We start from the raw sequence: 56588 nt of genomic DNA on the forward strand, positions 1-56588 counted from the left end.
GCAGGCGCGGCGGAAGACCGAAAACACCGCCTTCTCCCGCCCGAAGTCCATGGCGTAGTCGCGCCATTCGCCCTCGGCCACCCGGGCGCCGTAGAAGCCCAGGATGGTCTGCAGTTCCCTGCGGTCAAAGGCGACGCGCTCGGGCGGTTTCTGCGGGTTTTGCTGGCGCGGTGGCGCCTGTCCGGCCGGGGCATTCGCTCCCCAGGGCCGGAGCGGAATGATGTCGTCCGTCTTGTCCAACTGGGTGATCCCGCTGCTCGTGACAGGCTGATGACGACCGGGAGGATGAACCCGTTCCGCCGCCTTGGCAAGCGTTGAGCAGAAATCATGTTTTGGCCGCATTGCGGGCAAGCTGCCGCCCATGTCGGGGACCATAAATCCATCGTTGCCTCTAGCGGCCCGGCTGGTGTTGAGCTTCGGAAACTCAGCCCCCCCCAGCCCCCCGGATCTCGCAAAGCCAGCCGGGCCACCCCAAGTTTCAGGTGTGTTCGAGGCGTAATCTCGAGAGAGTCCAGAAGGCCGGAGCACCCCCCGCTTCGGCCTTTTGTCTTTTGTTTTGGCCCTCTTGACCAGCGGGCAGCGGCATCCGATATCCACCGGCATCAATCAGACACAGGCTCTTGAAGAGGCTGACATGGCCAGTGACACCGCGACCGGCAGCGCCACCGCGACTTCCCATCAGTTCCAGGCGGAGGTGGCGAAGCTCCTCCATCTCATGGTGCATTCGGTCTATTCCGACCGGGACGTGTTCCTGCGCGAACTGATTTCGAATGCCGCCGACGCGCTGGACAAGCTGCGCTACGAGGCGATTGCCCAGCCGGAGCTGCTGGAGGGCCAGCCCGGCCTCACCATCACCATCACGCCGGACAAGGAGGGAAGGACCCTCACCATCGCCGACTCCGGAATCGGCATGAGCGGGCAGGAGCTGATCGACAATCTCGGCACCATCGCCAAGTCCGGCACCCAGGCCTTCGTCGAGCAGGTGAAGGCGAAGCAGGGCGACGTGCCCCTCATCGGCCAGTTCGGCATCGGCTTCTATTCGGCCTTCATCGTCGCCGGGACGGTGGACGTCATCTCGCGCCGCGCGGGCTCGGAGGAGGCCTACCGGTGGTCGTCCGGCGGCGCGGGCAGCTTCACCGTCACGCCGGCCGAAAGCGCGCCGCGCGGCGCCTCCATCATCCTGCACCTGCGCGACGATGCGCTGGAGTTCCTCGAGGACTGGAAGATCGAGAGCGTGGTGCGCACCTATTCGGACCACATCGCGCACCCCATCATGCTGGCGGTGGGCAACGGGACGGCGAAGCAGATCAACTCCGCCAGCGCCATCTGGACACGGCCGAAATCCGACATCACGCCGGAGCAGCACAAGGAATTTTTCGGCCACATCTCCGGCAGCTATTCCGATCCGGCGCTGACGCTGCATTACCGCGCGGAGGGCCGCAACGAGTATACCGTGCTGCTCTATGTGCCGGGCGAGCGCCCCTTCGACCTTTATGATCCGGAGCGCCGCGGCCGCCAGAAGCTTTATGTGAAGCGCGTCTACATCGCCGATGACGTGGAGCTGCTGCCCGCCTACCTGCGCTTCGTGCGCGGCGTCATCGATTCGGAGGACATGCCGCTCAACATCTCGCGCGAGATGCTGCAGAACAATCCGCAGGTGGCGGCGATCCGCAAGGCCGTGACCGGCAAGGTGCTCTCGGAGCTGAGGAAGCTCAGCGAGACGGATGATGCGGCCTACGCCAGGCTGTGGGAGATCTACGGCCCGGTGCTCAAGGAAGGACTCTATGAGGATATGGAGCGCCGCGACCAGCTCCATGAGCTTGTCCGCTTCAGATCGACCAGGAGCGACTGGGTGAGCCTCAAGGATTACATCGCTGGCCTCCAGGAGAACCAGACGGCAATTTACTATCTCACCGCCGAGGACATCACCAGGGCCAAGGCCTCGCCGCAGCTCGAGGGCTACAAGGCGCGCGGCGTGGAGGTGCTGCTGCTCACCGATCCGGTCGACAGTTTCTGGGTGCGCACCGCGCTGGGCTATGACGGCAAGCCCTTCAAGCCGGTGACGCAGGGCTCCGCCGATCTCGATCTCATCAAGCTGAAGGACGGGGCGAAAGCGGATGCGGCGGATGATGCGGCCACCGCCGTGCTCAACGCCGCGCTGAAACAGGCGCTGGGCGACAAGGTGAAGGACGTTCGTGCATCGACGCGCCTTACGACAAGCGCCGTCTGCATCGTCAACGACAGCATGATGGACCGCACGCTGGAGAAGCTGCTGTCGCGCCAGAAGGACTCCGGCATCTCGGTGTCGGCCCCGGTCCTTGAGGTGAACCCCGGCCACCCGCTGATCAAGGCGCTGGCCGCGCTGGTGAAGGCCAGGGGTGCGGGCGCGGTGGAGGATGCCGCGCAACTGCTGCTCGACCAGGCCTTCATCATCGAAGGCGAGCAGGTGCCGGACCCCACAGGCTTCGCGAAGCGCCTGACGGATGTGATGACGAAGGCGCTTGGGTGATATGACTTGATGCCGTCACCCCGGCGCCCTTCATTCCACTCACCTTGCCCCGGCTTGACCGGGGCATCCTTTTTCGCGGCCACCAAAAAGGATCGCCCGGTCAAGCCGGGCGAAGGTGAGATGTTGGTGGTGGTGTCAAACGAGAATGCCCGGGTCAAGCCCGGCCACAAGCCTCAGTCCTTCGCGCGCTCCACATAGGCGCCGTCTTCCGTCTGCACCACGATGCGGGTGCCCGAGACGATGTGCGGCGGCACCATGGTGCGCACGCCGTTGGAGAGGACCGCGGGCTTGAAGGAGGAAGACGCCGTCTGGTTCTTGATGGCGGGCTCGGTCTCGACGATCTCCAGCGTCACGCGCTGCGGCAGTTCGATGGAAATGGGCGCCCCGTTGAACAGGGCGATCTGGCACTCCATGCCTTCCTGCAGGAAGGGGGCCTGCCCGCCCAGCATGTCGCCCGAGACCTGGATCTGCTCGTAGTTTTCGGGGTTCATGAAGATGTAACTGTCACCGTCCTGGTAGAGGTAGGAATGCGTGATGGTCTCGACGAAGGCGCGCTCGAGGGGGTCGGTCGTCTTGTAGCGCACCACCGTCTTCACGCCGTCCGAGATGCGGCGCATGTCGATGGTCGTGGTCGGCGTGCCCTTGCCGGGGTGCATGGATTCGGCCTTCAGCACGACATAGAGCTTGCCGTCCTCATGCTCGATGACATTGCCCTTGCGGACACCGCTTGCGATTACCTTGACCACGTTGTTTCCCGTTTCTCTCGAATTGCCGGAATTGGTTGCGGGGGGTATTAGCAGCGGCCATTCCGGAAGCCAACCCCCCAGGAGGCCAGGCCCTTGGCCACCCCGTCCCGCTGGTTCGACCCTTCCCGCCATGCCGACCGCCGCCCCTTCCTCATGGCCCGGAACCGCATCGTGGCGGCGATGCGCCAGTGGTTCGCCGAACGCGATTTCGTGGAGGTGGATTGCGCGGCACTTGCCGTTTCGCCCGGAAACGAGGCCCATCTCCATGCCTTCGCCACCGGGCTGATCCGGCCCGATGGCTCGAGCGAGCCGCGCTATCTCCACACCTCGCCCGAATTTGCCTGCAAGAAGCTGCTGGCGGCAGGGGAAACCCGCATCTTCAACCTCGGCCATGTCTGGCGGAACCGGGAGCGCACGCCGACCCATTCGCCGGAGTTCACCATGCTGGAATGGTACCGGGTGCGGGAGGATTACGAGGTTATCATCGCCGACACGATTGCCCTCGTCCGCCTTGCCGCCGAGGTGGCGGGGACCGCGCGCTTCCACTGGCGGGGCCGCGAGGCCGATCCCTTCGCCGGGCCTGAGTGGCTGACGGTGAACGACGCCTTCAAGACCCACGCCGGGGTGGACCTGCTGGCCACGCTGCGGGCTGACGGAACGGCGGATGCGCAAGCGCTGGCCGCCGTCTCGCCCGTGGCCTTCGGCAAGGACGAGAGCTGGTCCGACATCTTCAGCCGCATCCTGTCGGAGATGGTGGAGCCGCAGCTGGGCAATGGCCGCATCACGGTGCTCCATGAATATCCAGCCGTCGAGGCCGCACTGGCCCGCACCGCGGCCCACGACCGCCGCGTCGCGGAGCGTTTCGAGCTTTATGCCTGCGGGGTGGAACTCGCCAACGGCTTCGGGGAGCTCACCGACCCCGGCGAACAGCGCCGCCGCTTCATGGCCGAGATGGATGTCAAGGAACAGGTCTATGGCGAGCGCTATCCGATCGACGAGGAGCTGCTGGAAGCGCTGGCGATGATGCCGCCCGCCTCGGGCGTGGCGCTGGGGCTCGACCGGCTGGTGATGCTGGCCTCGGGCGCCACGCGCATCGACCAGGTGCTGTGGACGCCGGTGGAGTGACGGACGCAAAAAGACTACCGCACCATCAGCGCCCAGTAATCGAGCTCGAGGATCACGCCGGGCTTGTCGGGTGCGCCGTCCTCCAGGGGGAACTCCGTACACGGAAGATCGCGCGTCGCCCGCGTCACGATGCGCAGCGCGCCGACATCGCCGCGCCCCGGCAGCTCCGCCGTCTCGACGATCTCCGACCAGGCGAAGACCGTGCCGCCCGCGAAGAGCGGGGCCACGTGGCGGCCGCCGTTGATGGCGGCGATGTGGAAGGCGTTGGCCAGTCCGTTGAAGCTCAGGGCGCGGGCGAGCGAGATGACGTGGCCGCCATAGATGAGCCTGCGGCCGAAGCGGCCCTGCGCTTCCGAATGCCGGTTGAAATGCACCCTGGCGGTGTTCTGGTAAAGGCGCGTGGCGAGCATGTGCTCGGCCTCCTCCACCGTCATGCCGTCGACGTGATCGATCTTCTCGCCCGCCGCATAATCCTTGAAGCGGTGGGAGGAACCGGCGAGGCCGTTATCCCACTTGCCGGTGTCGATCGCCGGGCAGGCGCGGCCGAGTTCGGCGAGGTCGACGCGCTTCGGCAGCGTGGGCGCCACGGCTTCTGGCGCAGGGGCCGCCTCATCGCGCTTGCGCACCATCACCCAGCGCACATAGGAGAGAACCTCTTCGCCCCGCTGGTTCGTTCCCACCGAGCGCACATAGACGGCGCCGGTCTTGCCGCTGGAATTCTCCCTGAGGCCGATCACCTCGGAGACGGCCGACAGCGTGTCGCCGGGATAGACGGCCTTCAGGAAGCGGCAATCGGCATAGCCGAGGTTCGCCACCGCATTGAGCGAGACATCCGGCACGGTCTTGCCGAACACCACATGGAAGGTGAGCAGGTCATCGACCGGAGCCTGCGGGTATCCCACCGCCCTGGCGAAGGCATCGGAGGACTGCACGGCGAAGCGCGGGCCGTAAAGCGCGGTATAGAGCGCCACGTCGCCAGCCGTCACCGTGCGCGGCGTGGCGTGGCGGATGGTCTGGCCCAGGCGGAAGTCCTCGAAACAGTTTCCGGGGTTGGTCTTGACGCTCACGAATTCGCCTCCGCAATGGCCGTCATGCGCCGGGCCTGCAGAGAGCGCCGGGTCTGACTCCGCACATCTGGTCTTTTCCGTCCCCTGCCGCGCCGCAGGCTAAAGCATGATCCGGAAAAGTGGAACCGGTTTTGCGACAAGATCATGCTCAGGCCGCATGACGTCCGCCCTTGTGGGAGCCTGCCGCTTTGGGCAATGTCCGCCGCCATGAAAACTTATGACGTCGTGATCGTGGGCGGCGGCGTGGTGGGCAGCGCCAGCGCCCATTACCTGCGGAAAAATGGCCACACGGGCGCCATCGCCCTGATCGAGAAGGACACCAGCTGGGCATTCGGCTGCACCGCCCGCTCGGCCGGCGGCCTGCGCCAGCAGTTCTCAACGCCGGAAAACATTCATCTTTCGAAGTTCGGCGTGACATTGGTCAAGAACCTGAAACAGGAGTTCGGGCCGGATGCCGACATCGGCTTCCGGGAACAGGGCTATCTGATCTGCTCGACGCCCGGGGGCCTGCCCATTCTTGAGGAGAATCACGCCGTCCAGACCGCCAATGGCGCGGACAATGTGCTGCTGCGCGGCGATGCGCTGGCCCAGCGCTTTCCCTGGCTGGTGACGGAGGGGATTGCAGCCGCCTGCTTCGGCCTGTCGGGCGAGGGCTGGGTCGACCCCTATATGTTCGCCGCGCTGTTCCGGAAGTCGGCCATCGCCAGGGGCGTGGAGCTGATTCAGGGAGAGGTGACGGGTGTGACGCGCGAGGACCACCGCATCACAGGCGTGAGGCTGGCATCGGGGGAGGCGGTCTCCTGCGGCGCCCTGGTCAATGCGGCGGGCACGGGTGCGGGCAAGCTCGCGGGCCTTGCGGGCATCGACCTGCCGGTCGGCCCGCGCAAGCGCTATGTCTATGTGCTCGATTGCCCGGCTGCGACGGACGCGCTGCGCAAGGCGCCGCTCACCGTCATTCCCGGCGGCGTCTATTTCCGCCCCGAAGGCCGCAACTTCATCGCCGGCCTCTCGCCGGAAGAACATCAGGAGCCGGACACCTTCGACTGGGAGGTGGATTACAACTGGTTCGAGGAAATGATCTGGCCGGCACTCGCCGGCCGCGTGCCGCTGTTCGAGGCGGTCAAGGTCATCGGCGCCTGGGCGGGGCATTACGATTACAATGCGCTGGACCAGAATGCGGTGATCGGCCCGCACCCGGAGATAAGGAATTTTTTCTTTGCCAATGGCTTCTCCGGCCATGGGCTGCAGCAGGGGCCTGCCGCGGGCAACGCGATTTCGGAGCTGATCATCGATGGCCGCTACAAGACCATCGATCTTGCGCGTTTCGGCTTCGAGCGCATCCGCGGCAACCAGCCGCTGTTCGAGAGGAACGTGATCTGATGAAGGTGCTGAGCATCTCCAGCCAGGTCGTCTGGGGCCCCGTCGGCAATTCCGCCGCCGTTCCGGCCCTGCAGGCGAAGGGGCACGAGGTGCTGGCGCTGCCCACCGTCATGCTGTCGAACCACCCGGGCCATGGCGCGCCCGCGGGCTTGCGCGTGCAGGCGGAGGACATGGCGCGCATGTTCGCGGCTCTCGAGGCCCTGGGCGCGCTGTCCGGACTCGACGCCCTGCTCACCGGCTATTTTGCAAGCGTGGGGCAGGTTGAAGAGGTGGCGCGCCTGCTCGACCGCATCCCCGTTCCCTTCCTGCTGGCCGATCCGGTGATGGGCGATCATGGCAGGCTCTACGTCCCGCGGGATGTGGCGGAGGCGATCCGCCGCCATCTGCTGCCGCGCGCCAACTGCCTCACGCCCAATGCCTTCGAACTCGCATGGCTCTCTGGCAATGAGGTGACGGACGAGGCGAGCGCCATCGCCGCCGCGCGTTCTCTGTCGTTGCCGGAAGTGCTCGCCACCTCCGTTCCCGCGCATGACGGCCTCGCCACCTTGCTGGTGACACCCGACGGGGTGCACCGCATCACCGCGCCGAAGCTCGTGAAGGTGCCGAACGGCACGGGTGACTTCCTCAGCGGACTTTATCTTGCCGCGCGCCTCGAACAGGCGCCGCGGCAGGCTTTCGCGTCAGCGATGCGGACACTGGCCCGCGCCATCGCGCTCAGTTCCGGCACAACGGTGCTGAACGTGGCGGGCGCGCTGCACGGATCATGACACCCGTCATCGGCGTCGATGGCTGCCCCGGCGGCTGGATCGCCGTGCGCTGGGCGGAGGCCGTCTCGCATCATCTCTGCCGCGGCTTTGCCGAGGTGCTGGCGATGGATGCGGCGGTGATCGCGGTGGACATGCCGATCGGCTTTCCGCAGGGCTCCGGCCGTGCGGCCGAGCGCGAGGCGCGGGCGAGGCTCGGTGATCGGCAGTCGAGCGTCTTCTCCGTGCCCTCGCGCGCTGCCGTGATGTGCGCCGACTATCGGGAGGCCTGTGCCGCCAACCTCGCGGCCTCCGATCCGCCGAAAAAAGTGTCGAAGCAGATCTTCCACATCTTCCCCAAGATGCGCGAGATCGACGCGCTGATCACGCCGGCCTTGCAGTCAGGCCTCGCCGAGGTTCATCCGGAGCTCGCCTTCTGGGCGATGAACGGTGAGGCTCCCCTGCCGCTGCCCAAGAAGCTGAAGGGCCAGCCGCACGCGCCCGGCCTCGATCTGCGCAAGAGGCTGCTCGCCAGGGCGGGGTTCCCGATCATCGATCTTCCGCCCTCCGCCTATCGCCGCGCCGATGTGGGTGCGGATGACCTGATCGACGCCTGCGCCTGCGCCTGGAGCGCCAGGCGGATTCTCGAAGGCCGGGCCGTCACCTTTCCCGCCGATCCGCCGCTGGATGCGAGGGGCTTGCGCATGGCGATCTCGGCGTGACAAAGAAACGCTCAACCGAGGACAACAACCGCCGATGACCGCCCACACCGCGTCCCGCCCGACGATCACGCGTGACGCCATTACCCGCGCAGCCGCCCGCATTGCGGGCCATGTGCGGCGCACGCCGGTCATCGACGTGAGGGTTGACGGCGTGGCGCTTCCCGTCACGCTGAAGCTCGAACTCCTCCAGCATGCGGGAAGCTTCAAGTCCCGCGGCGCCTTCAACACGCTCTTGCAGGCGAGCGTGGGGCCGGGCGGGGTGGCCACCGCCTCGGGCGGCAATCATGGGGCGGCGGTTGCCTATGCCGCGCGCCAGCTCGGCCACCGCGCGCGCATCTTCGTGCCGGAGATCTCCTCGCCCGCCAAGGTCGCGCGCATCGCTTCCTACGGGGCGGAGGTCGTGCAGCAGGGCGAGAACTACAATGCGGCACTGGCCCTCTGCGATGCCTATCTCGCGGTCAGCGGGGCGGCGGGCGTCCACGCCTATGACGCGGTCCCCACCCTCGAAGGCCAGGGCACGCTGGCGCGTGAACTCGAGGAACAGGCCCCCGGCATCGATACGCTGCTCGTGGCCGTGGGTGGCGGCGGGCTGATTGGCGGCATCGCGGCCTGGTACCAGTCGCGGGTCAAGGTGGTGGGTGTCGAGCCCGTCACCTGCAACACGCTGCACGCAGCCCTTGCGGCGGGAGAGCGCGTGCCGGTGAAGGCCTCGGGCCTCGCCACGGATTCGCTTGGCGCCACCACGGTCGGAAAGCTGATGTTCGACATCGCCCGCGACCACGTCAGCAGTGTGGCGCTGGTCACGGATGACGACATCCGCAACGCCCAGCGCCATCTCTGGCGCGAGACGCAGCTTGTCACCGAACCCGGCGGGGCCGCCGCCTTCGCCGCCCTCCTGTCGGGCGCCTACAAGCCGGAGAAGGACGAGCGCGTCGGCGTCGTCATCTGCGGCGCCAACACGCCGATGGACGTGTTCGGCCAGCTGATCGGATGAGCCCCGGCAAGGCGCAAGGCATGCAAGGCGCGAGGCATGGAAGTGCGCCGGGCCAAATTGACCACGCTGCTGCGCCGCCGCGGCAGATCAGCGCGTGAACCGGGCCACGACCTCGACGTGGGATGAGTATTTGAACTGGTCCACCGCCGTCACCTGCTTCAGCGAAAAGCCTCCGCCGATGAGAATCTCCGCATCGCGCGCGAAGGTGACGGGATCGCAGGAGACGGCCACCGCCGTCTTCACCTTGCTCCGCGCCAGCTGCCGCGCCTGCGCCTCTGCCCCCGCGCGCGGCGGGTCGAAGACGACCGCATCCAATCCCTCCATCTCGCCCGGCGCCAAAGGCTCGCGGAACAGGTCGCGCACGGCGGCCGTCATCGGCTTGAGGCCGGAGGTGGCCTTTATCGCGGCGTTGAGCGCCGCGATGGCCGGCCTGTCATTGTCATAGGCCGCGACACGGGCGCGCTCGGCAATGCGGAACGCAAAGGGGCCGATGCCGCAGAACAGGTCAGCGGCATTCCTCGCCTTGCCGAGCGCATCGACGACAAGCCGCGCCAGCGTCTCCTCGCCTTGTGCTGTCGCCTGCAGGAAGCCGCCGGGCGGAAGAGCGACGGTGGCCTTGCCGAGTTGAACCCGCGGCGCCGCCGCCGAGGCGATCACCTCGCCATTGACCGAGAGCCGCGCGAGTTTCAGCGCGTTGACGAAGCTTGCGAGACTGCCGTGCTCGCGCGCCAGAACGTCACGCCCGGCCTTCACGCTCACGTCGGGGCCGGCGCGCGTTGCCGTCACGCCGACGTCGCAATCGCCAAGCGTCGCGCCCAGCGCGCGGGCGATGTCGAAAGCCCGCTCCAGCGCGGGTTCGAGGACCGGGCAGTGGCCGATGTCAAGCAGCGTGTGGCTGCGCGCCGCCATGTAGCCCGCCGTCACCACGCCGTTGCGCTTGCGCACATGCAGCGCCACGCGGCGCCGCCCCGCGCCATGGGCATCGATGCAGTCAGCAACGGCGGCTTCAAAGCTACGCGCCTTCAGCGCCCCGCTGACGAGCGAGGCCTTCCAGCTGCGATAGGGCTGCTCACGCCAGTGCTGCAGCTGGCAGCCGCCGCAACGGCCGTAATGGCGGCAGAAGGGCGCCACGCGGTCGGGCGATGCGGTGACGACGGCGGTCAGCGACAGCCGCTCGCCCGCGCCTTCCGCCGTCACCTCTTCATCGGGCAGCGTGTAAGGCACAAACACCGTGCGTCCCCCGGTGCGCGCCACGCCCTCTCCGCGCCGTCCGACACCTTCGATCGCCAGCGCCACGTCAGCCATCGATGTGCTGCGGCGGATAAGCGATGGCCACGCCATGGCCCTCGACAAGTCGGATCGCCACAGGCCCCAGCGCGACGTTGGAGAGCGTAAGGGTCGATCCCACCGGCACGTCGCGCTTGCTCAGCGGCCATTTCACGCCCTCGAGATCGAGGCCGAGAAGATCCGTGAACGGAATGATGCTGAGGCGCGTCTCCGGCGGCAGGTCCACGACCATGCGGCCGCCGATCAGCGGCCAGGCCTCCTCCGTGCCGCTGGTCAGCATGCAGGCGACGCCCCGCCGCGCGATGGCGACGCTCTGGCCGAGGAGGCCTGCCGTGTGGTCCGTCTGGCCGCCCAGGCCGCCGAGCAGCATGATCTGGCTGGCGCCGCGGCGGATCGCCTCTTCCACCGCGATGGCGCCGTCGGTCGCGTCCTTCTCCGCGGGAAAGGTCTCGCGCGGCACGTCGCGGTACTGCATGGTGAGTTCGGAGCCTGCGGAATCGAAATCCCCCACCCAGAGTTCCGGCACCACGCCCAGCGTTGACGCATGCATCATGCCGCTGTCGGCGGCAATCACGCGGGCCCCCCTGATCTGGCCCTTCAGCCGCGGCGTCGCCGTCAGGTCGCCGCCCAGCAAGATTGCAAATCGTGTCATGCGCCGCTTGTAGCAAAAGCCGCTTGCCAGCGCACGCGGGAAGCCTTAGTTCTGATTTCGCTCTCAACGGGGTGCCGCGCCCAAGCGGCTGAGACGGGGCTTATGCCCCAAACCCGCTGAACCTGATCCGGATCATGCCGGCGGAGGGATTGCGAGCGGGCGTTCTCACCCAATGCCCAATCCTCCATCCAACGGCCAATGGAGGTATTATGAAGAAGACACTCACAGCTCTGTTCGCGCTCCTCACGCTCACCGCCCCCGCGATGGCGAAGGACACGCTCACCGTCTACACCTATGACAGTTTCGTCGCCGAATGGGGCCCCGGCCCCAAGGTGAAGGAAGCCTTCGAGAAGACCTGCGACTGCACCGTCGAATGGGTCGCCCCCGGCGACGGCGTGGCACTCCTCAACCGCCTGAAGCTCGAAGGCAAGAACACCAAGGCCGACGTGGTGCTGGGCCTCGACACCAACCTGACGGCTGAGGCCGCCAAGACCGGCCTCTTCGGCAAGCACGGCATGGACGTGAAGGAGGCGAAGACACCCCTTCCGTGGACGGATGAATATTTCATGCCCTTCGACTACGGCTATTTCGCCGTGGTCTATGACAGTGAGACCATGAAGGACCCGCCGAAGTCGCTGGACGAACTGGTCAACGGCGACCCCAGGCAGAAGATCGTGCTGCAGGACCCGCGCTCCTCCACCCCGGGTCTCGGCTTCCTTCTCTGGATGAAGCAGGTCTATGGCGGCAGGGCGGCCGAGGCCTGGAGGAAGCTCGAGCCGCGCATCCTCACCGTGGCGCCCGGCTGGTCCGAGGCCTATGCGCTGTTCACCAAGGGCGAGGCGCCGATGGTGCTGTCCTACACCACCTCGCCCGCCTATCACATGATCGCCGAGAACACCGACCGCTACAAGGCGGCCTCCTTCGCCGAGGGCCACTACCTGCAGGTCGAGGTCGGCGGCATCATCGAGGGCAGCAAGCACAAGGAGCTGGCGCAGAAGTTCCTCGCCTTCATGATGCAGCCGGGCTTCCAGGACCAGATCCCCACCAACAACTGGATGTTCCCGGCGGGCGCCACCTCGGCGCCATTGCCGCCGGCCTTCGACCGGCTGGTGAAGCCCGCAAAGACGCTGCTCTATTCGCCCGACGAGGTGGACCAGAACCGCCGCGCCTGGATCGACGAGTGGCTGAACGCCACGGCGAAGTAACGCGCGCGGGGTGATCGCCTACCGACCATCGCGGGCGCCGGGTTATGCGGCGCTCGCCCTTCTGGCCCTCGCACTCGCGGCGGGCTTCCTGCCGGTGCTGCGCATGGGGCTGGAGCAGGGCTTCTCCGGCCTCGATCCTTATGTGTTCCGTGTGCTGCGCTTCACGCTCCTTCAGGCGGGGCTGTCCACCGTTCTCTCGCTCGCCCTCGGCCTGCCGCTGGCCCGGGCCCTCGCGCGGCAATCCTCTTTCCCCGGGCGGGCGCTGCTGCTCAGGCTCCTCAATCTGCCGCTGGCGCTGCCGGCCATCGTGGTCGTCATCGGCATCATCGAAGTCTATGGCGCCGGGGGCTGGCTCGGCGGGGTGTTCGACATTTACGGCCTGCAAGGCATCCTGCTGGCGCATGTGTTCTTCAACGCGCCGCTCGCCGCGCGGCTGATCCTTGCTGATCTCGAGCGCATCCCGGCGGAGAGCTGGAAGCTCGCCGCGCAGCTGGGCCTCCAGCCCACCGCCATCTGGCGGCTCGTCGAATGGCCCGCGGTGAGGAGCGGCGTCGCGGGCGCCGCACTTCTCATCTTCCTGCTCTGCGCGTCGAGCTTTGCCGTGGTGCTCACGCTTGGCGGCGGCCCGCGCGCCACCACGCTGGAGGTGGCGATCTACCAGTCGCTGCGCGCCGACTTCGACCCGCAGCGCGCTTCCATGCTGGCTTTGGTGCAGCTCGCCCTGTGCGCGACGCTGGCCCTGACCGCCCAGGCCTGGGGCGGCCTCGCCGTCGGCTGGCCCATGCTGCGGCTGCAGCCCAGGCGCCATGATGGCCGTTCGGCAAGCGCCCGCCTGTTCGATGGCGGGGTGGTGGTGCTCGCCCTTCTGTTGCTCGTGCCGCCGCTGATGGCGCTCGTCGCGGCGGGGCTCCTCCACATCCGTCCCTCGGCCCTCCTTGCGCGCGCGCTTGCGACGAGCCTCGGCCTCGGCGCCGCGAGCGCCGCGCTGGCCTTCGCCGTGGTCTGGCCGCTCGCCGTGCTGGCTGTGCGCAGTGATGCGTGGCGGAAGGCCGCCGCCATTGCGGTGCTCGCCTCGTGGATCGTTCCGCCGGCGGCGCTCGCCACCGGCTGGTTCGTCAGCCTCATCGCCCATGCCGGCATGACGGGGCTTGCGGCTTTCCTCGTGATCGCCATGAATGCGCTGATGTCGCTGCCCTTCGCCGCCCGCGTGCTGACGCCCGCCCTCGCGCAGTCCGCGGAGGCGCATGACCGGCTGTGCATGAGCCTCGGCCTCTCCGGCTGGAGCCGTTTCCGGCTGGTGGAGCTGCCCGTGATGAAGCGCGCCATCGGCCTCTCCCTTGTCATGGCGCTCATCCTGTCCCTGGGCGACCTCACCGCCATCTCGCTCTTCGGCACGCAGGACTTCGTGACGCTTCCCGCCCTCATCCACCGCCAGATGGGCAGCTACCGCTTTGACGAGGCCATCGGCACGGCGCTGGTGCTGGGCGCGCTCGTGCTCGCCTTCTCCTCGCTCGCGGAACGCTGGAGCGGCCAGCGATGATCCGTCTCGATGACGTAACATTCCGCCACGAAGACATGCGGATGCGCTTCGATGCGGAGTTCCCCGCCGCCTCCCTCACCGCGGTGATCGGCCCCTCGGGCGGCGGCAAGTCGACGCTCCTCAACCTCATCGCCGGCTTCGAGATGCCGGAGAGTGGCCGTGTGCTCATCGGCGGGCGGGACGTCACGGCGCTGCCGCCGGACCAGCGCCCGGTCAGCATGATCTTCCAGGACAACAACGTCTTCGCCCATCTCGACCTGTGGCAGAACGTGGCGCTGGGCATTTCGCCCTCGCTGAAGCCCGATGCGGAGCAGAGGTCGCGCGTCGATGCCGCGCTGACCGAAGTCGGCCTCGGCGCGCTGATGCACAGGAAGCCCGGCGAGGTTTCCGGTGGCGAGCGCCAGCGCGTCGCGGTGGCCCGCGCCCTGGTGCGCGACAGGCCGGCGCTGCTGCTGGACGAGCCCTTCGCAGCACTCGGCCCCGCCATGCGCAAGGACATGCTGGAGCTGGTGAAGACCATGCAGCGGTCGCGGAAACTCACCGTGGTGATGGTCACGCACCAGCCGGAAGACGCACTTACCGCCGCCACGCACACGGCCTATCTCGAAAGCGGTCGCGTCCTCGCGCTGCGCCCCACGGCGGAGCTCTTCGCGGCTCGGGACCTGCCCGGGCTCCGCGCCTATCTGGGAGACTGGAGAAGCTCCGGGCTTTAGGCTACAGCCTTGGGCCTGATGAGCAGGATTCTCCTTCACCTCCGCGGCATCGGCCTCACCTTTGGCGGACGTCCCATCCTCGGGAATGCCGAGCTCGCGGTGGCCGAGGGCGAGCGCGTGGCGCTTGTCGGGCGCAACGGCTCGGGCAAGTCGACGCTGTTGAAGATCGCCGCCGGCATGGTCGAGGCCGACATGGTCGAGGCCGACATGGTCGAGGCCGACAAGGGCGAGCGCTGGGTGCAGCCCGGCGTCACGATCCGCTATTTGCCGCAGGAGCCTGACCTCTCTGCCCATGCGACCGTTCTGGACTATGTCGCGGCGGGGCTTGGCCCGGCCGATGATCCGCACCGCTGCACCTATCTGCTGCGCGAACTGGGCCTCACCGGCGATGAAAATCCGCAGCGCCTGTCGGGCGGCGAAATCCGCCGGGCCGCCATCGCCCGCACGCTGGCGCCGCAGCCGGACGTGCTGCTGCTCGACGAGCCGACGAACCACCTGGACCTATCCGCCATCGAATGGCTGGAAGCGGAGCTCAAGTCGCTGCGCTCAGCCTTCGTGCTGATCAGCCATGACCGGCGCTTCCTGCAATCGCTCACCAACCGCACGGTCTGGCTCGACCGCGGCGCCTCGCGACGCCTCGACCGCGGCTTCGCCGATTTCGAAACCTGGCGCGACGAGGTGCTGGCGAAGGAAGAGGCCGAGCAGGCGCTGCTCGCCAGGCGCATCGAGGCGGAGGAGCACTGGATGCGCTATGGCGTCACCGCGCGAAGGAAGCGCAACATGCGCCGCGTCGGCCTGCTGGCGTCGCTCCGCAAGGAGCGCAGGGAACATGTGGGCCAGCAGGGTGCGGTGCGCATGGCCGCCACCTCGGGCGACATGTCCGGCAAGCTGGTGGCGCAAGCCAAGGCCGTGTCGAAGACCTTCGGCGAAAGGCCGATCGTCGCGGACCTCGATCTCCTCGTCATGCGCGGCGACAGGCTGGGCATCGCCGGCCCCAATGGCGCGGGCAAGACGACGCTCATCAAGCTGCTGACCGGCGCGCTGGACCCCGACAGCGGCACGATCCGCCTCGGCGCCAATCTTCAGACCGTGACGCTGGACCAGAGCCGCCAGAGCCTTGATCCCGGTGCGACTCTGGCGGACGTCATCACCGATGGCCGCGGCAATTCGGTCACGGTCAATGGCGAGACCAGGCATGTGGTCAGCTACATGAAGGACTTCCTCTTCCCGCCGGACAAGGCGCGCACACCCGTGCGTGTCCTTTCGGGCGGCGAGCGCGGCCGGCTGATCCTGGCGCGCGAACTCGCCAAGCCCTCGAACCTCCTGATCCTCGACGAGCCCACCAATGACCTCGACCTCGAAACGCTCGACATGCTGCAGGAGATGCTGGCGGACTATGCCGGCACCATTCTTCTGGTGAGCCACGACCGCGACTTCCTCGACCGCGTGGCCACCTCGGTGCTGATGGCCGAGGGCGATGGCAGGTGGACCGAATATGCCGGCGGCTATTCGGACATGGTGGCCCAGCGCGGGGCCGGCGTGGAAGCAGGCAAGTTCAAGGCGGAGGCCGCCAGGCCATCATCCTCATCCGCGCCGAAGACCGAGGCCCCGCAGGCGCGGCGCAAGCTCTCCTTCAAGGAGAAACACGCGCTGGAAACATTGCCCGCGACGATGAAGAAGCTGGAGAACGAGATCGGCACACTCGAAGCGAAGCTCGCCGATGCGGCGCTGTTCGCACGCGACGCGAAGGCCTTCGATCAGGCCGCGTCACGCCTCACGGCGGCGCGCGGGGATTTGGCCAGGGCGGAAGAGCAGTGGCTCGAACTCGAAATGAAACGCGAGATGCTGGAGGGGTGACGCCTTCGCCGTGCCCGCCCAACCTTCACCTTGCCCGGGCCAGACCCGGGCATCCTTTTCCCGGCCGCCAAAAAGGATACGCGGGTCAAGCCCGCGCAAGGTGAATTGGGAGACGTGAGGTGGATGGAAGGCGCCGAGGCCGCGCGCGAGGCCGCGGCCAGTGGCGGCGCCGGCGCTCAAGATGGTTCGGCCGTGAAGAAGGAGCGGATGACGTGGAGCGAGCTGCGCGATTTTAGGCAGATCATCCACTCCTCCATCTCCGTCGTCCAGTCCGGAATGGCGAGCGCCGCCAGCCGCCCGTCGGGCACGAGTTCGCCTTGCGACATGATGGCAAGCCCCAGCCCCTGTGCCGCGGCCTCGCGCGCGGCCTCGCGGCTTTCGATCTCGATCGCGCCGGACAGCGCCAGCCCGCGCCTGCGCGCCTCCTCCAGCAGCAGGCTGCGCGTCATGGAGCCTTCCTCGCGCAGGATGAGCGGCAGCTTCACAAGCTGCGCGAAGGGCATCTCCCTCAGCTTCGCCAGCCGCGAGGAACGCTGCACCACCGCCACCAGCCGGTCGCTCCTGAGTTTCTTCGCCAGGAACCCCGGTTCCGCCGGCCGCCCGGCGGTGATGGCGATGTCGATGGAAAAATCCTCGAGCCGCCTGACCAGCTGCGCGGAGTTTCCCGTCACCAGCCGCACCGAGAGCCTGGGGTGCCTCAACCGGAAGCGGGCAAGTTCCGGCAGGATGTGCACGGCGGCATCCGCCCCGATGGTCAGCTGGCCTTCCTCCAGGGTCTTGCCGCGGGAGAGGAGTTCGAGCGCCTGCGCCTCCGCCTCGAACTGGCGCTCGGCGATGGCGAAGAGCTTGCGCCCCATGCCGGTCAGCGCCACGCCGGAGGGCGCGCGGGTGAAGAGCTGCACGCCATAGGTCTCCTCCAGCTTTCGCACATGGTCGGACACGGCCGGCTGGGTGAGGCCCAGGGCCTCCGCCGCGCGGGAAAATCCGCCGTGCACGGCAACGGCGTGGAAGGCCTTCAGCTGGGCGTGTCGCATATCAGTCACACTTATGTGGCACATAAGAACATACGATTTGACTGATAGGGGTCAAGCGCCCATTTTCCGGTTCGCATCCGGGAGGTCACCGACATGGACAAGCAGCCCCACCGCTTTGCCGGCCCGCCCGGCCAGGAAGACATGCCCTATCTCCTGACGCCTGGCCCCCTCACCACCTCGCGCGGCGTGAAGGCGGCGATGCTGGCCGACTGGGGCTCGCGCGATGTCGAGTTCCGCCGCCTGGTCTCGGATATCCGCAAGGGCCTGCTCGGCCTCGCCGGCTGCAACGACTCTTATGAATGCGTCATCATGCAGGGCTCGGGCACCTTCGCCATCGAGGCTGCCCTCGGCGCCTTCTGCCCCAAAGCCGGGACGAGGACGCTGGTCGTCGCCAATGGCGCCTATGGCGACCGCGCCGCCGCCATTCTCTCGCACCTCGGCCGCCCGGTGGTGACGATCGACAAGGGCGACAGCGCCGCGCCCAGCGCCGATGAGGTGGGCGCGGCGCTCGACGCCGACGCGTCGATCAGCCACGTGTGGATCGTCCACTGCGAAACGACCTCGGGGATCGTCAACCCGATCGAGGAGATCGCGCGGGAGGCGAAGGCGCGCGGCAAGTTCTGCATGGTCGATGCCATGTCGTCCTTCGGCGCCATCGCGCTCAACATGGGCGCGGGCATGGACGTGATGGTGTCGTCCTCCAATAAGTGCATCGAGGGCGTGCCTGGCTTCTCCTATGTGCTGGCCAGGCGCGACATGCTCCAGGCCTCCAGGGGCATGAGCCATTCGGTCGTGCTCGATCTCCACGAACAGTGGAAGGGGCTGGAGACCAACGGCCAGTTCCGCTTCACGCCGCCCACCCATGCGCTCGCCGCCTTCCACCAGGCGATGAAGGAACACGCCGCCGAAGGCGGTGTTCCGGCGCGCGGCGCCCGCTACCGGAGGAATGCGCGGATTCTCATCGAGGGCATGCGCGGCATGGGATTCTCGACGCTGCTGCCCGACGACCAGGCGGGTCCCATCATCCAGACCTTCCTCACGCCCCGCGACATGAACTTCCATTTCGAGACTTTCTACGAGGAGCTCCGCCGCCGCGGCTTCGCCATCTACCCCGGCAAGCTGACAAAGCGTCCGTCCTTCCGCATCGGCACCATCGGCAAGGTGGACGAGACGGTGATGATGAATGTCCTGTCGGCGATCAAGGAGGTGCTGGCCAACATGAAGGTCACCGACCTGGCGCCGATTGAAGCGTGACTGTCTCTTGTCGTCATCCCGGCGAAAGCCGGGAACCAGCTTTCCGCTGGGACGACGCCCGAAGCTGGGCCCCGGCTTTCGCCGGGGCGACGCCAAATGAGAAAAGAAGTGGACTCGACACGCATGAAAACCGTCACCGTCAATGGCCGCAGCTACAACTGGCCCTCCGCCCCGCTCGTCGTCATCTGCTGCGACGGCTCCGAGCCCGCCTATATGGAAATCGCCATGGAACGGGGGCTGATGCCGAATCTCAGGCGCATCATCGCCAGGGGCGAGAACCGCCGCGGCCTCTCGGTGATCCCGAGCTTCACCAACCCGAACAACCTGTCCATCGTCACCGGCCGCCCGCCGGAGGTGCACGGCATCTGCGGCAACTATCTCATCGACCCGGCCACCGGCCTGGAAACGATGATGAACGACCCCAAATGGCTGCGCGCACCCACGATTTTCGAGGCCTTCCAGAAGGCCGGTGCGAAGATCGCCGTGGTGACGGCAAAGGACAAGCTGCGCCTGCTCCTCGGCAAGGGCCTCGTCTTCGACGGCACGGCCGTCGCCTTCTCCTCGGAAAAGGCCGGCGAGGCGAACCTCAGGGACAACGGCATCGAAGACGCCTGCTCCCTCGCCGGAATGGGGGTGCCCGATGTCTATTCCGCCGAGCTCTCGGAATTCGTCTTCGCCGCCGGCGTCCAGCTGCTTCGCCGAATGAAGCCGGACCTGATGTATCTCTCCACCACCGATTATGTGCAGCACAAATATGCGCCGGGCTCGGAGGGGGCGAACCGCTTCTATGCAATGATGGACAAATACCTGGGCGAACTCGATGCGGGCGGCGCCATCATCGTCATCGTCGCCGACCACGGCATGAAGGACAAGCACCTGGGCAACGGCGAGCCGGACGTGCTCTATCTTCAGGACGTGCTCGATGCGAAGTTCGGCGCCGGGATGACAAAGGTCATCCTGCCGATCACCGATCCCTATGTGGTCCACCACGGCGCGCTCGGCAGTTTCGCCACCGTCTATGCCCATGGCCCGGACGTGAGCGGGATCATGGCTGCCATCGCCCTTCAGCCCGGCATCGACGCCGTGCTCGACCGGCAAACCGCCTGCGCCCGCTTCGGGCTTCCCGAGGACCGCATGGGCGACGTCATCGTCATCTCCGGCGGCCCCACGGGCTCCAAGGTCATCGGCACGTCGCGCGGCAAGCATGATCTTTCGGGGCTGACCGAGCCGCTGCGCTCCCATGGCGGCCTCACCGAGCAGGAGATCCCCGTCATCGCCAACCGCAGGTTCAGGAATGCGCCGGAGCAGCTGCGCAATTTCGATGCCTTTGCGCTGGGCTGCAATCATCTCGTGGAGGCCTGAACATGAACATCGCCGCAGCAAAGCGCCCGGTCATCAGGGAAATGATGCGTATCGGCGGCAGACATGTCGATGCCGAGGGCGTTATTCCCGTTCATTATCCGTATACGAATGAAATCATCGGCACCGTGCCCGCGGGCACGGCCGGTCATGCCGCGAAGGCCTTCGAAATCGCCCGCAACCACAAGCCGAAGCTCACCCGCTACGAGCGCCAGCAAATCCTGTTCCGCACGGCGGAGCTCATCAGGTCGAGAGCGGACCAGCTCTCGGACCTCATCACGCTGGAACTTGGCCTTTCCAAGAAGGATTCGCTCTACGAGGTGGGCCGCGCCTGTGACGTCTATTCGCTGGCGGGTCAGCTCTGCATCCTCGACGATGGCCAGATCTTCTCCTGCGATGTCACGCCTCAGGGCAAGCCGCGCAAGATCTTCACCAAGCGCGAGCCGGTGGGCGTCATCTCCGCCATCACACCCTTCAACCATCCGCTCAACATGGTCTCCCACAAGGTGGCGCCCGCCATTGCCACCAACAATTGCGTGGTGGCCAAGCCCACGGAGCTGACGCCGCTCACCTGCATCGCGCTGGCGGACATCCTCTACGAGGCCGGCCTGCCGCCCGAGATGTTCCAGGTCGTCACGGGCTGGCCCGGCGACATCGGCGACGAGATGGTGACGAACGCCAACATCGGCATCATCACCTTCACCGGCGGGGTGCGCGTCGGCAAGATCATCGCCGCCAAGGCGGGCTACAGGCGCGCCGCGCTGGAACTCGGCGGCAACGACCCGCTGATCGTCCTCGACGATCTCTCCGATCAGGACCTCGACAGGGCGGCGGAACTCGCCGCCGCCGGCGCCACGCGCAACTCGGGCCAGCGCTGCACGGCGGTGAAGCGTATCCTGGTGCAGGAGCGCGTGGCCGACAGCTTCGTCGAGAAGGTGTTGGCCAGGGCCAGGGCCATCAAGTTCGGCGACCCGATGGACCCCGCCACCGACCTCGGCACCGTGGTGCACGAACTGGCGGCCAAGACCTTCGAGGACCGCGTCCACAAGGCCGCCGAGCAGGGGGCGAAGATCCTCTACAACCCCGGCCGCCAGGGCGCGCTGCTGCCGCCCATCACGCTCGATTTCGTGCCGCATCAGTCCGAGCTCGTCTTCGAGGAAACCTTCGGACCCATCGTGCCCATCGTGCGCGTGCCGAATGATGATGCGGAGGTGATCAGGATCTCCAACTCCACGCCATTCGGGCTCTCATCGGGTGTCTGCACCAACAGTCTTTCGCGCATCACGAAATTCGTCGACGGGCTGGACGTCGGCACGGTGAACATCTGGGAGGCGCCGGGTTACCGCATCGAGATGTCGCCCTTCGGCGGCATCAAGGACTCCGGCAACGGCGTGAAGGAAGGCGTCATGGAGGCCATGAAGTTCTTCACCAATGTGAAGACGTGGTCGCTCCCCTGGCCGCAGTGACCGCGGGCCGGAAGCGGCATGCCGCCGTCAGCCTATTGCCCCCTCGCGGCGGCCAGCCGCCCCGCCGCCCTCCGTTCATGAAGGGGAAGCCGGTGAAGCTGGTGAAGACCCGGCCTCAGGCCACTCCTTCCGCCCTCAGCACCTGGCGCACCGAGGCTGCGGTCTTCTCCACGATCTCGGCCAGTTCGGCATCCGTCGCATTGTAGGGTGGGGCGAGGATCACCACGTCGCCGTTGACGCCGTCAACGTTGCCGCCCACCGGATAGCAGATCAGCCCATTGTCGAAGGCCTGCTGGCGGATTTTCATGAACAGCCTCTTCCCGGCGTCGAAGGGCTTCCTGGTCTTGCGGTCCGCCACCAGCTCGATCGCCTGGAAAAACCCCCGCCCGCGAATGTCGCCCACCGCCTCCATGTCCTTCGTCGCGTCCGCCAGCATGGCGCGGAACTGCGGGGCCCTGGCCTTCACGCGCTCGACCAGCTTTTCGCGTTCGACGATCTTCTGCACGGCGACGCCCGCAGCACAGCAGGCGGTGTGGGCGGTGAAGGTGTGGCCGGTCATCGGTGCGCCATGGAGCCCATGGATCGCATCCGCCACCTTGTCATTGTAGATCGCGGCGCCCAGCGGCAGGTAGCCGGCGGCAAGGCCCTTGGCGACCGACATGATGTCGGGCTCCACGCCATCCTGCTCCAGCGCGCGCCAGGAACCGGTGCGGCCCGCGCCGCACATCACCTCGTCGGAGATCAGGATGACGCCGTACTTGTCGCAGATCTCGCGCACGCGCTTCGCGTAACCCCCGGGTGCCGGCACGCAGCCGCCGGCGGCGCCCACCACGGGCTCGAAGATGAAGGCGCAGACCGTGCCGGGGCCGACGCGCAGGATCTCGTCTTCAAGTTCCCTGGCGCAGGCCTCGCCCACGGTCCCGGCATCAGCACCGGCAACCGGGCGATAGGCATTGGCGGGCGAGAGATGCGAGACGTCGAGCAGCGAGCCCTCGAAGGCGCGCTTCCTCTCGAGGAAGCCCGAGACCGAAAGCGCGCCCAGCGTATTTCCGTGCCAGGAACGCTCGCGGGCGATGAAGCGGCGGCGGCTCATGTCGCCGCGCGCCGCGTGATATTGCAGTGCGAGCTTGAGGCAGGATTCGACGGCCTCGGAGCCCCCCGTGACATAGACCATGTTGTTCAGCGTGCCGCCGCAGCGGGCGCGAATGATCCCGGTCAGCTCCTCCAGCGCATCGGAGGAGAAGTTGTAACGATAGCCATGGGCGATGCGGTCGAGCTGGCTGGCGATTGCGGCATTCACCTCCTCGTTGGAGTGGCCGATGCAGTAGACGGCGGGGCCGCCGGAGCCGTCGATATATTGCTTGCCGTCCACGTCATAAACATAGGCGCCCCTGGCCCAGGCGACTTTCGGCAGGTCACCGGTGGAGTGGATATGCTTGGGGAGTGCGGAGGACATGGTGGCCAAGCCTTGCTTTGCTGTGAATGCTCGCCCAAAATCCTAGCAGCAAAACAGAGGCCTCGGCAAACCGGTGATCACCGTCTTCGACGACACGCAACGCTCCCATGCACCGCGCGAATTCATCGTCGCGGGCAAGCCCCAGCCGATACCGGAGCGTCCCCAGCGCATCGACATGCTGATGGAAGGCGTGCGCCGCCTGGGCGGACCGGTTGTGCCGCCGCCCGAAATCTCCGGCGACACCATCGCACTCGTCCATGACCGCCGCTACATCCAGTTCCTCTCCACCGTCTGGGAGCGCTGGCAGCGCCTCGCCGACGCGGCGGAAACGCCCGCCGCCAATGTGTTCGCGCTCGGCCGCCCCGGCTTGCCGCCGGCGCATTACCCGGACAGCGTGGTGGGCCAGTGCGGCTGGCACCTGGGAGACGGCTCCGCGCCCATCACGGCGCAGACCTGGGCGGCGGCGCGGGCCAGTGCGGCGACAGCCGCGCATGGCGCGAAACTGGTGCTCGAAGGCGAGCGCATCGCCTATGCGCTGTGCCGCCCGCCGGGCCACCATGCCGCAGCCGACGTGGCGGCGGGCTTCTGCTACCTCAACAACGCGGCCCTGGCCGCGGCTCTGTTTGCCGGGGCCGGCAGGCGCACGGCGGTGCTCGACATCGACGTCCACCACGGCAATGGCACGGAGGCGATATTCTATGACCGCGCCGACGTGCTCACCATATCGCTCCACGTCCACCCCGGGCGCTTCTACCCGTTCTTCTGGGGCTATGCGGAGGAGACGGGGCGCGATGCGGGCGAAGGCTTCAACCTCAACCTGCCGATGGAGCGCGGCACGACGATCAGGCCCTATCTCGCCTCGCTCGAAGCGGCCCTGCAGCGCATTGCCGGTTTCGGCGCGGAGGTCGTTGTGGTTGCCGCGGGTCTCGACATCGCGGTCGACGATCCTTTCCGGGGCTTCGCCATCCAGACGGCGGAGTTCGCCGAGATCGGCCGTCACATCGGGATGCTGCAACTCCCCATGCTGGTGGTGCAGGAGGGTGGCTATCCCTCGCCCAATCTCGGCCTCAACCTCGAACAGCTGCTGAGGGGACTCTCCGCATGAGTCTTGCCGTGCGGCCGATGCACGCGGATGAGGCGGACGCCGTGGCTGGCATGGTGCGCGGCCTCGCGGAGCACATCGGCTCGGATTTCGTGCCCGCGCTGACCGGCGAAAAGCTGCGCAAGGCGTCCGATCTCATTGACGTGGTTGTCGCCGAAGACGGCGGCCGCCTGATCGGCGCCTGCCTCGGCCTCATGACCTTCTCCACCTGGCGCGGCGCGCCGGGGCTCTATGTCGTCGATCTCTTCGTGCTGCCGGAGGCGCGCGGGCGCAATGCCGGGCTCGACCTGCTGCGCTGCTCCGCGCGGCGCTTTGCCGCGCGCGGAGCGCGTTTCGTCAAGCTTGAGGTGGACGAATCCAACAGCGGAGCCGGGCGCTTCTATGCCCGGCTCGGTTTCAACAAGAAGGCGGAAGACAGGCTCCACATTCTGGAGCAGGATAAGTTCATGGAATTTGTGGGAGGGCAGTCATGACCATCAAGCGCGTCGGCCTTATCGGCGCCGGCCTCATGGGCCACGGTATCGGCAAGAACATTCTGGAGAAGGGCTACGGGCTCACCGTGATGGCGCACCGGAACCGCGCGCCCATCGACGATCTCGTGGCCAGGGGCGCGCATGAGCGCAACAATCCCCTCGCGGTGGCGAAGGAGTCGGACCTCGTGATCCTCTGCGTCACCGGCACGCCGCAGGTGGAGCACATCGTGCATGGCGAATATGGGCTGATCAATGCCGTCCGCCCCGGCCTCGTCATCGCCGACTGCTCGACGGCGGAGCCGGAGTCGACCAAGCGCCTCGCCGCCGATGTGGAGGCCAAAGGCGGCCATTTCGTTGACACGCCGATGACGCGCACTCCGAAGGAGGCCGAGGCCGGCAAGCTGGGGCTGATGACCGGCGGCCCGCAGGAGGTTATGGCGAGGATCCGCCCGGTGCTGGACTGTTTTGCCGACACCATCGTCCATGCCGGCCCCGTGGGCTCGGCGCACCAGCTGAAACTCATCAATAATTTCCTGTCGATCTGCCATGCGGCGGTGGCGGCGGAGGCGATCACGGTTGCCGCCAAGGCGGGCGTTGACATGCAGGCGCTCAAGGACATCGTCATGTCGGGGGGCGCCAATTCGGTGATGTTCGGCCGCCTCATCAACGTGCCGCTGGCCGATGACGACAGCCATGCCAGGTTCGCCATCCGCAACGCGAGGAAGGACCTGCGCTACTACACCAACATGACGGAGGAGCTGCCCGTCGCCTCCTTCCTCGCCGAGACGGCGCACCAGATCACCGTGATGGCCGACAACATGGGCTATGGGGAGCGCTTCATCCCCCGCCTCATCGATGTGCTGATGAAGGTGAACGGTGTGAAGAAGCAGTCGGCGTCAGGGTGAGGGCGTCCTGCCCTCCAGCACTTCGGCAAACTTCGGCATGTCGATGTTGCCGCCGGAAAGGATGACGCTCACGCGCTGGCCCCTCATCCTGTCGCGCTCCTGCATCAACGCGGCGAGCGGCGCGGCGCCCGCGCCTTCGGCGATGGTGTGGCAGCAGCGGAAATAGAGCCGCACCGCTTCCGCGATCTCCTCGTCGCTCACCGTGACGATGCGGTCGGCACCCTTCTTGATGCGCGCGAAGGCCTCCCCGTTGACGACGCGCACGGCCATGCCGTCAGCGAAGGTCGAAGCCGTGTTGGTGGAGACGGGCGTGCCCGCCGCGAAGGACAGGGCCACCGCATTGGCGCCTTCCGCCACCACGCCGATCACCCGGGTCCTGAGACCCAGCATGTCGCGCGCCGCGATGGTGCCGACGATGCCGGAGCCCATGCCGATGGGAACGTAGACGGCGTCGAGTTCGCCTGCCGCGCGGAACAGCTCATGGGCATAGGTGGTCACGCCCATGACGAGCTCCTTGCCGAAGGAGGGGATGAAGTCGAGGCCGCGTTCCCTGGCGATCTCCATCGCCGTCTCGCGCGCCGCGTCGAAGTCGTGGCCGGTCTCGATCAGTTCGGCGCCGAGCGCGCGCATGGCGGCGTTCTTCTCGGGCGAGTTGCCGACGGGGCAGACGATGGTGGAGCGGATGCCGGCGCGGGCCGCGGCGAAGGGGATGGACTGGCCATGGTTGCCGCGCGTGGCGGTGATGACGCCACCGAGCTCGCCGCGGTCTTTCCGCATCATCATGTGGACGAGGCCGCCGCGCAGCTTGAAGGCGCCGGTGGGCGTGTGGTTCTCATGCTTCACCCAGGTTTCGCAGCCGGTGGCCTCCTTCAGCAGGGGCCAGGCATATTGCGGGGTGGGCGGCATGGCGGAATAAACGATCCGGCTGGCCTGTTCGAGCTCGTCGGCGGTGTACATGGGACGAGTAAGGCCGATCCGCCCGCGGCGGTCAACCTTGACTCGGACCCCGCCGCATGTTTCGTGCGCCTGAAATGCAGGAATCACCCGAGGTTTCAGGATGACAACGGCCTTCATCTTCCCCGGCCAGGGCAGCCAGGCGGTCGGCATGGGCAAGAGCCTTGCCGAAACTTTCGCCTCCGCCCGCGCCGTTTTCGGGGAGGTCGATGCGGCGCTGGGCCAGAATCTTTCGGCGCTGATGTGGGAAGGCCCGGATGCCGAGCTGACGCTGACCGAGAACGCCCAGCCGGCGCTGATGGCGGTGTCCATGGCGGCGATCCGCGTGCTTGAGTCCGAGTACGGCATCACGGTTGCGAACACAGCGAGGTTTGTGGCGGGGCATTCGCTGGGCGAATATTCCGCGCTGGCTGCCGCGGGCGCCTTCACGCTGGCTGATGCGGCGCGCCTCCTCCGGATTCGCGGCCAGGCGATGCAGAGTGCAACCCCCCTCGGCACCGGCGCCATGGCGGCGTTGCTGGATCTCGACTTCGCCACTGCCGCCGCGGCCGCAGCCGAGGCCGCGCAGGGCGACGTGTGCCAGGCGGCCAATGACAACAGCGACGGGCAGGTCGTCGTCTCCGGTTCCAGGGCCGCCGTCGAACGCTGTGCCGAGATCGCCAGGGCGAAGGGTGCCAAGCGCGCCGTGATGCTGGCCGTCTCCGCCCCCTTCCACTGCGCGCTGATGCAGCCCGCGGCGGATGTGATGGCGCAGGCATTGTCGAGCGTTGCGATGAAAGCCCCTGTTGCGCCGGTGGTGGCCAATGCCGGCGCAGCGCCGCTGACCGAGCCTGCCGCGATCCGGGAGAGTCTCGTCGCCCAGGTCACCGGAACCGTGCGCTGGCGCGAGTGCGTTGCCTACATGGTGGCCCACGGGGTCACCCGCTTCTACGAGATCGGCGCGGGCAAGGTGCTGACGGGCCTGTCGAAGAAGAACGCGCCCGAGGCCACGGCCTTCGCCGTCAACACGCCCGAAGACATCGCCGCGGCGGCGGCCCAGATCAAAGGATAAGCGCCATGTTCGATTTGACCGGAAAGACCGCCGTCGTCACCGGCGCCACGGGCGGCATCGGCGCGGCCATCGCAAGGGCGCTGCACAAGGCGGGCGCCGCCGTCGCCATCTCCGGCACGCGCGCGGCTGTGCTGGAAGAGCTGAAGGCGGAGCTCGGCGGCGGCCGCGTGGTCGTGCTGCCGTGCGACCTGTCCGATGCCGCCGCGGTGGAGAAGCTCGTGCCGGAGGCCGAAGCCGCGATGGGCCCGCTTGACATTCTCGTCAACAATGCCGGCATCACCAGGGACGGGCTTGCGATGCGCATGAAGGATGAGGACTGGTCCGCGGTGATCGACGTGAACCTTACCGCTTCCTTCCGCCTCGCCCGCGCCGCGATGCGCGGCATGATGCGGAAGCGCTGGGGCCGCATCGTCAACATCACCTCGGTGGTGGGCGTGACCGGCAATCCGGGCCAGGCCAATTACGTGGCCTCCAAGGCCGGCGTCATCGGTCTCACCAAGTCGCTGGCGCAGGAACTCGCGGCGCGCAACGTCACCGTCAATGCGGTGGCGCCGGGCTTCATCGCCACGCCGATGACGGATGTGCTGAACGACAGGCAGAAGGAAGCGATCCTCGGCCGCGTGCCGGCGGGCAGGCTGGGCACGCCGGATGACGTTGCCGCGGCGGTGCTCTATCTCGCGTCCAACGAGGCGGGCTACGTGACCGGTCAGACGCTGCACGTCAATGGCGGCATGGCGATGATCTGAGGCGTAACGTCTCCCTCCGGGCCCCCGCCAGGGCCCAAATGTCAAGTCCGATGCAAGGCAAAAACAACAATTGCGGCGTTCGGCGCATGCCTGGACGTTGTCAGGCTGTTGGCGGTGTTCCTTGCGCGTCCAGTCTGCACGGACTAGATAGGTCCGACAGCTTTCATGGAGGAACGACAATGGCTCTCGAACTGCCCGCCCTGCCCTATGCCTATGATGCACTTGGCCCCTATATGTCCAGGGAGACTCTCGAGTATCATCATGACAAGCACCACATGGCCTATGTGACCAATGGCAACAACGCGCTGAAGGACAGCCCGCTCGCCTCAAAGTCCGTCGAGGAGATCTGCAAGACCGCCTTCGCCGAGAAGAACGCCCCCCTCATCAATAATGTCGGCCAGCACTACAACCACGTCCACTTCTGGAACTGGATGAAGCCCAATGGCGGCGGCAAGAAGATTCCGGCCAGGCTGCAGGCCGCGATCGATGCGGACCTTGGCGGCTATGACAAGATGCGCACCGACTTCATCCAGGCCGGCGTGACGCAGTTCGGTTCCGGCTGGGCCTGGATCGCCAGGAAGGACGGCAAGCTCGCCATCATGAAGACGCCGAATGGCGAGAACCCGCTGATGCACGGCGCCTCGCCCATCCTCGGCGTTGACGTGTGGGAGCACAGCTACTACATCGACTATCGCAACCTCCGCCCCAAATATCTCGAGGCCTTTGTCGATAACCTCGTCAACTGGGACTATGTCGACGAGATGTTCTCCGGGGCGTGACCGCCCGCCGGACAAGAAACGCAATGAACGGCCGGGTTTTGCCCGGCTGTTTGCCTGACGGGGGATGAGATCTTGGTTGCAGTCTTCGATGGCCACAACGACGTGCTGCTCCGCCTGTGGAGCAAGAAGCAGGGCGACCCCGTCGCTGACTTTCTGAATGGCGACAATCAGGGCCATCTCGACCTGCCCCGCATGATCAGGGGCGGTTTCCAGGGCGGCTTCTTCGCCATTTTCGCGCCGAGCCCCGATGACGCGTCACTCGTCGACGACGAGGACATGAACCCGCCGCCCGCCAACCACGTGGGCCAGGCGGGCGCGCTCAACGCCACCATCGGCATGGCCTCGATCCTCCACCGCATCGAAGAACGCTCCGGGGGCCGCTTCAAGCTGTGCCGCACCGCCGCGGAGATTCGCGATGCAGTGGCCCAGGGCAAGATCGCCGCGATATTCCATATCGAGGGTGCGGAGGCGATAGACCCGGACCTGAAGTCGCTCGACGTGCTGCACATGGCAGGCCTGCGCTCTCTCGGCCTGGTGTGGAGCCGCAACAATGCCTTCGGCGAGGGCGTGCCCTTCCGCTTCCCCTCCTCGCCCGACACCGGCTCTGGCCTCACCGGGGCCGGCAAGGCGCTGGTGCGGCGCTGCAACGAACTCAAGATCATGCTCGACGTCTCGCACCTCAACGAGAAGGGTTTCTGGGACGTGGCGCGCCACTCCACCGCCCCCATCGTCGCCACCCACTCCAACGCGCACGCGCTGTGCCAATCCTCACGCAACCTGACCGACGACCAGTTGAAGATCATCGGCCAGACAGGCGGCATGGTGGGGCTGAACTTCGCCAATGGCTTCCTGCGCGCCGATGGCCGCTGGCAGAGCGAGAACGGGCTGGACACCATGCTCCGCCACCTCGACCACATGATGAAGCTGGCGGGCGAGGACCATGTGGGGCTGGGCTCCGACTTCGACGGCGCCCGCATCCCCTCCCAGATCGGCGACGTGACGGGCCTCCCCCGGCTGGTCGAAGCCATGGCCGCGCATGGTTATGGCGCGGACCTCAGCCGCAAGCTGTGCTCCGGAAACTGGATGCGGGTGCTGGAACGCAGCTGGGGCGAATAAGCCGCAGAGGGGCTTTGCACAGAACTATTAGCGGTGCTAATAGCACCCTCATGAAGCTTTCCGAGTGGCTCATTAATAGCGGTATGTCGCAATCCGAACTGGCGCGGCGGCTGGGGGTCACCCAGGGCCGGGTCTCGCAGCTCGTGGCGGGGGCGCAGCCCTCCCTTGATCTCGCCAACAAGATTGCCGCCGCCACGGGCAACAAGGTGCGCGCGCAGGATTTTGGAGACCAGACCATGCCGAACCAACACAAGCCCGACCCTGTCGAGGACGCGATCAAGGCGATTGCCGCGGGCGAGATGGTGGTCGTCATCGACGACGACGACCGCGAAAACGAGGGCGACCTGATCGCCGCGGCCGCCAAGATCACGGCTGAGCAGATGGCCTTCATGGTGCGCCACACCTCCGGCATCGTGTGCACGCCGATCACCGCCGAGGACGCCAGGCGCCTGAAGCTCGACCCCATGGTGGCGCTGAACGATGCGCCCATGGGCACCGCCTTCACCGTGACGATCGACTACAAGGAGGGCCTCACCACCGGCATCTCGGCCAGGGAACGTGCCGCGACCTGCCATGCGCTGGCCAACCGCAATGTGGTGGCGGATGATTTCGTGCGTCCCGGCCACATCTTCCCGCTGGTCGCCAAGTCCGGCGGGGTGCTGATGCGCTCGGGCCACACGGAAGCGGCCGTGGACCTCGTGAAGCTCGCCGGCCTCCACCCCGCCGGCGTCATCTGCGAGCTCGTCAATGATGACGGCTCGGTGAAGCGCGGGCAGCAGGTCATGGCCTTCGCGCGCGAGCATGGCTTCAAGATCATCTCGGTCGCCGACCTCATCGCCTATCGCCAGCGCCTGGAGCGCCTGGTCGAGCAGACCGCGCAGTTCGACGTCGAGACAGTGATCGGCAAGGCCAGGGGTTATTCCTTCGTCACCCCCTTCGACCAGGTGGCACAACTGGCGCTGGTGTTCGGCGATGTCTCGCCGGGCAAGGCGGTACCGGTGCGTCTCCACCGCGAGAACGTGCTGGAAGACGTGTTCGGCACGCGCGGCACGCTCAACAAGGTGTTCGAGGTGTTCAGGCGCGAGGGTTCGGGCATTCTGGTCTACCTGCAGGAAGGGGCCGCCGGCGTTCCGGCAGGCCAGCTGGCGGGTGCGGAGAAGACCGGCAGCGCCGCCCGGCGCCAGCAGTCGTGGCGTGACGTGGGCCTCGGCGCGCAAATCCTGCGCGACCTCAACGTCAGCTCCATCCGCCTCGTCTCCTCCTCCAACCGCCACTATGTCGGCCTTTCAGGCTTCGGCATCGTGATCGCCGAAACGATCAAGCTCGACTAAAGCCGCGCGCCCGGCCTAAACTGGACTCATGCGGACGGCGCGAACCAGACAGCCGGGGGACGGCCAGCCGGTGATCATCGGCTGGCGCGAAAAGGTCAGCCTGCCGCAGCTGGGTGTGGGCGCCTTCTCCGCCAAGATCGACACCGGGGCGCGCCTGGCCGCGCTGCACGCCACCAACATCGAGCGCGACGACCATCACGTGAACTTCGTGCTGCCGCTGCCAAAGCGCCGCCACCGCTGCCGCCTGCCGCTCAAGGGCATGCGGCGCGTCAAAAGCTCCAACGGCCAGACCGAGACGCGCGCCGTGGTCGAGACCGATGTGAAGATCGGCAAGATCATGCTGCGCATCGACGTGACGCTGACTGACCGCACCGACATGGGCGTCGCCATGCTGCTGGGCCGCGGCTCCATCGGTCATGACTTCCTCGTGCACCCGGCGAAGACCAACCTGCTTTCGGCGAAGAAACGCAAGACGCCATGAAGATCGCGCTGCTGACAAGAAACCAGAAACTCTATTCCCACCGGCGCCTGATCGAGACGGCGGCCAGGCGCGGACACGAGATGGTGCCGGTCGACTATCTCAAATGCTATATGAACATCACGTCCAGGAAGCCGGAGCTGCGCTTTCAGGGCGAGAAGCTCGAGGGCTTCGACGCGGTGATCCCGCGCATCGGCGCGTCGCACACCTTCTATGGCATGGCCGTGCTGCGCCAGTTCGAGATGATGGGCGTCTATCCGCTGAATGAATCGGTGGCCATCGGCCGCTCGCGCGACAAGCTGCGCTCGCTGCAATTGCTGGCGCGTGACGGCGTGGGGCTTCCCGTCACCGCCTTCGCGCATGACTCCAAGCGCACCGATGACCTGCTGGACATCGTCGGCGGCGCCCCCGTCGTCATCAAGCTGCTGGAGGGCACGCAGGGCATCGGCGTGGTGCTGAGCGAAACGCACAAGTCGGCAAAGTCGGTGGTTGAGGCCTTCCACGGCGCCAATGTGGCCATCCTTGTGCAGGAATTCATCAAGGAGGCGGAGGGCAGCGACATCCGCGCCTTCATCGTGGGCCGCTCGCTGGTGGCGGCCATGGAGCGCAAGGGCGCGAAGGGCGACTTCCGCTCCAACCTGCACCGCGGCGGCACCGCCAGCATGATCGAACTCACGCCGCTGGAGAAAGCCACGGCGCTGAAGGCGGCGCGCTCGATGGGCCTCAACGTGGCGGGCGTCGACATGCTGCGCTCTTCGCATGGGCCGGTGGTGATCGAGGTCAATTCCTCGCCCGGCCTCGAGGGCATCGAGACGGCGACGGGCGTGGACGTGGCCAGCACCATCATCCGTTTCGTCGAGCGCCATGCCAAACCCGGCCACACGCGCACGCGGGGCAAGGGATGAGCAGCTTTATCCTTGGCGAGGCCAGCGTCGGGCCGGGCCAGCGCGCCACGGTGAACCTGCCGGTCAGCACGCTGTCGAACCACACCCACGTGATGCTGCCCGTCCACGTGGTGCATGGCGAGGAGCCGGGGCCCGCCATGTTCCTCTCGGGCGCCATCCACGGCGACGAGATCCAGGGTGTGGAGATCATCCGCCGCATCCTGAACCATCCCGCGCTGCAAGGCCTCCGCGGCACGCTGCTGGCCGTGCCGATCGTCAACAGCTTCGGCTTCCTCAACCACACCCGCTACATGCCGGACCGGCGCGACCTGAACCGCTGCTTTCCCGGCACCGACCGCGGCTCGCTGGCGAGTCTCGTGGCCGACATCTTCTTCCGCGAAGTGGTGCTGAAGAGCCAGTATGGCGTCGATTTCCACACCGCGGCGTTGCACCGCTCCAACCTGCCGCAGGTGCGCCTCGCACCCGACGAGCCAGAACTGCTGAGACTGGCGCAGGCCTTCGCGCCGCCGGTGATCCTGATCTCCAGGCTGCGCGAGGGCTCGCTTCGCCTGTCCGCCCGCGGGGCCGGCGTGAAGGTGCTGCTCTATGAAGGCGGCGAGGCGTTGCGCTTCGACGAGCCCGCCATCGACGCCGCGGTGCGCGGCACGCTGCGCGTGATGGCGCATCTCGGCATGGTGGAGCCACACCCGCGGCCGGTGGGCCAAACAGTGTTGTCGGATGCAAGTTCGTGGGTGCGCGCGCCCGAAAGCGGCATCCTGCACACCACGCGGCGCACCGGCGACCGCGTGGGCAAGGGCGAGGTGGTGGGCGTGGTGGCGGATCCATGGGGCCAGTCATCCCTGCCGCTGTTCGCCGAATGGGACGGCATCATCGTGGGCCGCACCAACCTGCCGCTGGTGAACCGCGGCGACGCCGTGTTCCACATCGCCAGGGCCACGCCGCTGGCGGCAATTCGTCAGCACCCGGATGAAGCGGCGGCGCTGGCGGACGAGGATGAGATCATCTGAGGGGAAGGACTGCCCCTGACCGCCGTCACGTCCGCACCGCGCCACATCTCACCTTCGCCGGGCATGACCCGGCGAGGTGAACGTGTGGGTGAAGCGGACTCACCATTTCTTCAAACTGCCCAGAATCCCCCGAATCAGCATGTTGCCGATCTGGCGGCCGGCGGTGCCCGCCATGTTCTTGACGAAACGGTCGGTGGCGGTTTCGCGCCCGCTCGTGCGGGACTGGACCTTCGCCTGCTGGTCCGCTTCCTTCTGCGCGGCCTTGTTGGCCTTCTCCTGCTCGCTCGCGGCACTGCGCTCGCTGGCCCGCTTGGTCAGTATCTCGTAGGCGGACTCGCGGTCTTCCGCCTGTTCGTAGTTTCCGTAAACCGGCGAATTCCTGACGATCCTCTGGCGCTCCTCCGGCGTGACCGGCCCCATGCGCGAGGACGGCGGGCGGATCATGGTGCGCTCCACCATGGTGGGCACTCCCTTGAGGTCGAGAACCGAAACCAGCGCCTCGCCCTTGCCAAGCTGGGTGATTGCCTCTTCCGTCCTGAAGGCGGGGTTGGGCCGGAAGGTGGAGGCGGCTGTGGCCACGGCCTTCTGCTCGCGCGGGGTATAGGCGCGGAGCGCATGCTGGATGCGGTTGCCCATCTGGGCCAGCACGCTTTCGGGCACGTCGAGCGGGTTCTGCGTCACGAAATAGATGCCGATGCCCTTGGAGCGGATCAGCTTCACCGTCTGCTCGATCTTCTGAACGAGGCCTGCGGGCGCATCCGAGAACAGAAGATGCGCCTCGTCGAAGAAGAACACCATCTTCGGCTTTTCGGGGTCACCCACTTCGGGCATCTGCTCGAAGAGTTCGGACATCAGCCAGAGCAGGAAGGTGGCGTAGAGCTGCGGCGAATTGATGAGCGTGCCGGCGGCGAGCACGTTCATATAGCCCTTGCCGGCCGCGGTGGTGCGCATGAAGTCATGGATGTCCAACGCAGGTTCGCCGAAGAACTGGTCGCCGCCCTGTTCCTCCAGCACCACCAGGCGACGCTGGATGGCGCCGATGGTGGGAGCGGAGAGATTGCCATACTCGGTGGCGAGGTCCCTGCCGCGGCCGCCCAGGTCCTTCAGGAGCGCGCGCAGGTCCTTCAGGTCGAGAAGGGCGAGGCCCTCCTTGTCGGCCAGCCTGAAGGCGATGTTGAGGGCGCCCTCCTGCGCATCCGTCAGTCCCATGAGACGCGACAGCATCAGGGGGCCCATGTCGGAAATCGTGGTGCGGATCGGGTGGCCCTGCTCGCCGAAGAGGTCCCAGAAGATTGTGGGAATGGCCGCGAAGCCATAATCGTCGAAGCCCATGGACCTGGCACGCTCGACGAGGGCCTCCCTGGGCTCGCCTTCCATGGCGATGCCCGAGAGGTCGCCCTTCACGTCCGCCGCGAAGACCGGCACGCCCGCGTTGCAGAAGCCCTCCGCCATGATCTGCAGCGTCACCGTCTTGCCGGTACCGGTGGCGCCGGTGACGAGGCCGTGGCGGTTGGCCATGGCGAGGAACAGGTCCACCCGCTTGGTGCTGTGGCCGATGAAGACCGTCGAACCGGACATGGACAGTTTTTCCCCCATAATTCGCTTCCAACAAGCCTTTCTTGCTATAAGCATCCGGGTTTCGCAATGAGCAGGACGAAAGCATGCAGGAACTGATCGGCCGGATCGTGATGGCCAGCGGGCTTTCGCCGGAGAAGGCCCAAAAGGGGCTCGGCATTCTGCTGAACCTGATCCAGACGCAGGGAAACCGGAACAAGGTGCAGGAGCTGTTCGACAGGCTGCCGGGTGCTGCGGACCTCGCCCGCGTTCAGGGCGGCGACGGGGCCGGCAGGAGCGGCGGCCTCCTCGGAATGCTGGCCGGCGGAATGATGGGCGGCCCCCTCGCCGCCATCTCGAAACTCTCCGCCGCGGGCCTGTCCATGGACCAGATCAAGGCGCTGAACACGACGGCGCTCGACTATGCGAAAGAGAGGGCAGGCGCACCCCTCGTCAAGGAGGTGGCAGGCTCCATTCCGGGGCTTTCCGGCTACGTCTGACAGCGCCCGATCGGACCATGGGAGGTTCGCGGCGGTGCTCTGTCTTCGCTGGAGCATGATCCGCAAAAGTGAAACCCGCTTTTGCGATAAGATTACGCCCCAGCATGTGATCCGGCGCATGTTCCGGCCAGGCGGTTCCGCCTGAACTGAAACTGCTTTAGTGTTTTCGTATTCGCAAGAGACTGGGTTGTCGCGGGACCATGGGTGATCTGAAACTGGCCTCCGAATTTCCGGCCATGAGCCGGGCCGGGTGGATGAAGCGCGTCGAGGCGGTGCTGAAGGGCGCCAGTTTCGAGGAGAAGCTGGTCCACACCTCCGCCGACGGCATCCGGCTGGAACCGATATACGGCCAGCTTGCCGGCCCGCGCGCGGCCCGCGCAATGCAGGCGCCGTGGACGTTGTTCCAGCGCGCCGACCACCCCGATGCGGCCCGCGCCAATGAACTGGCGCTCGACGACCTGTCCAATGGCGCCACCGGCCTCGTACTGGTGAGCAGCGATTCGGCCACCGCGCGCGGTTATGGGCTCGATCCGGCCCGCCTCGCCCGCGTGCTGCAGGGCGTGCACCTGCATGCCGTGGCGTTGCGCGTCGAGGGCAGCGGCTCCATGGCGATCGCCGAGTTGATCGCCAGGGAACCCATCGACCCCGAACGCCTCAGCGTCTCCTTCGCGGTCACCTCGCCGGCCGAGGCGGCGGAACTCGCCCGGCGCGGCTATACCGGCCCCTACATGGAGGCTGACGGCCGCATCTGGCATGAGCAGGGCGCAACCGGCGCGCATGAACTGGGCGCCACGCTCGCCACCGCCGTGGCCACGCTGCGCTCGCTCGAAGGCCTCAACGACCTGCGCCTTGTGCGCTCGACCGGCATCACGCTGGCTGCAAACCAGGACATGTTCGCCACACTCGCCAAGTTCCGCGCCATGCGGCTGCTCTGGCGGCGCGTGCTGCAGGCGGCTGGGCTGCCCGATGCCCCGCTCAGGCTTCACGCCGAAACCTCCTGGCGCATGATGGCGGTGAAGGACCCGCACACCAACATCCTGCGCGCCACGGCGGCGGTGTTCGGCGCAGGGCTGGGCGGCGCGGATTCGATCGCCGTTCTTCCCCTCTCTCTGGCGCAAGGCCTGCCCAACGCCTTCGCCCGCCGCGTGGCGCGCAATGTGCAGAACGTGCTGACGGAGGAATCGAACCTGTGGCGCGTCGCCGATCCGGCGCTGGGTGCGGGCTACATCGAAACCCGCACGCAGGGCCTGTGCGAGGCCGCGTGGAAGGTCTTCCAGTCGGCGGAGGCCGGCGACTGGCCCGCGCCCAATCCGGACTCGAAGGCGAGCCTGCCCATCATCGGCGCCGCTGCCTATCCCCTGGGCCAGGAATATGCCCCCGAAACGGAGGCCCCGCGATGAGCCGCATTCCGGACTTTTCCAGGATCGCGCTCCAGACCTCCTCCGTCGATGGCTGCGCCGCGCCGGACTGGCTGACGCCCGAAGGTCTGCACGTGAAGTGTGCCTACGGCCCCGGGGACATGCAGGGCATCGACTTCCTCAACACCTGGCCGGGAGCGCCGCCCTATCTGCGCGGCCCCTACCACACCATGTACACGACTCAAGCCTGGACGATCCGCCAGTATGCGGGCTTCTCCACGGCGGAGGATTCCAACGCCTTCTACCGCCGCAACCTGGCGGCGGGGCAGATGGGCCTGTCCATCGCCTTCGACCTTGCCACGCACCGCGGCTATGACTCGGATCATCCGCGCGTCGCCGGCGACGTTGGCATGGCGGGCGTGGCGATCGACTCGATCTATGACATGCGGACCCTGTTCGACGGCATCCCGCTCGACCGGATGACCGTGTCAATGACCATGAACGGCGCGGTGCTGCCGGTGATGGCGCTCTATATCGTGGCGGGCGAGGAGCAGGGCGTTCCGCCGGAGAAGCTCGCGGGCACCATCCAGAACGACATCCTCAAGGAGTTCATGGTCCGCAACACCTTCATCTATCCGCCCGCGGCGTCGATGAAGATCGTCTCCGACATCTTCAAGTTCGCCGCGGAGAAGATGCCGAAGTTCAACTCGATCTCCATCTCCGGCTATCACATGCAGGAAGCGGGCGCCACGGCGGATCTCGAGCTCGCCTATACGCTGGCCGACGGCCTCGAATATGCCAGGGCCGGCGTGGCGGCGGGATTGAACATCGACGAGTTCGCGCCGCGCCTCTCCTTCTTCTGGGCCATCGGCATGAACTTCTTCATGGAAGTGGCCAAGATGCGCGCGGCCCGCATGCTCTGGGCCAAGCTGATGAAGCGCTTCGACCCCAGGGACGAGCGCTCGCTCAGCCTGCGCGCGCACTGCCAGACGTCCGGCTGGTCGCTCGCCGCGCAGGATGTGTTCAACAACGTGACACGCACCTGCATCGAGGCCATGGCGGCGACGCAGGGCGGCGCCCAGTCGCTGCATACGAACTCGCTGGACGAGGCCCTGGCCTTGCCCACCGACTTCTCGGCCCGCATCGCGCGCAACACGCAGCTGTTCCTGCAGCAGGAGGCGGGAACCTGCACGGTGATCGACCCGTGGGGTGGCAGCTATTTCGTCGAGCGCCTCACCATGGACCTCGCGAACAAGGCGTGGGAGCACATCGGGGAGATCGAGGCGATGGGCGGCATGGCCAGGGCCATCGAAGCCGGCATCCCGAAGTCGCGCATCGAGGAGGCCGCCGCGAGGACGCAGGCCCGCATCGACTCGGGCGAGCAGGCGGTGATCGGCGTCAACAAGCACCAGGCCCTGGACGACGCCAGGATCGACATTCTGAAGGTCGACAATTCCGCCGTGCGCGCCGCCCAGATCGAGAAGCTGCGGCGGCTCCGCGCCGAGCGCAACGGGGCGGAGACGCAAGCCGCCCTCGCGAGGCTCGCCGAAGTGGCGCGGACCGGACAGGGCAACCTGCTCGAAGCCGCCGTCGGCGCCGCGCGCGCCAAGGCCACGGTGGGCGAGATCTCGCTCGCATTGGAGAGGGTGTTCAACCGCCACACGCCGACGATCCGCGCCATGAAGGGCGTCTATGCCGCAACCCCGCGCGACACGCACAAGATCGAACAGGTCCGGCACGCCGTGGCAGCCTTCCGCGAGGCCGATGGCCGCGCGCCGAAGCTCCTGGTCGCCAAGGTCGGGCAGGACGGACATGACCGCGGCCAGAAGGTGATCGCCTCGGCCTTCGCCGACATGGGCTTCGATGTGGCGATCGGCCCGCTCTTCGCCACGCCGGAAGAAGTTGCCGCGCAAGCCGTGAAGGAACAGGCCCATGCCGTGGGCGTCTCGACGCTGACCGCCGGGCACCTGACGCTGGTGCCGCTGTTGAAGGCCGCACTCGACAAGGCAGGCCGCTCCGACATCATGATCGTGGTCGGCGGCGTCATTCCGCCGGAGGATGTGCGGACGCTCATCGACATGGGCGCCGCCGCCGTGTTCCCGCCGGGCACGGTGATCCCCGATGCGGCGATGTCACTGCTGGAAAGGCTGAACCGGAAGCTTGGCTACGCCCAGCGCGCGGCGGAATAGATCAGAACTTCACCTTCGCCATGGTGGCGCGGTGGTCGCTGGGCCACGGCGTCACCACGATATCGGCTTCAGGCGCCTTCTCGCCGACGATGCCGGCCTCGATCACCTGCAAGTCCCTGGCGCGGGCCAGTGCGAAGTCGATGCGGTCGTGGTGGTCGTCCTTGGCGGAAGGCTCCGTGGTGGGCGTCCAGGTCATTCCCGGCTTCACGCCGGCATCGGGGTAGACCGCACGGAAGGTGTCGACAAAGCCCTTGTCCTCAATGGCCTTCACTGTGGGGAACTGCACCGCCATCGGCTGGTTTCCGGCCTTCACGGCAGACTCAGTCCAGTCACGGTGCGAAGGCTCGTTGAAGTCGCCGAACACGAAGGCGGCGTCCGCCTCGCCCGCCGCGGCCATGTCGTCGAACAAGATCTTGAGGCCGGGACCGCGCGTTGCTGCCGCGGCCTTCACCGCCTCCCCGGCCGTCTTCAGGAAAGGCGTATCGCCGTAGGCAATGCCGAGCAGCTGGTAGGGCTGGTAGGGCGAGTCATCAAGATGGATATTGAAGGCGTGCACCCTGCGCCCGTCGATCATGATCTCGACGCCGGTGTCGTTGGGCGTCGCCTTGCCGATGGGATAGCGGCTGAGGATGGCATTGGACCAGAGCGCGTCGTTCTGCCTGGTCTGGTCATAGTAATGGTAGCCAAGCGCCGCAGCCAACTTGGGCGCCACGCTGTCGCCGGCAGGCGGGCAGGAATCGGCGGTGCAGGGGTCGCTCTCGAGGCGCGTCTCCTGGATGCCGATGATGTCCGCGTTCACCGCCTTGATGACGGCCACGGTTTCGTCCACCGGTTTTTTGGCGTTGCCGCCCCCGCCCCAGATGTTGAAGCTCATGATGGTGAGTTCGGTGGCCTGGGCGGAGGCGGCCAGCGCGGCAAGAACTGCCGTGGCGAGAAGCATCTGTCGCATGCGGGTTTCCGGATTGGTCAGACAAGCATTGCGCGGCGATGTGACGGGCGCGTTACAGCCGCAGCCCCCGCACTTCGCCCACCCCGATCTTGCGCCAGTTGGCGAGGTCATGGCGGCGGAAGCGTTCGAGCGTGGCCTTCTCCCCGGGCGTCCACACGTCGAGCCCGGAGAGCACCGCCGCGATGCCCACTTCGGCGGCGCGCGCCGCGCCGTCGTCAATCTTGAGGGCGATGCCGAGGCCTGCATGTGGAATGCAGGCGCAATAGACGCCCTCTGCCCCGGTCTTGATGAAGAGGCGCGGCGCCGCCTCCATGATGAGCGTGTCGAAGTCGCCCGTGCCCGCCACCATGAAGGGATGCTTGCGCACCGCATCGATGATGCGGCGGGCGGCCTTGTTCTCAGGGTCCGCGAAACGGGCGAAGCCCATGGCAAGGTTCTGGAGGGGAATGGCCCAGGTCGGCGCAGAGCAGCCATCGATGCCGACGGGCTGTTGCGAAAGCCCGATGCCGCAGAGTTCGCCGATGCGCCTGGCGATGGCCTGCTGCACCGGGTGGTCCGGCTTCACATAGCCATGCGGGGAGACCTCCAGCTGCCGCGCCAGCGCCAGCATGCCGGCATGCTTGCCGGAGCAGTTGTTGTGGACGGCGCCACAGGGCTCGCCGTTGCGGATGAGATCGAAGCGCGCCTCCTCGAAGGACGGCCAGTGGGCGCCGCATTCATAAAGGCTCTCGGCATTGCCGGCCTTGGCCAGCATGGCGCGGGCCACGCGCACATGGTCCGGTTCGCCATTGTGCGAGGAGCAGCACAGCGCGATCTCCTCCTCGGTGAAGCCAAAGCGGCCGGCCGCGCCAGCCTCGATGACGGGGAGGCACTGGAAAGCCTTTACGCCTGATCGCGGATAGACGGCGGCGGCGATGCCGCCCCCGGCGGCCACCACCTGGCCCGCCCGGTCCACAACGGCATAGGCGCCGCGGTGGCGGCTTTCCACGATGCCGCCGCGGGTGACTTCGGCGATGACAGGATTGCTCATTGGCGCGTCTCCTTGTGCGGCGGGGCCGCGAGATACCAGCCATAGGCGGAAAACGGGGCCAGCAGGAAGATGCCGATCGCGCAGCTTTAACCCTCAAGGCTGTAGCGGGTCGCGCCCGCGGGGAAAAGCCCGATCCTGACGCCCGCCAGTTATTGCGCGGCGAAGGCGCAGACGAAGAGGGTGACGTTGATGGCGGCATCGGCCCGGCCTGCCGCGTCGCGCCCCGGACGGGCCTTAATCCACGGATAGGCCAGCACCGCCACCACGTCCGCGGACGGAATTCCGACCATGAGGGCGATGGCAAGATAATGCCGATCTGTACGCCGGATGTCGTGGCGGGATGAGGCGCCAGTTGCCAGGGCATGATCCGCGAGAGCGGAACCGCTTTTGCCCATCATGCTCAAGCGATTGACTTGGCCCCGGTCCTGGGGTGACGGCAGCGTTGGAATGACGCTTGATCATCATGAGAGCCGCTTCTGACCCTGAAGATACCCAAGACCGCTCCCAGACGATCAACCCAACCATCCGGGACGTCACACGAAGGCCGGGGTGACGGTGCCGAGAGGAAACCCGCCGCAAACAATCCTCGCGCCGCGGCGATGCGCGGTCTATAGCTTTCCGATGATCGCCTGGGTTCTCTTCGGCTTCATCCTCGGCCTTCAGCACGCGCTGGAGCCCGATCACATCGCCGCCGTCTCCACCATCTCGGTGGAAAAGCGCGGCATCGGCCAGATCGTGCGGCATGGCGCTGTCTGGGGCATGGGGCATGCGCTGATGCTCGGCGCCTTCGGCGGCGCGGTCTATGCTCTCGAACTGACCCTCAGCGAGAGGCTGGCCAGCGGGCTTGAATTCGCCGTCGGCATCATGATGGTGCTGCTCGGCGCGCGGCTGCTCTACATTCTGGTGCGGGACCGCATTCACTTCCACACCCACCGCCATGGCGGGGATGCTCACTTCCATGCCCACAGCCATGCCGGGGATGTGAAAAACCACGCGCTGAGCCGCCATGCCCATCCACATCCTGCCGGCGGCTGGAAGCGCAGCCTCGCCATCGGCATGATGCACGGGCTTGCCGGTTCGGCGGCACTGGTGGCGCTTGCCGCCTCGACGGCGCCCTCGGCGCCGCTCGGCCTCGCCTTCATGCTGCTGTTCGCCATCGGCTCGATCGCCGGCATGGTGATCTTCTCCACCGTGATCGCCGTGCCGCTGTCATACACCGCCATGACGCTCACCTGGGCCACCCGCGGCTTTCAGGCGCTGGCCGGCGTCTTCGCCATCGGCATCGGCCTGCGCACGCTGGTGGAAACCGGCGCGGTGCTGTTCGGCTGAGCCCGCCGTATCTGCTTGTTCGGTCGCAGTTCCGCCGGTCAACCGGTGTCCAGTTGGCGTGAAAATACTCTATCGATCAGACGCGTGCGCCGACCAGGCGATTCCACCTGATCTGAACATGCGCGATGTCACCGGCTGCTTCACCAGCGCATGAACCATGCGCGGCAGATCATGGGGGAAGCGGGCCCGTGCGGCCTGTTCATTCGGGGCTCCTCCCCAAGGCGGGACGCATATCGGGAATTGACAAGAGGCGCGGGACGGTTTGTCCTGCGGCCCGTGCTTGGGAGGGCACGTCGGATGAAGCTGGGATTCAATCTTCTGCTGTGGACGCCGCATGTCACCGCGGCGCATGAGCCGATCCTCAGGGCGCTGAAGAAGACGGGCTATGACGGGGTCGAGATCCCGATGTTCGAGGGAACGCCCGATCACTACGCGAGGCTGGGCGAGCTGCTCGACAAGATCGGGCTGGAACGCACCGTGGTGAGCGTTATCCAGGGCAAGAACCCGCTGTCGCCCGACAAGGCCAGCCAGGCCGCCGCGCTGGACCATGCCAGATGGACGGTGGACTGTTCCGCCGCGCTCGGCGCCACCATTCTTGGCGGGCCGATGCATTCGGAGCTCGGCTTCTTCTCCGGCAACCCCGCCACTGCGGCGGAGCGCAAGCGTGCGCTGAGCTTCCACAAGAAGGCGGGCGATTATGCCGGCAGGAAAAACGTGACCTTCGCACTCGAGGCGCTGAACCGTTTCGAATGCTATTTCCTGAATACCATGCAGCAGCTCCGCGACTATCTGGACGAGGCGAACCACCCGCATATCCGGGGCATGTATGACACCTTCCATTCCAACATCGAGGAGAAGGACCCGGTTGGCGCGATCAAGACCATCGCGAAGCACATGGCGCATGTGCACATCTCCGAGAATGACCGCGGCACGCCCGGCAAGGGCCATGTGCCGTGGGCTGAAACCTACAAGGCGCTGAAGAAAGCGAAGTATGACGGCTTCCTCACCGTCGAGGCCTTTGGGCGCTCCATGCCCGCACTCGCCGCGGCGACGCGCGTGTGGCGCGACTTCGCGCCCTCGCCTGAGGAGGTCTACAAGCTCGGCTTCCGCAACATGAAGCAGGGCTGGGCCGGGGCGTGAAGCCGGTCTACGTCATCGGCACCTGCGACACCAAGGAGGCGGAGCTGCGCTACGCCATGGAGCGTGTGCAGGCTGCCGGCGCCCCGGCCTTGCTGGTTGACATCTCGACGGCACGGAGCCATGCGCAGGCCGACGTGACGCCGGAGACGGTGGCGAAACACCACCCCTCCGGCGCCGCGGCCGTTATGGGCCATGCCGACCGCGGCAAGGCCATCGCCGCCATGGCGGAGGCGCTCGGGAACTACCTTGTCTCGCGCGGGGACATCGGCGCGGTGCTGGGGCTGGGCGGCGGCGGCAACACGTCCATGGTGACGGAGGCGATGCGCCAGCTGCCCATCGGCGTGCCGAAGCTGATGGTCTCCACCATGGCATCGGGCAATGTGGCCCCTTACGTCGGCCCCACCGACATCATGATGATGCATGCGGTGGCGGATGTGGCAGGCCTCAACGCCATCACGCGGCGGGTGATCGGCAATGCCGCGCATGCCGCAGCCGGCATGGCGATAAATGCCGCGGCCGGCATGGCGATAAATGCCGCGGCCGGCATGGCGATGAATGCCGTTCCCGCAGGCCATGAGGCCGGGCGCGCCGTCGGCCTCACCATGTTCGGCGTGACCACCCCCTGCATCACGCAGATCCGGCGCCTGATCGGGGGCGGCTGCGAATGCTTCGTCTTCCACGCCACCGGCGCCGGCGGGCAGTGCCTGGAGAAGCTGATCGACTCGGGGCTCATCACGGCGGCCCTCGACATCACGACGACGGAGGTGGCGGACCGTCTGTCCGGCGGCGTTCTGCCGTGTACGGAGGACCGCTTCGGCGCCGTCATCCGCACGCGCATCCCCTGGGTGGGTTCGGTGGGGGCCTGCGACATGGTGAATTTCGGCGGCCGCGACACGGTTCCGGCGCGGTTCGCGGGCCGCAACCTCCATGTCCACAATGCGCAGGTGACGCTGATGCGCACCACGGCGGAAGAGAATGCCGCCATCGGCCGCTGGATCGTGGAGCGCGTCAACCGCATGGAGGGTCCGGTGCGTTTCCTGCTGCCGCTCCACGGCGTCTCCGCCATCGACGCGCCGGGCAAACCTTTCCACGATCCGGCGGCGGATGCCGCATTGTTTGCAGCGATCCGCGCGGCATGGACGCCCGCGCCCAACCGCCAGCTCATCGAGATCGGCGCCCACATCAACGAGAAGGCCTTCGCCGAAGCCGCGGTCCACGCCTTCCGCGACATTACCGGAGGACAGTAGAATGGCCCGCGCCTATGCATCGATCATCCTGAAGGCCCCCGTCGAAACCGTGTGGTCCATCGTGCGCGACTTCAACGGCTTGCCGAACTGGACGGGCGGCGGCGTCACCAGCTCGAAGATCGAGAAGGGCCTCGACGCGGACGTGGTGGGCTGCATCCGCTCCTTCCACCTCGCCAATGGCGCGCATGTGCGCGAGCGCCTGCTGATGCTGGACGATGCGAAGCGCCGCTTCAGCTATAATTTCGAGACGCCGGCTTTTCCGGTGAGGAACTATCTCGCGACACTGGGGCTCCACCCCGTCACCCACACCGACCAGACCTTCGCCGAATGGGAGGCCACATTCGACGAAGCGCCGGAAGACGAAGGCAAGTATCGGAAGATCGTCTCCGACGGCGTCTTCGCCGCCAATTTCAGATCGCTTGCGGCGCTGCTTGCCAGGACGAAGCCGGAGAAGCCCGCAGGCGCCGAGCGCTGGAAGGGATTTCAGCCCAACAAGGTGTGGACCTCGCGCGCCATCAAGGCGCCGGTCGATGATGTGTGGAAGGCGATGCGCGACTTCGCCGGCATGGGCGGCTGGCACGGGGAGATCACCAGGATGCGCATGCTGAAGCGCCAGCGCTCCGACAAGGTCTCCGGCATCCGCGACTTCTATTTCGGCGAGGGGCGCCTGAACGAGGAACTCCTGCACCTCGACGACCGGGAGCGCAGCTTCTCCTACCGCATCACCAAGTGCGAGATCCCGTGGATGAACTATGTCTCCGGCCCGCGGTTATGGCCGGTGACGGCGGACAACACCACATTCGGCGTCTGGACCGGCGACTGGGTGGCGAGCCCGCAGGACGACGTGGTGCTGATCCCGCGCACCGAGCAGAACGTCTATCAGCGCGCCTTTGCGGAGCTGGAGCGGAATTTCCTTGGCAGGAAGCGGAAGCGGTAGTCCTCACTTCCCTTCTCCCGTTGCGAAGCAATGGGAGAAGGGAAATCTTCCGATCAATCCGTGTGGAACACGTTCTCCATCTCCGCCCACCATTCGCCCTCCTTCCTGGTCTCGAAGGGCGTCTGCATGGGGTCGGTGATCTTCCACCACTCCTGCATGCGCGGGACGTCCGCCATCTTCCTCATGTCGGCCCCGAAATCGCTGCCGTGATATTCCCAGTAGGCGAAGAGCATGTTCTCCGGCTCCTTGAGGAAGATCGTATAATTCCGGATGTTCGAGTCAGCGATGGCCTTCAGCACCTCGGGCCAGACGGCGGCGTGGATGCGCCTGTATTCCGGGATGACCTCCGGCTTCAGCTTGATGACGCGTCCCATTCTCTGCATATGCGGCTGTCCTCTCCCTGCCATTGACCGCTGGCGTTCGGCACGGGAAGATCGCCAAAAACGGGAGGCGAGACAATGGGTGACTGGACGAAAAGATTTGGCCTCAAGGGCAAGCATGCGCTGGTGACAGGCGCCAGCAAGGGCATCGGGCTTGAGACCGCCAGGGTGCTGGCGGATGCGGGTGCGGACATCGCCGCCGTGGGCCGCGACCGCGGGGGACTGGCGGAAGCGAAGGCAGCCGTGGAGGCGCTGGGCCGGCGCTGCGTGGCGATTTCCGCCGACATGGCCACGGCCGATGGCCCGGTGAAGGCGGCGCATGATGCGCTGGCGGCTTTCGGGCACATCGACATTCTGGTGAACAATGCCGGCATCGCGCTGATCGACCGGCTGGAGGATGCCAAGGTCGCCGACTGGGACGCCACCATGGCGGTGAACCTGCGCGCGCCCTTCCTGCTGGCGCGCGAGCTCGTTCCCGGCATGATCGGACACAAGGGCGGCAAGATCATCAACGTCTCCTCCCAGGCGGGCGTCGTGGGGCTGGAGGGGCACGCGGCCTATTGCGCTTCCAAGGGCGGCCTCAACATGCTCACCAAGGTGATGACGGTGGAGTGGGCAAAGCACAACATCCAGATCAACACGGTGTGCCCCACCGTGATCCTCACCCCCATGGGCGAGCAGGTGTGGGGAAAGCCGGAGAAGGGCGACCCGATGAAGGCCAAGATCCCCGGCGGCCGCTTCGGCAAGCCGATGGAAGTGGCGGATGCGATCCTGTTCCTGGCGTCCTCGGCCTCGGACATGATCTGCGGGCATGACCTGCTGGTGGATGGGGGCTACACCGCCATCTGACGGCGCGGCGCGGTCGCCTGCCTCAATAGGTGGCGCGGCCGCCGGAGACGTCGAACACCGCACCCGTCGAGAAGGAGCATTCCTCGCTCGCGAGCCAGCAGACGAGGCTTGCCACCTCGTCCACCTTGCCGAGCCGGCCCATGGGGATTTTCGACAGCATGAAGTCGATGTGGCTCTGCGGCAGCTGGTCGAAAATCGGTGTCCGCACGGCGGCGGGCGTCACGCTGTTCACCGTGATGTTGGTCTTCGCCAGTTCCTTGGCCAGCGACTTGGTGAAGCCGATCACGGCGGCCTTGGAGGCCGAATAGGCGGACGCGTTGGGGTTTCCCTCCTTGCCGGCGATCGAGGCGATGTTGACGATGCGGCCATAATCATTGGCCAGCATATGCGGGACAACCGCGCGGTTGGTGAAGAAGGCGCCATCGAGATTGATGGCGATGGTCTTGTGCCAGTCCTCGATCCTGACGTCGAGCACGGTGGCGGTGGGCCCGGCGATGCCGGCGCTGTTCACCAGCACGTCGATGCCGCCCAGCTGCCTCACGGTTTCCGCAGCGGCGGCCTCGACCGAATCCCAGTTCGAGATGTCGGTTTTTATGCCGCCTTGCATGTCCCAGACAACGACCTTGCCGCCCTCGGCTGTGATGCGCCTGGCCACCGCCTCGCCGATACCCGAGAGACCGCCGGTGACGACGGCACGCCTGCCTTGAAATCTCATGTCCCGATTTTCCCGTTCTTCATCTTGCGCCGATTCAGGTCCGCGTCCTGTTCATCGCGGTGATGGCGAGCGCCAGCACGGCCGCCGCGGCGGCGATGCCCCAGACCAGCGGCTGGCGCCAGAAGGGCGGCGTCGCCAGCTGCGCCTTCCCCGCCAGCGTGTTGGGATCAGGCGGCCTGAGAAAGAAGGCGCCATAGAGATGCGCCGCACCGATCGCAATCAGCAGCACGATCAGGAAGATCATCGCCACCACCATGGCGACGGTGACGACGCTGCGGACCTTCACGCCCGGCTGGGCCATGGGCAGCAGATTGTTGATGAGACCGGCGATCACCACCAGCACGCTGCCCACCGCGAAGAGCTGCAGGCTGAAGGGCTGGAAGATCAGCAGCAGCGCGAAGATGCCGAGGCCTATGATGACAAATTCGAGGCGCAGCGCCTGCTGGCGCGCCATGCCCGGATCCTGTCGGTGCTCTTGGCTGCTCATGCGCGCACCGCCTTGCCGTCCTCGCCGAAGAAATGCGTCTGCCGCGGGTCGGGGCGCAGATGCAGCGCCTCGCCTACCTTCACCCGCTTGTCGCGCGGCACAACCACGCGGATGTCGCCGCCCGACGCGGTGCGGGCATGGATCAATGTCTCCGCTCCCATCGGTTCGATCAGCTCGGCCTGGGCCGCGATGGTGTCGCCCGCCCTGTCCTGCGCCGCGGTGAAGGCGCGCGGCCGGATGCCGACGGTGATTTTCGACGGCCTCAGCCGCGACACGGCAGGGTCGGCCGCGATGCTGAGCGGCTGGCCGGCCAGCATCACATCCGCCTTGCCGCCGCCGAAGCTTATGAGATCGGCCTCCACCAGGTTCATCTGCGGCGTGCCGATAAAGCTTGCGACGAAGACATTGACGGGTTTGGCGAAGACCTCGTGCGGCGTGCCCACCTGCTCGATCACGCCATCCTTCATGATGGCGATGCGGCTCGCCATGGTGAGGGCCTCGAGCTGGTCATGCGTGACGATGACGGTGGCCTTGGAGAGGCCGGTCAGCACCTCCTTGATCTGGCCGCGCATCGAGTGGCGCAGCTCCACGTCAAGCCGCGACAGCGGCTCGTCGAAAAGGAAGCAGTTGGGATCGCGCACGATGGCGCGCGCCACCGCGAGGCGCTGCTTCTCGCCCTCCGAAATCTGGTTCGGCATGCGGTCCAGCACCCCGGTGAGGTGCATGATCTGCGCAACCTTCATGACGCGGGCATCGGACTGGGCCTTGGACAGGCCCTCATAATGCAGCGGCATGGCGATGTTCTGGCCCACGTTGAGCGCCGGATAGAGCGCGTAGAACTGGAACACCATGGCGATGTCGCGCCGCTGCGGCGGCAGATCGTTCATGCGCTGGCCGGCGATGATGACGTCTCCGCCGGTGGCGCGTTCGAGCCCGGCGATCATGCGCAGCGTCGTCGTCTTGCCGCAGCCCGAAGGGCCGAGCAGGCAGACCACCTCGCCGGCCTCGACCTTCAGGTCCGCATCCTTCACCGCGGTGAAGGCGCCGAACTGCTTGGTGACTTTGCGGATTTCGATCGTCGGCATGTCAGCGCTTCACGGTTCCGAAGGTCACGCCCCGCAGCAGGTGGTTCTGCAGGAAAAAGGTGACGAGGAAGACGGGTATGAGGAACAGGGTTTCGATGGCCGCCAGCAGCGTCCAGTCGGTGCCGCGGCCGCCGGACGAGACGGCCTGGTTCATGGCGACGGGCACGGTGCGCGTGTCAGGACCCGACAGAAGCAGCGCGAAGAGAAACTCGTTCCAGGTGAGAATGAGACCGAAGACGAAGGTGGCGGCAAGACCCGCGATAACCTGCGGCAGGGCGATCTTGAAGAACACCCCGGTGTCAGACGAACCGTCGATGCGCGCGGCATCCTCCACGTCGAGCGAGAGCTCGTCGAAGAAGCTCTTCATCATCCAGATGGTGAAGGCCAGGTTGAAAGCGGTGTAGAGCAGGATGATCCCGGTATATGAGCCGGAGAGGCCCACCACGCGGAACATCAGGATGACCGGGATGATGACAACGATGGCCGGCAGCATGCGCGTCGTCAGGATGATGAAAAGATAGGTGTCATTGCCCTTCAGCGGATAGCGCGAGAAGCCGAAGGCGGCGAGTGTGCCGATCACCAGCGCCAGCAGCACGGAAGACGAGGCGATGACGATGGAGTTGAAGAAATAGCGGTCGAAGCCCGTGGGCTCCGGCGCGCCCCCCGCCGTCATGGAGCGCATGAACACCGAGCCGAAATTCTCCAGCGTGGGCGTGAATACGAACTGCTCCGGGATGAGGCCGAAAAGCGAGGTGGGCGACAGAGTCGGCGGCACGGACAGGGCCGCGTCCTGCGGTTTGAAGGCGGTGAAGATGATGAACAGCACGGGCAGGAAGTAGATGAAGGACACGATGGCGACGGCCAGCGTCCGGCCCCAGCCCGCCTCGCCCACGCCGCTCGCCTTGCGGAAGCCAAGCGTCTCCCAGATGGAGTTGTGTTCGGCCATGGCTCAGGCTCCCTGGCTGCGGCGGTTGGCGATGTAGAGGTAGAGATTGGTGAGCACGATCACCATGAACAGCATGAGATAGGACAGCGCAGCGCCTTCCGATGTCTTGTTCTGTTCGTTGGCGATGCGGATCAGGTGGTAGGAGATCGTCATGGTGTCATTGCCGCCCTTGGTGAGCAGGATGACGAGGTCTGCGAGCTTGAAGGCCTCGATGGTGCGGAACAGCAGCGCCAGCATCAGCAGGCCGCGGATATAGGGGAAGGTGATGGTCCAGAACTGCCGCCACTTGGACACGCGGTCGATGGCGGCCGCCTCATAGAGGTATTTCGGCACCGAGACGAGACCCGCCAGCACAAGCAGCATGACGAAGGGCGACCACATCCAGGCATCGGCGAAGACGATGCCGGTGACCGCGCCCACCTTGGAGCTCATCAGGATGAACTGGCCGCCAGTGATGGAATTGACCACGTAGGAGAGGATGCCGAAGGTCGGGTCGTAGTAGTAGGTGAAGAACACGCCGGACGCGACGACGGAGAGCATCATCGGCGTCAGCACGAGAATGAGAAGGTACTTGCGCAGCGGGAATTGCTTGGCAAACAGCATGGCCAGCAGGAAGCCGACGATCATCTGCGCCGTGACGGTGAGGACCACGAACATCGCCGTGTTGATCAGTGCATCCCAGTTAGCGGGCGCCGCGATTTCGTTTGTTAGAACCTTGATGTAGTTGTTGAGGCCGATGAAGCGGATCGACTGCTGGTTTGACTGATAGGCGAAGAAGGATAGGCCCAGCGACCACAGCAGCGGAAAGATGTTCATGACGAAGAGCACGGCGATGGCCGGCGCCACGAGCAGGCCGCCATAATACTTGCGGCGGTAGGCATTGACCACGAAGGCGGCGGCGATCATGGCCGCCATGGCGCCGACGATCCAGAAGGCGATGCCTGCGGGCAGCGCCAGCACGGCCACGACCGAGACGACGAGCCCTACCAGGATGGCGAGCTTCCAGTTGTCCAGCGTCACGCTGAACAGGGCCGGAGGGGCGGCTGTGGCAGTCATGGACATCGTTGCATGGATTCCGGGTGGGAGAAGCAAAGAGGGCGCGGGGTTGGCCAGGCCACCCCGCGCCCCGGTTCAGTCACGTTACTGGATCAGGCCCGCTTCGGTCAGCAGGTTCTGCTGGAACTTGGCGATGTTGTCGAGCGTGGTCTTGGCGTCCTGCTTGCCGGTGATGGCAAGGTCGAACTGGTCCTGCTGCTGGGTAAGCAGTTCATAGAACTGCGGCACGTGCCAGACGTCCTTCTGCCAGTCGAGCTGCGGGGCCCAGGCGCGGTTCCACGGACGGTAGGTCACGTATTTGGGATCCTCATAGACCGACTTGATGGCCGACTGGCCGCCGCTTGCTGCGAACTGGTGCTGGATATCGGGGCTGAGCCACCACTTCACGAATTCCACGGCTTCCTTGATCTGCGCGTCGGTCGTCCAGGTGGTCAGCACGAAGGGCTGGCCGCCGATGTTGGACCAGCGCACCATCTTGCCGTCAGCACCCATGGTGCCCGGCATCTGGCCGAAGACCAGCTTGTCCGAGACCTTGGAGGTCTTGGGATCGAGCGAGGCCTCGCCAAGCCCGATCCAGTTGATGTTCATGGCCACCTTGCCTTCACGGAACAGTTCGTCCGTCTTGAAGATGTCCATTGTGCCGGTTTTCGCAACAGGCGGCATGAACTCAAGCATGCTGAGATACTTCTCGAACGCGGCCACGGCCTCCGGAGAGTTCACGACACCTTCGGCCTGGCCCTTGGGTGCTTGGGTTTCATCCCAGACGTTTCCACCCATCTGCCAGATGAACCCGTTGATTTGCATCGACGAGAAATCGTAGACTTTGCCCGCTTGGTAGGCGATGCCGTAGAAGTCGTCATCGGCAGGCTTTCCGGCCAGCATTTCGCCCTTCTTGCGGCGGAAGAATTCGCCGACGTTACGGAAGTCGTCCCACGTCATCGCGTCGAGTTCTTCACCCGTGCAGGGGAGTTTCTTGTTGTACTTGGCCTGGAAGTTCTTCTGCTCTTCCTCGTGGCAGAGGATGTCGGAGCGCGCGAAGTTCACAAGCACATCTGGAAACTGCGGGAAGCCATAGAAATTCGGCGTCTTGTGCGGGTACGTCGAGTATGCATCACGAGGATTCGGATGCATGCTCTCCATCACCGCCTTGAACTCAGGGTCGGCGTCAAGAAGGTCATTGACCTTCCGGAAGTAACCGCCCTCGACAAACGCGCCGAGCCACTGCGAGTCAGAGACAACAAAGTTGTACTTCTGCTCTCCGGACGTCAGCGACGCGTTGACCCGCGTGTAGAAATCTCCCCACGGAATGAAGTCGACATCGAGCTTCACGGTGTTGCCGGACTTCGGCTTGTACTGCTCATCGAAGAATTTCTTCATGATGCGGGTTGGCGGCCAATCCGGCACCGCCATGGTCAGCGTCACTTCTTCCGCAAGGGCTTGAGCCGCCCCTCCGGTCAGCAGGGTCGCGGCGAGGCCTGCGGCGGCCGCGAACCCTTTCATCTTCGTCATTACGGTCATGTCAGGTTTCCTCCCATGGTTAACCGTTAGGCTTCTGGCCGCTTGGCGTTAGGTCATTGCCTGTCCGCTGGCGGCACGGAAGATGTGGATCTTGCTCAGGTCTATGGCGATCGGAACAGCGTCGCCGGGCTTGAGGCCCGAGGCGCTCTGTTCGGGAAGCACCATGCGCAGCGTCTCGCCCCCGGCCTCCACCGAGACGACGGTCACGTCGCCCAGGGGCTCGATGAGGTGAACGCGGGATGGAACGGCGGCCTCGCCTTCGATGGCGGGGCGAAGGTCGCTGGGGCGGATGCCCACAAGAGCGGCCTCGCCCGCGGCGCCGGAATGAAACTTGCGGCCGGACAGCAGCTTGCCGAGCGGCGTGTCGAGGCTGGAAAGATCGGCGCTGAGCGTTGCCCTGACCATGTTCATATGCGGCGAGCCGATCTTGCCCGCCACATATGTATCGACCGGCCGCTCGTAGAGTTCGTCCGGCGTGCCGCGCTGCACCACCGCGCCGTTGCGCATCACGGCGATCTCCTCGCCCATCGACAGGGCTTCGAGTTCGTCGGGTGTCGCATAGACGATGGTCATGCCGAACTGGCGGTGCAGCCGCTTCAACTCGGCGCGCATGTCATGGCGCAGCTTGGCGTCGAGATTGGTCAACGGCTCGTCGAGCAGCAGGATCTTCGGCCGGCGGATCAGCGAGCGGCCCAGCGCCACGCGCTGCTGCTCGCCACCCGACAATGTGTTGGGCTTGCGCTCCAGGCGATGCGAGAGCTTGAGCATCGCCGCGGTCTCCTTGACGCGCGTGTCGATCTCTTCCCGGCCAACGCCCTCTTCCTTCAGGGGATAGGCGAAGTTCTCATGGACCGTGAGATGCGGATAGAGCGCGAAGGACTGGAACACCATGGAGACGCCGCGGCCCGCGATCGGCGCGGTCGTCACGTCATGCCCGTTGATCTCGAGCCGGCCCGCATCGGTGGCAACGAGGCCTGCGATCGTCCGCAGCGTCGTCGTCTTGCCGACGGCGCTGGGCCCGAACAGCACGAAGAAGCGTCCCTCCGCCACGTCGAAGGAGAGATCGTCGAGCGCGCGCACCTTGCCGTAGGACTTCGAAATCCCCGACAAACGCAGCGCTGGAACCTTGCTTCCTGCCATTCCCATTCCCTGTTCAGCGGCCCTGAGGGCTCTTCTTAGGCGAGAGACTAACCTGTCCCGGACGATTTGCAAGACGCCTTTCAGCGCTTGCAAAAGCTGTCGCGCTTGCAGTTGCTGCCTAAACTTAGTGCAAGTTGAGGCGTCAGCCCTTGGCGCTCTCCCACTGGCCGGTTTTGGCCGACCTCAGCACCGCATCGGTGACGAGATCGGTGGCCAGCGCATCGCGGAAGGTGGGTGCGGCAGGCTTGCCTAACGTCAACCCGTCGATAAAGTCGGCGGCCTGATGAATGAAGGTGTGCTCATAGCCGATCTGCAGGCCGGGCACCCACCATTTGTTCATATAGGGGTGATCGCCGTCGGTGATGTGCACCGAGCGCCAGCCGCGGGTGCGGCCCTCGTCGCGATGGTCGAAATACTGCAACCTGTGCAGGTCATGAAGGTCCCAGAAGATCGAGGCATGCTCGCCGTTGATCTCCAGCGTATAGAGCGCCTTGTGGCCGCGGGCATAGCGCGTCGCCTCGAAGCTGCCGAGCGAACCGTTATCGAAACGCGACAGGAACAGGCTCGCGTCGTCGATCCCCACCTTCTCCGTCTTGCCGGTGATGTTGTGGTGGCGCTCCTTGATGAAGGTCTCGGTCATGCCGGTGACCGAGGAGATGCCGCCGTTGAGCCACATGGCCGTGTCGATGCAATGGGCGAGGAGATCGCCCGTGACCCCCGAACCCGCGACCCCCACGTCAAGCCGCCACAGGCCCTGGCCGCCCTGCGGCAGGTCCTTGGAGATGGTCCAGTCCTGCAGGAACTTGGCGCGGTAGTGGAATATCTTGCCCAGCCGCCCTTCGTCGATGAGCTGCTTCGCCAGCGTCACGGCCGGCACGCGGCGGTAATTGTACCACACCATGTTGGCAACGCCCGCGCGCTCCACGGCCTCCACCATCTTGGCGGATTCGGCGGCTGAGCGGCCGAGCGGCTTCTCGCACATCACCATTTTGCCTGACTGTGCCGCCGCGATGGCGATTTCCATATGCGTGTCGTTGGGGCTGGCGATGTCGATCAGGTCGACCGATTTGTCATCGACCAGCCTGCGCCAGTCTGTAACGCTTGATTCATAGCCCCATTGCTCCGCGAAATCCTTGGCCTTCTCGGCGTTGCGGGCGCAGATCGTCTTGAGCACCGGCGTGCAGCCGAGATCGAAAAAACGCGGCGCCTGCGCGAAGGCGTTGGAATGGGTGCGGCCCATGAAGCCATAGCCCACCATGCCGATGTTGAGGGTTTTCTTCGCCATCCGGTCAGCCCTCCCAGCCATGCGCGTCGCGGACCTTGATCATCACTGCGAGGATGTCGTTCCAGGTCTGCTGCTTCAGCATCACCTCATTGGGGAACATGCAGCCATCCCAGCAGATGTGCTTCATCGCCTTGGTAAGGCTGCCGTCTTTATTCCTGAGCCACAGCCCCGCATGCTTCACGATGTCGAGGCGGCCGTTGGGGTCGGTCACCATGCAGTGGCGGCCTGTCTTGTCATGATAACCCATGCCCTTCACCGTGCCGTCGTTCTGGGCGACGTGGAAATCGATGGTCCAGGGGCGGAGCAGGTCCGTCATCCTGACGAGTGCGGCATCGAGCTTGGCCTGGTCCTTCCAGTCGAAGCCTTCGGGCAGCAGCGCCGCTTCGGGCGCGTTGTAGCCCATGGTGTAGAGCAGCGTGTGGGCCATGTCGGCCTGGAAGCCGATGATGCCGGGACGGTCGGTCTGTTCGAGGGTGTCGATCATCGCCTTCCAGCTGTGCATGCCGCCCCAGCAGATCTCGCCCTCCGCCGCCAGACGCTCGCCATAGTCCCTGGCGACGTCGCAGGCCTCGCGCCAGGTCTGGGCGATGAGCTTGGTGCTGGCGGCCGGGTCCTTGGCCCAGTCGGCCGGGCTCGAAGCCGAATCGATGCGGATGACGCCATATTTGCGGACCCCCAGGTCCCGCAGCGCCTTGCCCAGCTCGCAGGACTTGCGAACATTGGCCACGAATTTCTTGCGGTCCTCGGCTGAGCCCATGGCCGAACCGCCGCCGACGGGTGGCCAGACGGGAGCGACGATGGAGCCGATGGCGAGATTGTGCCCCGCCGCCTTCTCCGCCAGCGCCTTGGCCTCATCCGCCGTGAAGTCGATGCTGGTGTGGGGCGCGGCATGGAAGATGTCGATGCCGTCGAACCTCACGCCATCCACCTCCGCCGCG

General features: G+C 66.2%; 54 protein-coding genes and 1 riboswitch (1 of these 55 running past the window's edge). Of the genes, 32 read left to right on the plus strand and 22 right to left on the minus strand.

Annotated features, from left to right (window positions below; translation table 11 throughout):
* The coding region (locus tag IOC69_RS13695; protein WP_366935518.1) for a DUF2794 domain-containing protein at positions 1-363 on the minus strand (363 nt) is incomplete at its 3' end.
* Positions 364-634: 271 nt separating this feature from the next.
* Between IOC69_RS13695 and htpG the strand changes: the two genes are divergently transcribed.
* Positions 635-2509, plus strand: coding sequence for a molecular chaperone HtpG (gene htpG / locus IOC69_RS11795; RefSeq protein WP_290543753.1), 1875 nt, complete (start codon positions 635-637; stop codon positions 2507-2509).
* Between the two features lie 173 nt (positions 2510-2682).
* Here the strand turns inward: htpG and efp are convergent, their stop codons facing one another.
* Positions 2683-3255, minus strand: a complete 573-nt coding sequence (gene efp, locus IOC69_RS11800; RefSeq protein ID WP_290543754.1) for an elongation factor P — start codon at positions 3253-3255, stop codon at positions 2683-2685.
* A gap of 93 nt (positions 3256-3348) precedes the next feature.
* Between efp and epmA the strand changes: the two genes are divergently transcribed.
* Positions 3349-4380: an EF-P lysine aminoacylase EpmA gene (epmA, locus tag IOC69_RS11805; protein WP_290543755.1), complete on the plus strand. Its 1032-nt coding sequence runs from the start codon at positions 3349-3351 to the stop codon at positions 4378-4380.
* 14 nt (positions 4381-4394) lie between these two features.
* Here the strand turns inward: epmA and IOC69_RS11810 are convergent, their stop codons facing one another.
* The gene (locus IOC69_RS11810) at positions 4395-5447 is read right to left on the minus strand and encodes a MaoC family dehydratase (RefSeq protein WP_290543756.1); all 1053 of its coding nucleotides are present in this window, start codon (positions 5445-5447) and stop codon (positions 4395-4397) included.
* A 207-nt stretch (positions 5448-5654) separates the two neighbouring features.
* Between IOC69_RS11810 and IOC69_RS11815 the strand changes: the two genes are divergently transcribed.
* The 4 genes from IOC69_RS11815 to IOC69_RS11830 are packed head-to-tail and all read left to right on the plus strand — an operon-like array spanning position 5655 to position 9286.
* Positions 5655-6827 (plus strand): FAD-binding oxidoreductase, encoded by a 1173-nt coding sequence (locus IOC69_RS11815; protein ID WP_290543757.1) that lies wholly within the window; start codon positions 5655-5657, stop codon positions 6825-6827.
* Positions 6827-7594, plus strand: coding sequence for a PfkB family carbohydrate kinase (locus IOC69_RS11820; RefSeq protein ID WP_290543758.1), 768 nt, complete (start codon positions 6827-6829; stop codon positions 7592-7594). Before IOC69_RS11815 ends, IOC69_RS11820 begins: the two co-directional genes overlap by 1 nt.
* Positions 7591-8292 (plus strand): DUF429 domain-containing protein, encoded by a 702-nt coding sequence (locus IOC69_RS11825; protein WP_290543759.1) that lies wholly within the window; start codon positions 7591-7593, stop codon positions 8290-8292. Before IOC69_RS11820 ends, IOC69_RS11825 begins: the two co-directional genes overlap by 4 nt.
* Before the next feature lie 34 nt (positions 8293-8326).
* Positions 8327-9286: a threonine/serine dehydratase gene (locus tag IOC69_RS11830; RefSeq protein WP_290543760.1), complete on the plus strand. Its 960-nt coding sequence runs from the start codon at positions 8327-8329 to the stop codon at positions 9284-9286.
* Between the two features lie 87 nt (positions 9287-9373).
* Here IOC69_RS11830 and IOC69_RS11835 read toward each other — a convergent pair whose 3' ends face one another.
* Together IOC69_RS11835 and IOC69_RS11840 are read right to left on the minus strand one after the other, a co-directional pair.
* On the minus strand, positions 9374-10591 hold the full coding sequence (locus tag IOC69_RS11835) for a class I SAM-dependent RNA methyltransferase (RefSeq protein ID WP_290543761.1): 1218 nt from the start codon (positions 10589-10591) through the stop codon (positions 9374-9376).
* Positions 10584-11225: a thiamine diphosphokinase gene (locus IOC69_RS11840; protein ID WP_290543762.1), complete on the minus strand. Its 642-nt coding sequence runs from the start codon at positions 11223-11225 to the stop codon at positions 10584-10586. The genes IOC69_RS11835 and IOC69_RS11840 overlap by 8 nt, the downstream gene beginning before the upstream one ends.
* A gap of 57 nt (positions 11226-11282) precedes the next feature.
* Positions 11283-11391, plus strand: a riboswitch (TPP riboswitch).
* A gap of 43 nt (positions 11392-11434) precedes the next feature.
* Between IOC69_RS11840 and thiB the strand changes: the two genes are divergently transcribed.
* Genes thiB through IOC69_RS11860 form a run of 4 tightly spaced genes read left to right on the plus strand, consistent with a single transcriptional unit; the run spans position 11435 to position 16540 of the window.
* Complete coding sequence (gene thiB / locus IOC69_RS11845; RefSeq protein ID WP_290543763.1) at positions 11435-12430, plus strand: thiamine ABC transporter substrate binding subunit; 996 nt, start codon at positions 11435-11437, stop codon at positions 12428-12430.
* Positions 12431-12440: 10 nt separating this feature from the next.
* Positions 12441-13970, plus strand: a complete 1530-nt coding sequence (locus IOC69_RS11850; RefSeq protein WP_290543764.1) for an ABC transporter permease subunit — start codon at positions 12441-12443, stop codon at positions 13968-13970.
* On the plus strand, positions 13967-14683 hold the full coding sequence (thiQ, locus tag IOC69_RS11855) for a thiamine ABC transporter ATP-binding protein (protein WP_290543765.1): 717 nt from the start codon (positions 13967-13969) through the stop codon (positions 14681-14683). The genes IOC69_RS11850 and thiQ overlap by 4 nt, the downstream gene beginning before the upstream one ends.
* An 18-nt stretch (positions 14684-14701) precedes the next feature.
* The gene (locus IOC69_RS11860; protein WP_290543766.1) at positions 14702-16540 is read left to right on the plus strand and encodes an ATP-binding cassette domain-containing protein; all 1839 of its coding nucleotides are present in this window, start codon (positions 14702-14704) and stop codon (positions 16538-16540) included.
* Positions 16541-16716: 176 nt separating this feature from the next.
* On the opposite strand, the gene IOC69_RS11865 is transcribed toward IOC69_RS11860, so the two are convergent.
* Complete coding sequence (locus tag IOC69_RS11865) at positions 16717-17574, minus strand: LysR substrate-binding domain-containing protein (RefSeq protein ID WP_290543767.1); 858 nt, start codon at positions 17572-17574, stop codon at positions 16717-16719.
* A gap of 93 nt (positions 17575-17667) precedes the next feature.
* On the opposite strand from IOC69_RS11865, the gene IOC69_RS11870 reads away from it, so the two are divergent.
* The 3 genes from IOC69_RS11870 (at position 17668) to phnY (ending at position 21653) form a co-directional block, all read left to right on the plus strand.
* Entirely contained in the window at positions 17668-18828 is a 1161-nt protein-coding gene (locus tag IOC69_RS11870; RefSeq protein WP_290543768.1) for a 2-aminoethylphosphonate--pyruvate transaminase, read from the plus strand.
* 123 nt (positions 18829-18951) lie between these two features.
* Entirely contained in the window at positions 18952-20190 is a 1239-nt protein-coding gene (phnA, locus tag IOC69_RS11875; protein WP_290543769.1) for a phosphonoacetate hydrolase, read from the plus strand.
* A 2-nt stretch (positions 20191-20192) separates the two neighbouring features.
* A complete protein-coding gene (gene phnY, locus IOC69_RS11880) occupies positions 20193-21653 on the plus strand; it encodes a phosphonoacetaldehyde dehydrogenase (RefSeq protein ID WP_290543770.1) in 1461 nt (486 codons plus the stop codon).
* A gap of 115 nt (positions 21654-21768) precedes the next feature.
* Here the strand turns inward: phnY and IOC69_RS11885 are convergent, their stop codons facing one another.
* The gene (locus IOC69_RS11885) at positions 21769-23109 is read right to left on the minus strand and encodes an aspartate aminotransferase family protein (protein WP_290543771.1); all 1341 of its coding nucleotides are present in this window, start codon (positions 23107-23109) and stop codon (positions 21769-21771) included.
* Positions 23110-23182: 73 nt separating this feature from the next.
* Here IOC69_RS11885 and IOC69_RS11890 point away from each other — a divergent pair, with 73 nt between their 5' ends.
* Genes IOC69_RS11890 through IOC69_RS11900 form a run of 3 tightly spaced genes read left to right on the plus strand, consistent with a single transcriptional unit; the run spans position 23183 to position 25589 of the window.
* The gene (locus tag IOC69_RS11890; RefSeq protein WP_290543772.1) at positions 23183-24214 is read left to right on the plus strand and encodes a histone deacetylase family protein; all 1032 of its coding nucleotides are present in this window, start codon (positions 23183-23185) and stop codon (positions 24212-24214) included.
* The gene (locus IOC69_RS11895) at positions 24211-24684 is read left to right on the plus strand and encodes a GNAT family N-acetyltransferase (protein WP_290543773.1); all 474 of its coding nucleotides are present in this window, start codon (positions 24211-24213) and stop codon (positions 24682-24684) included. The genes IOC69_RS11890 and IOC69_RS11895 overlap by 4 nt, the downstream gene beginning before the upstream one ends.
* Positions 24681-25589: an NAD(P)-dependent oxidoreductase gene (locus tag IOC69_RS11900; RefSeq protein WP_290543774.1), complete on the plus strand. Its 909-nt coding sequence runs from the start codon at positions 24681-24683 to the stop codon at positions 25587-25589. The genes IOC69_RS11895 and IOC69_RS11900 overlap by 4 nt, the downstream gene beginning before the upstream one ends.
* On the opposite strand, the gene IOC69_RS11905 is transcribed toward IOC69_RS11900, so the two are convergent.
* The gene (locus IOC69_RS11905) at positions 25581-26546 is read right to left on the minus strand and encodes a threonine dehydratase (protein ID WP_290543775.1); all 966 of its coding nucleotides are present in this window, start codon (positions 26544-26546) and stop codon (positions 25581-25583) included. The two genes, IOC69_RS11900 and IOC69_RS11905, sit on opposite strands and share 9 nt — an antisense overlap.
* Positions 26547-26646: 100 nt before the next feature.
* Between IOC69_RS11905 and fabD the strand changes: the two genes are divergently transcribed.
* The 8 genes from fabD (at position 26647) to IOC69_RS11945 (ending at position 33956) form a co-directional block, all read left to right on the plus strand.
* Positions 26647-27594, plus strand: coding sequence for an ACP S-malonyltransferase (fabD, locus tag IOC69_RS11910; RefSeq protein ID WP_290543776.1), 948 nt, complete (start codon positions 26647-26649; stop codon positions 27592-27594).
* 5 nt (positions 27595-27599) lie between these two features.
* Positions 27600-28340 (plus strand): 3-oxoacyl-[acyl-carrier-protein] reductase, encoded by a 741-nt coding sequence (fabG, locus tag IOC69_RS11915; protein WP_290543777.1) that lies wholly within the window; start codon positions 27600-27602, stop codon positions 28338-28340.
* Between the two features lie 179 nt (positions 28341-28519).
* Positions 28520-29119 carry a superoxide dismutase gene (locus tag IOC69_RS11920; RefSeq protein WP_290543778.1) on the plus strand — a complete coding sequence of 200 codons (600 nt, stop codon included), beginning with the start codon at positions 28520-28522 and terminating at the stop codon, positions 29117-29119.
* A gap of 69 nt (positions 29120-29188) precedes the next feature.
* Positions 29189-30235 (plus strand): dipeptidase, encoded by a 1047-nt coding sequence (locus tag IOC69_RS11925; protein WP_290543807.1) that lies wholly within the window; start codon positions 29189-29191, stop codon positions 30233-30235.
* Between the two features lie 50 nt (positions 30236-30285).
* Complete coding sequence (gene ribB / locus IOC69_RS11930; protein ID WP_290543779.1) at positions 30286-31566, plus strand: 3,4-dihydroxy-2-butanone-4-phosphate synthase; 1281 nt, start codon at positions 30286-30288, stop codon at positions 31564-31566.
* Positions 31567-31594: 28 nt separating this feature from the next.
* On the plus strand, positions 31595-32047 hold the full coding sequence (locus tag IOC69_RS11935; RefSeq protein WP_290543780.1) for a RimK/LysX family protein: 453 nt from the start codon (positions 31595-31597) through the stop codon (positions 32045-32047).
* On the plus strand, positions 32044-32949 hold the full coding sequence (gene rimK / locus IOC69_RS11940) for a 30S ribosomal protein S6--L-glutamate ligase (protein WP_290543781.1): 906 nt from the start codon (positions 32044-32046) through the stop codon (positions 32947-32949). Before IOC69_RS11935 ends, rimK begins: the two co-directional genes overlap by 4 nt.
* Positions 32946-33956: a succinylglutamate desuccinylase/aspartoacylase family protein gene (locus tag IOC69_RS11945; protein ID WP_290543782.1), complete on the plus strand. Its 1011-nt coding sequence runs from the start codon at positions 32946-32948 to the stop codon at positions 33954-33956. The genes rimK and IOC69_RS11945 overlap by 4 nt, the downstream gene beginning before the upstream one ends.
* Positions 33957-34055: 99 nt before the next feature.
* Here the strand turns inward: IOC69_RS11945 and IOC69_RS11950 are convergent, their stop codons facing one another.
* The gene (locus IOC69_RS11950) at positions 34056-35534 is read right to left on the minus strand and encodes a helicase HerA-like domain-containing protein (protein ID WP_290543783.1); all 1479 of its coding nucleotides are present in this window, start codon (positions 35532-35534) and stop codon (positions 34056-34058) included.
* Between the two features lie 83 nt (positions 35535-35617).
* Here IOC69_RS11950 and IOC69_RS11955 point away from each other — a divergent pair, with 83 nt between their 5' ends.
* From IOC69_RS11955 to scpA, 3 genes are all read left to right on the plus strand, one after another.
* On the plus strand, positions 35618-36010 hold the full coding sequence (locus tag IOC69_RS11955; RefSeq protein ID WP_290543784.1) for a DUF2780 domain-containing protein: 393 nt from the start codon (positions 35618-35620) through the stop codon (positions 36008-36010).
* Positions 36011-36246: 236 nt separating this feature from the next.
* Positions 36247-37410 carry a methylmalonyl-CoA mutase family protein gene (locus tag IOC69_RS11960; RefSeq protein ID WP_290543785.1) on the plus strand — a complete coding sequence of 388 codons (1164 nt, stop codon included), beginning with the start codon at positions 36247-36249 and terminating at the stop codon, positions 37408-37410.
* Entirely contained in the window at positions 37407-39557 is a 2151-nt protein-coding gene (gene scpA / locus IOC69_RS11965) for a methylmalonyl-CoA mutase (RefSeq protein ID WP_290543786.1), read from the plus strand. Before IOC69_RS11960 ends, scpA begins: the two co-directional genes overlap by 4 nt.
* A 1-nt stretch (position 39558) precedes the next feature.
* Here the strand turns inward: scpA and IOC69_RS11970 are convergent, their stop codons facing one another.
* The 3 genes from IOC69_RS11970 to IOC69_RS11980 form a co-directional block, all read right to left on the minus strand.
* A complete protein-coding gene (locus IOC69_RS11970; protein ID WP_290543787.1) occupies positions 39559-40506 on the minus strand; it encodes an endonuclease/exonuclease/phosphatase family protein in 948 nt (315 codons plus the stop codon).
* Positions 40507-40558: 52 nt separating this feature from the next.
* The gene (locus IOC69_RS11975; RefSeq protein WP_290543788.1) at positions 40559-41536 is read right to left on the minus strand and encodes an asparaginase; all 978 of its coding nucleotides are present in this window, start codon (positions 41534-41536) and stop codon (positions 40559-40561) included.
* Between the two features lie 149 nt (positions 41537-41685).
* Positions 41686-41826, minus strand: a complete 141-nt coding sequence (locus tag IOC69_RS11980; protein WP_290543789.1) for a hypothetical protein — start codon at positions 41824-41826, stop codon at positions 41686-41688.
* Positions 41827-42157: 331 nt separating this feature from the next.
* On the opposite strand from IOC69_RS11980, the gene IOC69_RS11985 reads away from it, so the two are divergent.
* From IOC69_RS11985 to IOC69_RS12000, 4 genes are all read left to right on the plus strand, one after another.
* A complete protein-coding gene (locus tag IOC69_RS11985; RefSeq protein WP_290543790.1) occupies positions 42158-42865 on the plus strand; it encodes an urease accessory protein in 708 nt (235 codons plus the stop codon).
* Between the two features lie 297 nt (positions 42866-43162).
* Positions 43163-44005, plus strand: coding sequence for a sugar phosphate isomerase/epimerase (locus IOC69_RS11990; RefSeq protein ID WP_290543791.1), 843 nt, complete (start codon positions 43163-43165; stop codon positions 44003-44005).
* Positions 44002-45252, plus strand: a complete 1251-nt coding sequence (locus IOC69_RS11995) for a Tm-1-like ATP-binding domain-containing protein (protein WP_290543792.1) — start codon at positions 44002-44004, stop codon at positions 45250-45252. The genes IOC69_RS11990 and IOC69_RS11995 overlap by 4 nt, the downstream gene beginning before the upstream one ends.
* Position 45253: 1 nt before the next feature.
* The gene (locus IOC69_RS12000; RefSeq protein ID WP_290543793.1) at positions 45254-46189 is read left to right on the plus strand and encodes an SRPBCC family protein; all 936 of its coding nucleotides are present in this window, start codon (positions 45254-45256) and stop codon (positions 46187-46189) included.
* A 53-nt stretch (positions 46190-46242) separates the two neighbouring features.
* On the opposite strand, the gene IOC69_RS12005 is transcribed toward IOC69_RS12000, so the two are convergent.
* Positions 46243-46572, minus strand: a complete 330-nt coding sequence (locus IOC69_RS12005; protein WP_290543794.1) for an L-rhamnose mutarotase — start codon at positions 46570-46572, stop codon at positions 46243-46245.
* Between the two features lie 75 nt (positions 46573-46647).
* Here IOC69_RS12005 and IOC69_RS12010 point away from each other — a divergent pair, with 75 nt between their 5' ends.
* The gene (locus IOC69_RS12010; RefSeq protein WP_290543795.1) at positions 46648-47418 is read left to right on the plus strand and encodes a glucose 1-dehydrogenase; all 771 of its coding nucleotides are present in this window, start codon (positions 46648-46650) and stop codon (positions 47416-47418) included.
* A 22-nt stretch (positions 47419-47440) separates the two neighbouring features.
* Here IOC69_RS12010 and IOC69_RS12015 read toward each other — a convergent pair whose 3' ends face one another.
* The 9 genes from IOC69_RS12015 to IOC69_RS12055 all read right to left on the minus strand — a co-directional run.
* Positions 47441-48133, minus strand: a complete 693-nt coding sequence (locus IOC69_RS12015) for an SDR family NAD(P)-dependent oxidoreductase (RefSeq protein ID WP_290543796.1) — start codon at positions 48131-48133, stop codon at positions 47441-47443.
* A gap of 34 nt (positions 48134-48167) precedes the next feature.
* A complete protein-coding gene (locus IOC69_RS12020) occupies positions 48168-48587 on the minus strand; it encodes a hypothetical protein (protein ID WP_290543797.1) in 420 nt (139 codons plus the stop codon).
* A 29-nt stretch (positions 48588-48616) separates the two neighbouring features.
* Positions 48617-49705 (minus strand): ABC transporter ATP-binding protein, encoded by a 1089-nt coding sequence (locus tag IOC69_RS12025; protein WP_290543798.1) that lies wholly within the window; start codon positions 49703-49705, stop codon positions 48617-48619.
* A gap of 1 nt (position 49706) precedes the next feature.
* Positions 49707-50651, minus strand: a complete 945-nt coding sequence (locus IOC69_RS12030) for a carbohydrate ABC transporter permease (RefSeq protein WP_290543799.1) — start codon at positions 50649-50651, stop codon at positions 49707-49709.
* 3 nt (positions 50652-50654) lie between these two features.
* Entirely contained in the window at positions 50655-51707 is a 1053-nt protein-coding gene (locus tag IOC69_RS12035) for a carbohydrate ABC transporter permease (RefSeq protein ID WP_290543800.1), read from the minus strand.
* A gap of 84 nt (positions 51708-51791) precedes the next feature.
* Positions 51792-53225 (minus strand): ABC transporter substrate-binding protein, encoded by a 1434-nt coding sequence (locus IOC69_RS12040; protein ID WP_290543801.1) that lies wholly within the window; start codon positions 53223-53225, stop codon positions 51792-51794.
* Positions 53226-53273: 48 nt separating this feature from the next.
* Positions 53274-54365, minus strand: a complete 1092-nt coding sequence (locus IOC69_RS12045; RefSeq protein WP_290543802.1) for an ABC transporter ATP-binding protein — start codon at positions 54363-54365, stop codon at positions 53274-53276.
* A gap of 142 nt (positions 54366-54507) precedes the next feature.
* Positions 54508-55650: a Gfo/Idh/MocA family oxidoreductase gene (locus IOC69_RS12050; RefSeq protein ID WP_290543803.1), complete on the minus strand. Its 1143-nt coding sequence runs from the start codon at positions 55648-55650 to the stop codon at positions 54508-54510.
* A gap of 4 nt (positions 55651-55654) precedes the next feature.
* A protein-coding gene (locus IOC69_RS12055) for a TIM barrel protein (protein WP_290543804.1) crosses the window boundary here: on the minus strand, positions 55655-56588 show its 3' portion. 116 nt of this gene lie beyond the right edge of the window; only the last 934 of its 1050 coding nucleotides appear in the window; its start codon lies beyond the right edge, outside the window; it ends in the stop codon at positions 55655-55657.

It is taken from the genome of Aestuariivirga sp., from assembly GCF_020252405.1.
In the GTDB taxonomy this organism is placed as follows: domain Bacteria; phylum Pseudomonadota; class Alphaproteobacteria; order Rhizobiales; family Aestuariivirgaceae; genus Aestuariivirga.

Bases quoted from the DNA above. Each gene is read 5' to 3' on its own strand.
- htpG (WP_290543753.1), top strand. From the start codon at position 635: ATGGCCAGTGACACCGCGACCGGCAGCGCCACCGCGACTTCCCATCAG.
- IOC69_RS11815 (WP_290543757.1), top strand. From the start codon at position 5,655: ATGAAAACTTATGACGTCGTGATCGTGGGCGGCGGCGTGGTGGGCAGC.
- IOC69_RS11820 (WP_290543758.1), top strand. From the start codon at position 6,827: ATGAAGGTGCTGAGCATCTCCAGCCAGGTCGTCTGGGGCCCCGTCGGC.
- IOC69_RS11825 (WP_290543759.1), top strand. From the start codon at position 7,591: ATGACACCCGTCATCGGCGTCGATGGCTGCCCCGGCGGCTGGATCGCC.
- IOC69_RS11830 (WP_290543760.1), top strand. From the start codon at position 8,327: ATGACCGCCCACACCGCGTCCCGCCCGACGATCACGCGTGACGCCATT.
- IOC69_RS11835 (WP_290543761.1), bottom strand. From the start codon at position 10,591: ATGGCTGACGTGGCGCTGGCGATCGAAGGTGTCGGACGGCGCGGAGAG.
- IOC69_RS11840 (WP_290543762.1), bottom strand. From the start codon at position 11,225: ATGACACGATTTGCAATCTTGCTGGGCGGCGACCTGACGGCGACGCCG.
- thiB (WP_290543763.1), top strand. From the start codon at position 11,435: ATGAAGAAGACACTCACAGCTCTGTTCGCGCTCCTCACGCTCACCGCC.
- thiQ (WP_290543765.1), top strand. From the start codon at position 13,967: ATGATCCGTCTCGATGACGTAACATTCCGCCACGAAGACATGCGGATG.
- IOC69_RS11860 (WP_290543766.1), top strand. From the start codon at position 14,702: ATGAGCAGGATTCTCCTTCACCTCCGCGGCATCGGCCTCACCTTTGGC.
- IOC69_RS11865 (WP_290543767.1), bottom strand. From the start codon at position 17,574: ATGCGACACGCCCAGCTGAAGGCCTTCCACGCCGTTGCCGTGCACGGC.
- IOC69_RS11870 (WP_290543768.1), top strand. From the start codon at position 17,668: ATGGACAAGCAGCCCCACCGCTTTGCCGGCCCGCCCGGCCAGGAAGAC.
- phnA (WP_290543769.1), top strand. From the start codon at position 18,952: ATGAAAACCGTCACCGTCAATGGCCGCAGCTACAACTGGCCCTCCGCC.
- phnY (WP_290543770.1), top strand. From the start codon at position 20,193: ATGAACATCGCCGCAGCAAAGCGCCCGGTCATCAGGGAAATGATGCGT.
- IOC69_RS11885 (WP_290543771.1), bottom strand. From the start codon at position 23,109: ATGTCCTCCGCACTCCCCAAGCATATCCACTCCACCGGTGACCTGCCG.
- IOC69_RS11895 (WP_290543773.1), top strand. From the start codon at position 24,211: ATGAGTCTTGCCGTGCGGCCGATGCACGCGGATGAGGCGGACGCCGTG.
- IOC69_RS11900 (WP_290543774.1), top strand. From the start codon at position 24,681: ATGACCATCAAGCGCGTCGGCCTTATCGGCGCCGGCCTCATGGGCCAC.
- IOC69_RS11905 (WP_290543775.1), bottom strand. From the start codon at position 26,546: ATGTACACCGCCGACGAGCTCGAACAGGCCAGCCGGATCGTTTATTCC.
- fabD (WP_290543776.1), top strand. From the start codon at position 26,647: ATGACAACGGCCTTCATCTTCCCCGGCCAGGGCAGCCAGGCGGTCGGC.
- fabG (WP_290543777.1), top strand. From the start codon at position 27,600: ATGTTCGATTTGACCGGAAAGACCGCCGTCGTCACCGGCGCCACGGGC.
- IOC69_RS11920 (WP_290543778.1), top strand. From the start codon at position 28,520: ATGGCTCTCGAACTGCCCGCCCTGCCCTATGCCTATGATGCACTTGGC.
- ribB (WP_290543779.1), top strand. From the start codon at position 30,286: ATGAAGCTTTCCGAGTGGCTCATTAATAGCGGTATGTCGCAATCCGAA.
- IOC69_RS11935 (WP_290543780.1), top strand. From the start codon at position 31,595: ATGCGGACGGCGCGAACCAGACAGCCGGGGGACGGCCAGCCGGTGATC.
- rimK (WP_290543781.1), top strand. From the start codon at position 32,044: ATGAAGATCGCGCTGCTGACAAGAAACCAGAAACTCTATTCCCACCGG.
- IOC69_RS11945 (WP_290543782.1), top strand. From the start codon at position 32,946: ATGAGCAGCTTTATCCTTGGCGAGGCCAGCGTCGGGCCGGGCCAGCGC.
- IOC69_RS11950 (WP_290543783.1), bottom strand. From the start codon at position 35,534: ATGTCCGGTTCGACGGTCTTCATCGGCCACAGCACCAAGCGGGTGGAC.
- IOC69_RS11955 (WP_290543784.1), top strand. From the start codon at position 35,618: ATGCAGGAACTGATCGGCCGGATCGTGATGGCCAGCGGGCTTTCGCCG.
- IOC69_RS11960 (WP_290543785.1), top strand. From the start codon at position 36,247: ATGAGCCGGGCCGGGTGGATGAAGCGCGTCGAGGCGGTGCTGAAGGGC.
- scpA (WP_290543786.1), top strand. From the start codon at position 37,407: ATGAGCCGCATTCCGGACTTTTCCAGGATCGCGCTCCAGACCTCCTCC.
- IOC69_RS11970 (WP_290543787.1), bottom strand. From the start codon at position 40,506: ATGCGACAGATGCTTCTCGCCACGGCAGTTCTTGCCGCGCTGGCCGCC.
- IOC69_RS11975 (WP_290543788.1), bottom strand. From the start codon at position 41,536: ATGAGCAATCCTGTCATCGCCGAAGTCACCCGCGGCGGCATCGTGGAA.
- IOC69_RS11980 (WP_290543789.1), bottom strand. From the start codon at position 41,826: ATGGTCGGAATTCCGTCCGCGGACGTGGTGGCGGTGCTGGCCTATCCG.
- IOC69_RS11985 (WP_290543790.1), top strand. From the start codon at position 42,158: ATGATCGCCTGGGTTCTCTTCGGCTTCATCCTCGGCCTTCAGCACGCG.
- IOC69_RS11990 (WP_290543791.1), top strand. From the start codon at position 43,163: ATGAAGCTGGGATTCAATCTTCTGCTGTGGACGCCGCATGTCACCGCG.
- IOC69_RS12000 (WP_290543793.1), top strand. From the start codon at position 45,254: ATGGCCCGCGCCTATGCATCGATCATCCTGAAGGCCCCCGTCGAAACC.
- IOC69_RS12005 (WP_290543794.1), bottom strand. From the start codon at position 46,572: ATGCAGAGAATGGGACGCGTCATCAAGCTGAAGCCGGAGGTCATCCCG.
- IOC69_RS12010 (WP_290543795.1), top strand. From the start codon at position 46,648: ATGGGTGACTGGACGAAAAGATTTGGCCTCAAGGGCAAGCATGCGCTG.
- IOC69_RS12015 (WP_290543796.1), bottom strand. From the start codon at position 48,133: ATGAGATTTCAAGGCAGGCGTGCCGTCGTCACCGGCGGTCTCTCGGGT.
- IOC69_RS12020 (WP_290543797.1), bottom strand. From the start codon at position 48,587: ATGGCGCGCCAGCAGGCGCTGCGCCTCGAATTTGTCATCATAGGCCTC.
- IOC69_RS12025 (WP_290543798.1), bottom strand. From the start codon at position 49,705: ATGCCGACGATCGAAATCCGCAAAGTCACCAAGCAGTTCGGCGCCTTC.
- IOC69_RS12030 (WP_290543799.1), bottom strand. From the start codon at position 50,651: ATGGCCGAACACAACTCCATCTGGGAGACGCTTGGCTTCCGCAAGGCG.
- IOC69_RS12035 (WP_290543800.1), bottom strand. From the start codon at position 51,707: ATGACTGCCACAGCCGCCCCTCCGGCCCTGTTCAGCGTGACGCTGGAC.
- IOC69_RS12040 (WP_290543801.1), bottom strand. From the start codon at position 53,225: ATGACCGTAATGACGAAGATGAAAGGGTTCGCGGCCGCCGCAGGCCTC.
- IOC69_RS12045 (WP_290543802.1), bottom strand. From the start codon at position 54,365: ATGGCAGGAAGCAAGGTTCCAGCGCTGCGTTTGTCGGGGATTTCGAAG.
- IOC69_RS12050 (WP_290543803.1), bottom strand. From the start codon at position 55,650: ATGGCGAAGAAAACCCTCAACATCGGCATGGTGGGCTATGGCTTCATG.